The organism is Cyanobium usitatum str. Tous (genome assembly GCF_963920485.1).
Classification (GTDB): domain Bacteria; phylum Cyanobacteriota; class Cyanobacteriia; order PCC-6307; family Cyanobiaceae; genus Cyanobium_A; species Cyanobium_A usitatum_A.
Window position 1 is genome coordinate 2,101,668 of record NZ_OY986431.1, and the last position, 55,830, is coordinate 2,157,497.

General features: G+C 65.0%; 58 protein-coding genes and 1 tRNA gene (2 of these 59 running past the window's edge). 26 read left to right on the forward strand and 33 right to left on the reverse strand.

All coding sequences use genetic code 11. From position 1 onward, the window contains the following. On the reverse strand, positions 1-364 hold the 5' portion of the coding sequence (locus U9970_RS11450) for a DUF3155 domain-containing protein (RefSeq protein ID WP_106632267.1). Its footprint begins 8 nt before the window's first position; the window shows 364 of its 372 coding nt (coding positions 1-364); the start codon lies at positions 362-364; the stop codon falls past the left edge of the window. A gap of 430 nt (positions 365-794) precedes the next feature. Between U9970_RS11450 and U9970_RS11455 the strand changes: the two genes are divergently transcribed. Beyond that, on the forward strand, positions 795-1,913 hold the full coding sequence (locus tag U9970_RS11455) for a sensor histidine kinase (RefSeq protein ID WP_322764296.1): 1,119 nt from the start codon (positions 795-797) through the stop codon (positions 1,911-1,913). Here U9970_RS11455 and U9970_RS11460 read toward each other — a convergent pair. Then, on the reverse strand, positions 1,888-2,649 hold the full coding sequence (locus U9970_RS11460; protein WP_322764297.1) for an adenosylcobinamide-GDP ribazoletransferase: 762 nt from the start codon (positions 2,647-2,649) through the stop codon (positions 1,888-1,890). The genes U9970_RS11455 and U9970_RS11460 overlap by 26 nt on opposite strands. 49 nt (positions 2,650-2,698) lie before the next feature. On the opposite strand from U9970_RS11460, the gene tgt reads away from it, so the two are divergent. Continuing rightward, complete coding sequence (tgt, locus tag U9970_RS11465; protein ID WP_322766121.1) at positions 2,699-3,832, forward strand: tRNA guanosine(34) transglycosylase Tgt; 1,134 nt, start codon at positions 2,699-2,701, stop codon at positions 3,830-3,832. Between the two features lie 29 nt (positions 3,833-3,861). Beyond that, positions 3,862-4,005 carry a photosystem II reaction center protein K gene (locus U9970_RS11470; RefSeq protein WP_254935149.1) on the forward strand — a complete coding sequence of 48 codons (144 nt, stop codon included), beginning with the start codon at positions 3,862-3,864 and terminating at the stop codon, positions 4,003-4,005. Between the two features lie 8 nt (positions 4,006-4,013). Here U9970_RS11470 and U9970_RS11475 read toward each other — a convergent pair whose 3' ends face one another. Further along, positions 4,014-4,739: a WecB/TagA/CpsF family glycosyltransferase gene (locus tag U9970_RS11475; RefSeq protein WP_322764298.1), complete on the reverse strand. Its 726-nt coding sequence runs from the start codon at positions 4,737-4,739 to the stop codon at positions 4,014-4,016. 60 nt (positions 4,740-4,799) lie between these two features. On the opposite strand from U9970_RS11475, the gene U9970_RS11480 reads away from it, so the two are divergent. Continuing rightward, positions 4,800-8,078 (forward strand): glycoside hydrolase family 15 protein, encoded by a 3,279-nt coding sequence (locus U9970_RS11480; protein WP_322764299.1) that lies wholly within the window; start codon positions 4,800-4,802, stop codon positions 8,076-8,078. Here U9970_RS11480 and U9970_RS11485 read toward each other — a convergent pair. From U9970_RS11485 to U9970_RS11500, 4 genes are all read right to left on the reverse strand, one after another. Continuing rightward, positions 8,075-9,067: a Gfo/Idh/MocA family oxidoreductase gene (locus U9970_RS11485; RefSeq protein WP_322764300.1), complete on the reverse strand. Its 993-nt coding sequence runs from the start codon at positions 9,065-9,067 to the stop codon at positions 8,075-8,077. The two genes, U9970_RS11480 and U9970_RS11485, sit on opposite strands and share 4 nt — an antisense overlap. Positions 9,068-9,122: 55 nt before the next feature. Continuing rightward, positions 9,123-10,424 (reverse strand): hemolysin family protein, encoded by a 1,302-nt coding sequence (locus U9970_RS11490; protein ID WP_322766122.1) that lies wholly within the window; start codon positions 10,422-10,424, stop codon positions 9,123-9,125. 91 nt (positions 10,425-10,515) lie between these two features. After that, positions 10,516-10,588, reverse strand: a tRNA-Ile gene (locus U9970_RS11495). 12 nt (positions 10,589-10,600) lie between these two features. Further along, complete coding sequence (locus U9970_RS11500; RefSeq protein ID WP_322764301.1) at positions 10,601-11,056, reverse strand: Occludin/ELL family protein; 456 nt, start codon at positions 11,054-11,056, stop codon at positions 10,601-10,603. Between the two features lie 246 nt (positions 11,057-11,302). On the opposite strand from U9970_RS11500, the gene pyrE reads away from it, so the two are divergent. Both pyrE and ygfZ read left to right on the forward strand, forming a co-directional pair. After that, a complete protein-coding gene (pyrE, locus tag U9970_RS11505) occupies positions 11,303-11,860 on the forward strand; it encodes an orotate phosphoribosyltransferase (protein WP_322766123.1) in 558 nt (185 codons plus the stop codon). Further along, positions 11,857-12,810 (forward strand): CAF17-like 4Fe-4S cluster assembly/insertion protein YgfZ, encoded by a 954-nt coding sequence (ygfZ, locus tag U9970_RS11510; protein WP_322764302.1) that lies wholly within the window; start codon positions 11,857-11,859, stop codon positions 12,808-12,810. The genes pyrE and ygfZ overlap by 4 nt, the downstream gene beginning before the upstream one ends. Positions 12,811-12,842: 32 nt before the next feature. Here the strand turns inward: ygfZ and U9970_RS11515 are convergent, their stop codons facing one another. Continuing rightward, the gene (locus tag U9970_RS11515; protein WP_322764303.1) at positions 12,843-14,330 is read right to left on the reverse strand and encodes a TM0106 family RecB-like putative nuclease; all 1,488 of its coding nucleotides are present in this window, start codon (positions 14,328-14,330) and stop codon (positions 12,843-12,845) included. A gap of 83 nt (positions 14,331-14,413) precedes the next feature. Here U9970_RS11515 and U9970_RS11520 point away from each other — a divergent pair, with 83 nt between their 5' ends. Both U9970_RS11520 and rdgB read left to right on the forward strand, forming a co-directional pair. Next, positions 14,414-15,883, forward strand: coding sequence for a phosphohexomutase domain-containing protein (locus U9970_RS11520; RefSeq protein WP_322764304.1), 1,470 nt, complete (start codon positions 14,414-14,416; stop codon positions 15,881-15,883). Position 15,884: 1 nt separating this feature from the next. Continuing rightward, the gene (rdgB, locus tag U9970_RS11525) at positions 15,885-16,472 is read left to right on the forward strand and encodes an RdgB/HAM1 family non-canonical purine NTP pyrophosphatase (RefSeq protein WP_322764305.1); all 588 of its coding nucleotides are present in this window, start codon (positions 15,885-15,887) and stop codon (positions 16,470-16,472) included. Between the two features lie 3 nt (positions 16,473-16,475). Here rdgB and U9970_RS11530 read toward each other — a convergent pair whose 3' ends face one another. Then, on the reverse strand, positions 16,476-16,934 hold the full coding sequence (locus tag U9970_RS11530; RefSeq protein WP_322764306.1) for a DM13 domain-containing protein: 459 nt from the start codon (positions 16,932-16,934) through the stop codon (positions 16,476-16,478). A gap of 289 nt (positions 16,935-17,223) precedes the next feature. Between U9970_RS11530 and U9970_RS11535 the strand changes: the two genes are divergently transcribed. Then, positions 17,224-17,808: a sigma-70 family RNA polymerase sigma factor gene (locus tag U9970_RS11535; RefSeq protein ID WP_322764307.1), complete on the forward strand. Its 585-nt coding sequence runs from the start codon at positions 17,224-17,226 to the stop codon at positions 17,806-17,808. Continuing rightward, positions 17,805-18,506 (forward strand): anti-sigma factor, encoded by a 702-nt coding sequence (locus tag U9970_RS11540; RefSeq protein ID WP_322764308.1) that lies wholly within the window; start codon positions 17,805-17,807, stop codon positions 18,504-18,506. Before U9970_RS11535 ends, U9970_RS11540 begins: the two co-directional genes overlap by 4 nt. A gap of 80 nt (positions 18,507-18,586) precedes the next feature. On the opposite strand, the gene U9970_RS11545 is transcribed toward U9970_RS11540, so the two are convergent. The 12 genes from U9970_RS11545 to U9970_RS11600 form a co-directional block, all read right to left on the reverse strand. Continuing rightward, a complete protein-coding gene (locus U9970_RS11545) occupies positions 18,587-20,092 on the reverse strand; it encodes a carotenoid oxygenase family protein (RefSeq protein ID WP_322764309.1) in 1,506 nt (501 codons plus the stop codon). Next, on the reverse strand, positions 20,089-21,837 hold the full coding sequence (locus U9970_RS11550; RefSeq protein ID WP_322764310.1) for an ABC transporter ATP-binding protein: 1,749 nt from the start codon (positions 21,835-21,837) through the stop codon (positions 20,089-20,091). The genes U9970_RS11545 and U9970_RS11550 overlap by 4 nt, the downstream gene beginning before the upstream one ends. Then, the gene (gene lpxB / locus U9970_RS11555; protein WP_322764311.1) at positions 21,834-22,967 is read right to left on the reverse strand and encodes a lipid-A-disaccharide synthase; all 1,134 of its coding nucleotides are present in this window, start codon (positions 22,965-22,967) and stop codon (positions 21,834-21,836) included. The genes U9970_RS11550 and lpxB overlap by 4 nt, the downstream gene beginning before the upstream one ends. Next, entirely contained in the window at positions 22,960-23,979 is a 1,020-nt protein-coding gene (gene lpxK, locus U9970_RS11560) for a tetraacyldisaccharide 4'-kinase (protein WP_322764312.1), read from the reverse strand. Before lpxK ends, lpxB begins: the two co-directional genes overlap by 8 nt. Before the next feature lie 32 nt (positions 23,980-24,011). Next, positions 24,012-25,280 (reverse strand): 3-deoxy-D-manno-octulosonic acid transferase, encoded by a 1,269-nt coding sequence (locus tag U9970_RS11565; RefSeq protein WP_322764313.1) that lies wholly within the window; start codon positions 25,278-25,280, stop codon positions 24,012-24,014. After that, positions 25,277-25,933, reverse strand: coding sequence for a lysophospholipid acyltransferase family protein (locus tag U9970_RS11570; protein ID WP_322764314.1), 657 nt, complete (start codon positions 25,931-25,933; stop codon positions 25,277-25,279). Before U9970_RS11570 ends, U9970_RS11565 begins: the two co-directional genes overlap by 4 nt. 82 nt (positions 25,934-26,015) lie before the next feature. Beyond that, a complete protein-coding gene (locus U9970_RS11575; protein ID WP_094559112.1) occupies positions 26,016-26,216 on the reverse strand; it encodes a photosystem II reaction center protein J in 201 nt (66 codons plus the stop codon). 30 nt (positions 26,217-26,246) lie between these two features. Continuing rightward, a complete protein-coding gene (locus U9970_RS11580; protein ID WP_094559111.1) occupies positions 26,247-26,366 on the reverse strand; it encodes a photosystem II reaction center protein L in 120 nt (39 codons plus the stop codon). Positions 26,367-26,387: 21 nt separating this feature from the next. Then, a complete protein-coding gene (gene psbF / locus U9970_RS11585) occupies positions 26,388-26,525 on the reverse strand; it encodes a cytochrome b559 subunit beta (RefSeq protein WP_106632249.1) in 138 nt (45 codons plus the stop codon). A gap of 3 nt (positions 26,526-26,528) precedes the next feature. Beyond that, positions 26,529-26,777 (reverse strand): cytochrome b559 subunit alpha, encoded by a 249-nt coding sequence (psbE, locus tag U9970_RS11590; protein ID WP_254935168.1) that lies wholly within the window; start codon positions 26,775-26,777, stop codon positions 26,529-26,531. Between the two features lie 110 nt (positions 26,778-26,887). Further along, positions 26,888-27,883 (reverse strand): photosynthesis system II assembly factor Ycf48, encoded by a 996-nt coding sequence (locus tag U9970_RS11595; protein WP_322766124.1) that lies wholly within the window; start codon positions 27,881-27,883, stop codon positions 26,888-26,890. A 38-nt stretch (positions 27,884-27,921) separates the two neighbouring features. Beyond that, entirely contained in the window at positions 27,922-28,389 is a 468-nt protein-coding gene (locus U9970_RS11600; RefSeq protein ID WP_322764315.1) for a rubredoxin, read from the reverse strand. A 92-nt stretch (positions 28,390-28,481) separates the two neighbouring features. Here U9970_RS11600 and ndhC point away from each other — a divergent pair, with 92 nt between their 5' ends. The 3 genes from ndhC to U9970_RS11615 are packed head-to-tail and all read left to right on the forward strand — an operon-like array spanning position 28,482 to position 30,167. Then, entirely contained in the window at positions 28,482-28,844 is a 363-nt protein-coding gene (gene ndhC, locus U9970_RS11605; RefSeq protein WP_106632246.1) for a photosynthetic/respiratory NAD(P)H-quinone oxidoreductase subunit C, read from the forward strand. A 4-nt stretch (positions 28,845-28,848) separates the two neighbouring features. Further along, a complete protein-coding gene (locus U9970_RS11610) occupies positions 28,849-29,571 on the forward strand; it encodes an NADH dehydrogenase subunit K (protein ID WP_106632245.1) in 723 nt (240 codons plus the stop codon). 20 nt (positions 29,572-29,591) lie between these two features. After that, a complete protein-coding gene (locus U9970_RS11615) occupies positions 29,592-30,167 on the forward strand; it encodes an NAD(P)H-quinone oxidoreductase subunit J (RefSeq protein ID WP_322764316.1) in 576 nt (191 codons plus the stop codon). On the opposite strand, the gene U9970_RS11620 is transcribed toward U9970_RS11615, so the two are convergent. After that, positions 30,164-31,495 carry a gluconeogenesis factor YvcK family protein gene (locus U9970_RS11620; RefSeq protein WP_254935593.1) on the reverse strand — a complete coding sequence of 444 codons (1,332 nt, stop codon included), beginning with the start codon at positions 31,493-31,495 and terminating at the stop codon, positions 30,164-30,166. The genes U9970_RS11615 and U9970_RS11620 overlap by 4 nt on opposite strands. Positions 31,496-31,720: 225 nt before the next feature. Between U9970_RS11620 and U9970_RS11625 the strand changes: the two genes are divergently transcribed. Next, positions 31,721-32,479 carry an ABC transporter ATP-binding protein gene (locus U9970_RS11625; protein ID WP_322764317.1) on the forward strand — a complete coding sequence of 253 codons (759 nt, stop codon included), beginning with the start codon at positions 31,721-31,723 and terminating at the stop codon, positions 32,477-32,479. 5 nt (positions 32,480-32,484) lie between these two features. Next, complete coding sequence (locus U9970_RS11630) at positions 32,485-33,411, forward strand: MlaD family protein (protein WP_322764318.1); 927 nt, start codon at positions 32,485-32,487, stop codon at positions 33,409-33,411. Here the strand turns inward: U9970_RS11630 and bchD are convergent. After that, positions 33,408-35,492, reverse strand: a complete 2,085-nt coding sequence (gene bchD, locus U9970_RS11635) for a magnesium chelatase ATPase subunit D (RefSeq protein WP_322764319.1) — start codon at positions 35,490-35,492, stop codon at positions 33,408-33,410. The two genes, U9970_RS11630 and bchD, sit on opposite strands and share 4 nt — an antisense overlap. Positions 35,493-35,515: 23 nt before the next feature. Here bchD and folK point away from each other — a divergent pair, with 23 nt between their 5' ends. The 3 genes from folK to U9970_RS11650 are packed head-to-tail and all read left to right on the forward strand — an operon-like array spanning position 35,516 to position 38,164. Then, positions 35,516-36,100: a 2-amino-4-hydroxy-6-hydroxymethyldihydropteridine diphosphokinase gene (gene folK / locus U9970_RS11640; protein ID WP_322764320.1), complete on the forward strand. Its 585-nt coding sequence runs from the start codon at positions 35,516-35,518 to the stop codon at positions 36,098-36,100. 43 nt (positions 36,101-36,143) lie between these two features. After that, positions 36,144-36,704 (forward strand): NUDIX hydrolase, encoded by a 561-nt coding sequence (locus U9970_RS11645; protein ID WP_322764321.1) that lies wholly within the window; start codon positions 36,144-36,146, stop codon positions 36,702-36,704. Beyond that, entirely contained in the window at positions 36,704-38,164 is a 1,461-nt protein-coding gene (locus U9970_RS11650; protein ID WP_322764322.1) for an FAD-binding domain-containing protein, read from the forward strand. The genes U9970_RS11645 and U9970_RS11650 overlap by 1 nt, the downstream gene beginning before the upstream one ends. Here U9970_RS11650 and U9970_RS11655 read toward each other — a convergent pair. After that, positions 38,143-39,351: a DegT/DnrJ/EryC1/StrS family aminotransferase gene (locus tag U9970_RS11655; RefSeq protein ID WP_322766125.1), complete on the reverse strand. Its 1,209-nt coding sequence runs from the start codon at positions 39,349-39,351 to the stop codon at positions 38,143-38,145. The genes U9970_RS11650 and U9970_RS11655 overlap by 22 nt on opposite strands. A gap of 93 nt (positions 39,352-39,444) precedes the next feature. Here U9970_RS11655 and U9970_RS11660 point away from each other — a divergent pair, with 93 nt between their 5' ends. Next, positions 39,445-40,038, forward strand: coding sequence for a hypothetical protein (locus U9970_RS11660; RefSeq protein ID WP_322764323.1), 594 nt, complete (start codon positions 39,445-39,447; stop codon positions 40,036-40,038). Here the strand turns inward: U9970_RS11660 and U9970_RS11665 are convergent. Then, positions 39,947-40,411: a cryptochrome/DNA photolyase family protein gene (locus tag U9970_RS11665; protein WP_322764324.1), complete on the reverse strand. Its 465-nt coding sequence runs from the start codon at positions 40,409-40,411 to the stop codon at positions 39,947-39,949. The two genes, U9970_RS11660 and U9970_RS11665, sit on opposite strands and share 92 nt — an antisense overlap. Then, on the reverse strand, positions 40,405-41,238 hold the full coding sequence (locus tag U9970_RS11670; protein WP_322764325.1) for an FAD-binding domain-containing protein: 834 nt from the start codon (positions 41,236-41,238) through the stop codon (positions 40,405-40,407). Before U9970_RS11670 ends, U9970_RS11665 begins: the two co-directional genes overlap by 7 nt. 26 nt (positions 41,239-41,264) lie before the next feature. Here U9970_RS11670 and fabI point away from each other — a divergent pair, with 26 nt between their 5' ends. Further along, positions 41,265-42,047, forward strand: a complete 783-nt coding sequence (gene fabI / locus U9970_RS11675; protein ID WP_322764326.1) for an enoyl-ACP reductase FabI — start codon at positions 41,265-41,267, stop codon at positions 42,045-42,047. 29 nt (positions 42,048-42,076) lie between these two features. Further along, on the forward strand, positions 42,077-42,667 hold the full coding sequence (gene hisB, locus U9970_RS11680; protein WP_322766126.1) for an imidazoleglycerol-phosphate dehydratase HisB: 591 nt from the start codon (positions 42,077-42,079) through the stop codon (positions 42,665-42,667). Here hisB and U9970_RS11685 read toward each other — a convergent pair. The 5 genes from U9970_RS11685 to U9970_RS11705 form a co-directional block, all read right to left on the reverse strand. Next, positions 42,664-43,539, reverse strand: a complete 876-nt coding sequence (locus U9970_RS11685) for an LpxI family protein (RefSeq protein WP_322764327.1) — start codon at positions 43,537-43,539, stop codon at positions 42,664-42,666. The two genes, hisB and U9970_RS11685, sit on opposite strands and share 4 nt — an antisense overlap. A 5-nt stretch (positions 43,540-43,544) precedes the next feature. Then, positions 43,545-44,843: a histidine--tRNA ligase gene (gene hisS, locus U9970_RS11690; RefSeq protein WP_322764328.1), complete on the reverse strand. Its 1,299-nt coding sequence runs from the start codon at positions 44,841-44,843 to the stop codon at positions 43,545-43,547. Between the two features lie 39 nt (positions 44,844-44,882). Then, positions 44,883-45,902, reverse strand: a complete 1,020-nt coding sequence (locus U9970_RS11695) for an NAD-dependent epimerase (RefSeq protein WP_322764329.1) — start codon at positions 45,900-45,902, stop codon at positions 44,883-44,885. Between the two features lie 119 nt (positions 45,903-46,021). After that, a complete protein-coding gene (locus U9970_RS11700) occupies positions 46,022-46,963 on the reverse strand; it encodes a UDP-glucuronic acid decarboxylase family protein (protein WP_322764330.1) in 942 nt (313 codons plus the stop codon). A gap of 3 nt (positions 46,964-46,966) precedes the next feature. Further along, the gene (locus U9970_RS11705; RefSeq protein WP_322764331.1) at positions 46,967-48,346 is read right to left on the reverse strand and encodes a nucleotide sugar dehydrogenase; all 1,380 of its coding nucleotides are present in this window, start codon (positions 48,344-48,346) and stop codon (positions 46,967-46,969) included. A gap of 52 nt (positions 48,347-48,398) precedes the next feature. Here U9970_RS11705 and galE point away from each other — a divergent pair, with 52 nt between their 5' ends. From galE to U9970_RS11730, 5 genes are read left to right on the forward strand one after another with little or no spacing between them, the layout of a single operon-like run. Then, entirely contained in the window at positions 48,399-49,442 is a 1,044-nt protein-coding gene (gene galE, locus U9970_RS11710) for a UDP-glucose 4-epimerase GalE (RefSeq protein WP_322764332.1), read from the forward strand. Then, positions 49,432-51,513: a selenide, water dikinase SelD gene (selD, locus tag U9970_RS11715; RefSeq protein WP_322764333.1), complete on the forward strand. Its 2,082-nt coding sequence runs from the start codon at positions 49,432-49,434 to the stop codon at positions 51,511-51,513. Before galE ends, selD begins: the two co-directional genes overlap by 11 nt. A 53-nt stretch (positions 51,514-51,566) precedes the next feature. Continuing rightward, positions 51,567-52,595: a KpsF/GutQ family sugar-phosphate isomerase gene (locus U9970_RS11720; RefSeq protein WP_322764334.1), complete on the forward strand. Its 1,029-nt coding sequence runs from the start codon at positions 51,567-51,569 to the stop codon at positions 52,593-52,595. Beyond that, the gene (kdsA, locus tag U9970_RS11725; protein ID WP_322764335.1) at positions 52,592-53,422 is read left to right on the forward strand and encodes a 3-deoxy-8-phosphooctulonate synthase; all 831 of its coding nucleotides are present in this window, start codon (positions 52,592-52,594) and stop codon (positions 53,420-53,422) included. Before U9970_RS11720 ends, kdsA begins: the two co-directional genes overlap by 4 nt. Next, the gene (locus U9970_RS11730; protein WP_407653041.1) at positions 53,419-53,979 is read left to right on the forward strand and encodes a KdsC family phosphatase; all 561 of its coding nucleotides are present in this window, start codon (positions 53,419-53,421) and stop codon (positions 53,977-53,979) included. Before kdsA ends, U9970_RS11730 begins: the two co-directional genes overlap by 4 nt. On the opposite strand, the gene kdsB is transcribed toward U9970_RS11730, so the two are convergent. Together kdsB and U9970_RS11740 are read right to left on the reverse strand one after the other, a co-directional pair. After that, the gene (gene kdsB / locus U9970_RS11735) at positions 53,976-54,755 is read right to left on the reverse strand and encodes a 3-deoxy-manno-octulosonate cytidylyltransferase (protein WP_322764336.1); all 780 of its coding nucleotides are present in this window, start codon (positions 54,753-54,755) and stop codon (positions 53,976-53,978) included. The two genes, U9970_RS11730 and kdsB, sit on opposite strands and share 4 nt — an antisense overlap. 41 nt (positions 54,756-54,796) lie before the next feature. Further along, positions 54,797-55,830 carry the 3' portion of a tRNA nucleotidyltransferase/poly(A) polymerase family protein gene (locus U9970_RS11740; protein WP_322764337.1) on the reverse strand. It continues 184 nt past the right edge of the window, so the window shows 1,034 of its 1,218 coding nt (coding positions 185-1,218); its start codon lies beyond the right edge, outside the window; the stop codon is at positions 54,797-54,799.

Genomic DNA, 55,830 nt, shown 5'->3' on the forward strand with positions numbered 1-55,830 from the left:
AGGCGTATTCGTACTCCTCCATTTCTTCCCAGTCGTCGGCGGCGAGGGCTTCGATGCCTTCGAAAAGCACCTCCTCACCGATGCGGTCGACGATCGTGCGCAGTGAGGGAAACAGGAAATGGTTTTCCTCGGCGTATTGGGCGCTGAACAGGCCCTTTTCGCCCCAGAAGAAGCGATCAGTGGTGTGCTCGTTGCGGCGCACGTTGAGAATTGCTGGGGGCACCAACAGCTCCTCAGCAATGAAGCGGCGTGCTGCCGTGACCGGCTTGTGGGAGCCGGTCTCGAGATTAAAGGTGGGGACATGCGCCAGCACCCGCTGGCCTGCGAGCCGGCGACGGCTAATCCGCTTGCGCTTTTTGGACATTGAACTGCTCCCGGGAAGGAGGAATTAAGAGGAGGAAGAGAAACCGGAGGGGAACGGACAGTGGGAGCGCAAAACATGCGCAGGGTCCGTGACTCAGACAACCCATACCCCCCAAAATTCGGAGAGCAGGGCGACGCCCAAACGTTCTGTTGTCCGAGAGAGTCAGCAGGCCCAGGGGTCAGTGACGCAACATCCCGCCCATTCGGGGTGCAGAACAACAGGAAGCAAGATCGGCGTAAGTCGGATCTGTCACTGCTGTAGCCTGATTTCCCGAAATGGGCAACAAAGGGTGAGGGCGTCACGACGACGAACCGCTGCCCGCTTGCGGACCGCGCCGTATTGGTCGATACCGCTCATCTTAAGACTTTTTTCTGGTTTTCCCACGCCTTATCCAAACTTTTTGGAACACGGCCAGGGCTGAGGGCAGCAGATGCAAGTCTCCAACCGCTTTCTCGCTCTACTGCGCTTCCAGCTAGCCCAGTTCGCTGATCGCAGCGACCTCAGCTCCCTGGTGGTTTACGTCACCCAGCCCGGCGAAGCCAACGCCCCAATCCTTGTACCGATTGGTCAGTGGCCAAGTGACGGCCGCGCCCTGCCTGCGGTGGAAGCTGGCAGCCCGCTGAGCCTGCCCGCCGAGGAGCGGCGCTGGCTGCCGCTGCGCCACCAAAGGGTGCTGCTGGGCGCGATCCAGGTGGAAACCAGCGTGGTGCCCTGGCCAGACAGCCTCGGGCAGCGGCTCCAAGCCGTCGCCCTCTGTCTTACCGAAGCACTCTGCCTTGATCTGGAACAACAGCAGTTGCAGCAGACCCTCGAGCAACAGCAAGCCGAATTGGGCCTGCTGTTGCACCAGCTGCGCAACCCCCTCGCCGCCCTACGCACCTTCGGCCAACTACTGCTGCGGCGCCTCGAACAAGACCAGCAGAACCGACCCCTAGTGGAAGGCTTGCTGGCGGAAGAGCGCCAGCTCAACCGCTACGTGGATGCCCTCAGCCAGCTGGGCCGCCACGAACAAGCCGCCGTCGGCGGCGAAGCAGCGGCGCCCCTGCTACTTCCCCCCGGGCTGGTGGGGCCCGAGGGCCAGCCCCTGCGCGACTGGCTTGAGCCCTTGCTGCAGCGGGCTGCCGCCACGGCCTCTCTGCAGGGCCGGCCCTGGTATCCGCCATCCTGCTTGCCCAATTGGCACGGGGACAGTGGCGCCGTGGCGGAGATTTTGGCCAACCTGCTAAACAACGCCTTTCGATATAGCCCTAGCGGCACGGCCATCGGCCTGGACTGCCAAGCCCTGGCGTCAGGGGACTGGCAACTGACGGTGTGGGATGGCGGCGAGCCGATTGCCGAAAACGAGCGCCAGGCCATCTTTGAGCAAGGTTTCCGGGGGCGGCAGGGGCAGGGGCGGCCGGGGACGGGGCTTGGACTGGCTCTGGCCAGGGATCTGGCCCGCAGCCTCGGTGGCGAGCTCAACCTGGTGTTGCCGCCGGCAGCCGTTGCCCGGCAACTGCCCCAGCGGGGCAACGCCTTTTGCCTCAGGCTTCCAGCAGCAGGCCCATGAGCAGCAGGGCCAGAGCTTCTGTCCATTCGACACAGGCTCCGTAGCTATCGCCGCTATGGCCTCCAAGACGGCGGCCGAGCCATAGGGGCACGAGAACCGCTGGCAGCAAACCCAGCCCCTGGGGCCAGGGCCAGAGGGTCCAGGCCGCTAGCCCCAGGGCCAGGGCGAACACCAGCAGGGCCGGCACCAGTTCCGCGGCCAGACCACGCCAGTGCTGCCGGTGGAAAGCAGCACTGCCCTGCGCCCTCAAATACGGAAACCACTGCATGGCCAAAAGCGGTGCCACCCGGCCCCAGAAAGCTGCCCAGAGCAAGGCCAGCGGGGCAGCAGCCCCTAGGCAAAGCAGGGCTGCTGCCTTGAGCAGCAGCACCACCACCAGGGCCTGCACCCCCGATGCGCCCACCCGGCTATCTGCCATCGCCTCCAAGGCCCTAGGGCCGGCGCCTAAGCCATCGGCCGTATCCATTGCGCCATCAACGTGCAAGCCACCGGTGAGCACCAACCCGAGGGCTAGCACCAAGGCCACCTGGGCTCCAAGGGGCAACCAGCCAGCGGCAAGCCACCAGAAAAGGCCCTGCAGCCCGCCAAGCACTAGACCAATCAGGGGAGCGAAGCGGGCAATGCGCTCAAAGCGCGGCGGCACTCCTGGCCAGGCGGGCAGCACCGAATAAAACACCCAGGCACCGGCAAGATCGCCCAACCAGCCGGGAATCGACCCAGAAAAAGACTTCGGCACGGGCTCTAGCAAGCGACACCTAGCGTCGGAACAGCACCTGTTCGGCGCAATCAGCTTCCCACCAGCGTTCTCCTTCGACATCACGGCCCAGTGCAGCCGCACCCGGGCTCGCTGCGGCTGCTTTCACACCCCCCATGGCGATGTCACCACGCCCCGGTTCATGCCCGTGGGCACCCTGGCCACGGTGAAAGGGGTGACGGCGTCCCAACTGCGGGACACCGGCGCCCAGATGGTGCTCTCCAACACCTATCACCTCCATCTGCAGCCGGGCGAGCAGATCGTGGCGGATGCCGGGGGGCTACACCGCTTCATGGCTTGGGACGGGCCGATGCTCACCGATTCCGGCGGCTTCCAGGTTTTCAGCCTCGGCGACATCAACACCATCGACGACCACGGCGTGGTGTTCCGCTCACCACGCGACGGCGCCCGCATCGAGCTCACACCCGAACGCTCGATGGCGATCCAGATGGCCCTGGGGGCCGATGTGGCCATGGCCTTCGACCAATGCGCCCCCTATCCCGCTAGTGAGGCAGACGTAGCCGCCGCCTGCCGGCGCACCCACAGCTGGCTGGAGCGCTGCATCACCAGCCACACCAAGTCCGACCAGGCCCTGTTTGGCATCGTCCAAGGGGGCTGCTTCCCCCACCTACGCCAGGAGTCGGCCCAAGTGGTGGCCTCCATGGGCCTGCCCGGGATAGCAGTGGGCGGGGTGAGTGTCGGCGAGCCCACCGAGGAAATGCATCGGATCGTGCGCCAGCTGGGGCCGCTGCTACCTGACGCCGTGCCCCACTACCTAATGGGCATAGGCACCCTGCGGGAAATGGCCATCGCCGTGGCCAACGGCTTCGACCTGTTTGATTGCGTGATTCCCACCCGCCTCGGCCGCCATGGCGCGGCCTTGGTGGGGGGCGAACGCTGGAACCTCAAGAACTCTCGCTTCCGCCACGACCACACCCCCATGGATGCCAGCTGCCCCTGCCCAGCCTGCCGCCAGCACAGCAGGGCCTACCTGCACCACCTAATCAAGAGCGAGGAGCTGCTGGGCAAGATTCTGTTGAGCTTGCACAACATCACCCAGTTGGTGCGCTTCTCAACCGCCATGGGGCAGGCCATCCGCGACGACTGTTTTGCAGAGGATTTCGCTCCCTGGGAACCGGACTCCCCAGCCGCCCACACGTGGTAGCGTCCGCCCCTAGCTCAGTGAATTCCGGGATGGCTTCCTACGCCCTGCAAACCCTGGCCCAACTCCCCGAGGCCTACCAAGCCTTCGGACCACTGGTCGACATCCTGCCGATCATTCCCCTTTTCTTTCTGCTGCTTGCCTTCGTGTGGCAAGCCTCCGTCGGCTTTCGCTGAATCCGGCCTCAGCCCTGCCTGAGCACCTCCCAGGCAAATTTGGGTAAGGAGAGCATTCGGCGCCAGCGACTGGGCTCCTGAATCAGCCGGTACAACCATTCGATCTGCAGGGCTCCCATCCAAGCGGGGGCTCTTTTTTTGACCCCAGCCCAAACGTCAAAGCTGCCTCCCACACCCATCCAGAGGCCGCCACTGCGCCCAGGCAGCTGCTGAATCCAGGTTTCCTGGCGGGGTACGCCTAGGGCCGCCAGCACCAGATCGGGCCGAGCCGCCAGCAGCTGCTGCTCCAAGCCAGGCCAGGCTTCAGCCGGTTGGTAGCCATGGGCATGGAGCACCAGCTTTAGCCCGGGAAGCTCCTGGCGCAAGCGCGCACTGAGCTGCTCCATCACCTCCGGTGAGGCCCCCACCAATGCCACCCTCCAGCCATGGGAAGCCGCGTGAGTGAGCAAATCACGAGCCAGCTCAATTCCAGGACTACGCCGCACCCGGTATCCCTGGCGGCCTAAGGCCCATACCACGCCGGCACCATCTGGAATCACCAGGGCAGCTGCGGCGATGGCAGCCCCCAAGGCTGGATCGGCCTTAGCGGCCATTGTCATCTCAGCATTGAGGGTGACGATCTGCCCACCACTGCGCTGCCGCAGGGCCAGGGCCGCTGCAAACACATCTGGACACACGCTCACCGGCACCCCCAGAACCCTGGTGCGCAGTGGCTCAGTTGCTGTTGATGCCATCAGGGGGTGAGGTGGGGGTGGAGAATATATGGCTGGCCTACCACTGGCATAGGGACATCCATGGCGCAATCCCTGCCACTGAACAATCCGGCCCAACCGCCGGAACCCACCGTTTCAGCCGCCTTGGATCCGGCTAAGGCCTGGGCCCTGCTGCAGGAGCTGGATAGTCAGATTGATCTGGTGGTGTTGAGCCGCCAACACCCGATTACGGGACTGCTGCCCGCCAGCACCGCCCATACCGTGCACGGCAACTACGCAGACGCCTGGGTGCGCGACTGCGTTTATTCAATCCAATGCGTCTGGGGACTTGCCCTGGCCCATCGCCGCCTGCGGGGGGCCAGTCGCCGCGTATACGAGCTGGAAGCGAGGGTGCTGCAACTGATGCGCGGCCTGCTCAACGCCATGCTGCGCCAGGCCCCGAAGGTGGAGCGCTTTAAGCACAGCCTGAATCGCCTGCATGCCATCCACGCCAAGTTCGACACGGCCACTGGCGCTGCGGTGGTGGCCGATGACGGCTGGGGGCATCTGCAACTCGATGCCACGGCGCTGTTTCTGCTCCAACTCGCCCAGCTGACCCGCTCAGGCCTGGTGGTGGTGCAAAGCAGCCACGAGCGCGACTTCGTGCAAAACCTGGTGTACTACGTGGCCCGCGCCTACCGCGTGGCCGACTACGGCATTTGGGAAAGGGGCGACAAAGGCAACCACGGCCTCCCAGAACGCAACGCCAGCTCGATTGGCCTGGTCAAGGCCGCTCTGGAATCCCTGGAGGGACTCGATCTCTACGGACCCCACGGTGATGGCCACAGCTGTCTGGTGATCCCCCACGACGCCATCGTGAGGCTGCGCCGGGCCCTGGACGCCCTGCTGCCGCGGGAATCAGCGAGCAAGGAGGTTGACAGCGCCTGCCTAGCGGTGATCGGCTATCCCGCCTGGGCCGTGGACGACCCAGAGCTGAGGCGGCGCACCCGCGCCAAGATTCGCGCCGAACTGGGTGGGGCCTACGGATATAAGCGTTTCCGCCGCGATGGCCACCAAACCGTGGTCGAAGACCACACCCGCCTGCACTACGAACGGGAGGAACTGGCGCAGTTTGAGCACATCGAATGCGAATGGCCCCTGTTTTGGGCTTATGAACTGATCACGGCCTGCTGCGAAGAGCGTTGGGAGGAGGCCCGCCAATGGCGCCAGCGCCTGCGTGAAGTGAGCCTGGAGCTAGCGGAGGGCGCCCTGCTCCCCGAGCTCTACCTGGTTCCGAAAGCTGCCATCGCAGCCGAACGGCAACTGCCCGGCAGCCAGCGCCGGCTGGCCAACCCCAACGTTCCCTTGTTGTGGACCCAGAGCCTCACCTGGCTATCCGACCTGTTGCTGGCCGGATTAATCAGTCCGGAAGATCTCGACCCAACCGGGCGACGCCGGCCCAGCACTCTCGGCGCCGACCGGGTGCTGGTGGCTCTGGTGCCAGCCAATGCGGCTATCGCAGCCAGCCTGGAGGCAGCTGGGCTGCCCCTGGCCCATGGCCCCAACAGCGACGCCGACCCCAGCAGCACCAATGCGGCCATCCGCATCGGCGGCTCCCAGGAGCTGGCGCTACGGATGGCCCAGGTGGGTGCAAACCCGGCCCTAGGTCTCAGCGGCCATCCACCGGTGCGGATGGAAACCATGGCTACGGCTCGCCTTTACCGGCAGGGAAGCAGCTGTTTTGCCTTTTTCCCAGCCGTGCTGGAGGAAGACACCTTCTACCTGGCAGACGATCCTGAGCAGCTCGTGGACGCCGTGACCGCCGAACTGCGCCTGTTGCAGCGCCACTGGCGCGGAAGCGGCTCGCCGCTACTGCTGCTGCCGATCGCCGAGGGGGCCTTCCAGGCCAACCCAGATGCCTTCCTGAGGCTGGGGCAGCAGTTGCAGGCAGGTTTGCTGGACGGCGTCCCCGTGCAGCTGGCCCCGCTGGCAGAACTCATCGACCAGGGCAGCTGGGTCGAGCTGCCCGCCCAAGCGCCCGGGGCCGCGCTTCTACCGCCTGCGCCCATACCCACCCCATTGCGGGCTGGCACCAGCCAGACCCCCCTTAGCGCCAAGGAGGAGCAAGAGCTCGAACGGGAGGACATCAGCATTGGCGAACTCGCCGATCGGCTCTGGCGCAGCTCCTCCCTGGAAGAGCAGGGCGAGCTGCTGGAGCAGCTGGTGCGGCGTCTAGGTCCCTACTCCCGGCTGCAGGGACCGGCCGGCAGCCAACCGGTGCGCCTGCATGACCTGCTGGAGGAGGTCTACCGCCGCGCCCTGGCCGAAGCCGACTGGAACGTGGTGCGGCGGGTGGCTGGGGCCCTCGATCTGGTCCATCCCCAACTGGAAGATGCCCTCACCGACCTGCTGGTGCGCCAGAAGCAGGTGGTGGTGGGACGTAATTACACCAGCGATTCTCGCATCAGCGAGCCCCAGGGCAGCGCCAGCATCGCCGCCATGATCCGTCGCTTCAGCGGCGAAGACGGCCGCGAATGGATGCTGCAGCAGGAATTGCTACTTGCCCTCGACAGCCTGGCCCGCCACGAGCCAGCCCTGCTGAGCGGCAGCCTCACCCTGCAACTGGGCCAGCTACTGCTGTTGCTCACCGGCGAACTAGCCAGCGAAGCCGAGCTCAACCCCATCGACGCCTTCGAGGCACTTTGCGATCAGCCCCCCCACGCCATCCAGCGCCGGCTGCGGGCCGTGCTGGCTGACCTGGAACATGCCAAAGCCTCCCTGCAGCGCCAGGAGCAACTGCATGTGAGCGGCCGGGTGCGTTGGGACGTTCCCGATCCCCTGGCAGAGCTACCCAAGGGCGACTGCTGGCTGCAACACCGGCTACGGCTCGGGGCCCTAGGGCGCGTACCCCGCGATTTTTATCCCGGCATCTGGGATCTACTGCACCACTGCCACGGCATCGTCATCGGCGACAAGCTGGAGAAGCGCAACCGCCTGGACAGCGGTCCCCTATTGAGGGAAAAGACACCCGGCGAACGTAATTTCGCCGCCCTTGTCGATCACCTACTCAGCAAAATTGAAGCGCCGGACTATCGCCAGCTGTGCACGGAAACCCTGCTCACCTTGATCACCTTTATGGGTGCTAATCCAGAGGTGGTATTTGACGACGACCTGGTGTTAGACGTGGTGATCGGTCACGCCGTGCGGGTGGGCTGGCAACAACGCCACCCCAATATTCCTGAATCCCAATATGGCCTGCATAAGGCAGATGCCTGGGATCAGTTTTATTTGGCTTCGCCAGCTGATTGCCGCCGCTGGCAGCTGGCAGCTCTGCGCCAGCTCACTAGCCCGGAAATAGCCACGCCAGCTTCGACGACCTAGATCGGCACTTCCAGGCTCATGCAGAGATTGGGCTGCTCGACGCACTGCTCAATCAGGTCGGCCAGCTGCAAAGCCCGGGAAGCCTGCAAACCATCCACCGCCGGGATCTCAACCCCCCGCACGCACTGGAGGAAATGCTCTAGTTCGGCGTAAAGGGGCTCAATGGAAGTGGTACTGACCTCTTCAATTACTCCATCGGACCTGTACACCAACTCGCCGTGATCTGCGCTCACCGACTCGTGAGCGCGGCGATGAATGTGCAAGGTGCGGTTAAGAAAATCCGTCTCTACCAAGCTGCCGCGGCAGTGGGCACTAAGGCTGCGAATCTTGCGATGGGCCATCTTGCTAGCCGTGAGGCTAGCTACCACACCATTAGCAAAGGCCAGGGTGGCGTTTACGTAGTCGATCGGCCCCTCAGCGCTGCGACCACCGGCCGCCGCCAGGCGAATCACCGGCGCCCCAGCCAACTCCAGCACAAGGTCGATGTCGTGAATCATCAGGTCGAGCACCACCGACACGTCATTAGCGCGGTCTGGGTTGGGACTGTGACGGCGAGCTTCAAGCACCACCACATCTTCATTGGCCACAACCTTGCGCAGTTCCCGGAAGGCGGGATTGAAACGCTCGATGTGGCCCACCTGCAGCAAACGACCGGCCTGCTCGGCCGCCTGGATCAACTCAGCTGCCTCCTCCTGACTGGCTGCGATCGGCTTTTCGATCAGCACATGCACCCCGGCCTTCAGGCAGGCCATGCCTACGCGGTGGTGAAGCAGGGTGGGCACGGCGATACAAACAGCATCCACCTCCGGCAACATTTTATCGTAGGAGGGAAACCAGCGGCACCCGAACTGCTCGGTAGCCAGCTGTCCGCGGCTCCCATCTGGATCAGCCACCCCCACCAGTTCGGCGTCTTTGATCAGGCTCAGCACCCGGGCGTGGTGCCAACCCATGTTGCCGATGCCGATGACACCCACGCGCACAGGGTTCAAGGCAGGGGCTCTCGACTGAGGGCATTATCGGGGGTACGGGGGTCCAGACCGCTGATCAGGCGCCCTCGGTGCGCTCCGGTTCGACGACTGGACGCTCGATCTGTACTCGCTCAATGCGCGGGCCATCCATGGCTAGGACCCGAAATTGGTGACCCTTCCAGCGCAAACCTTCACCGGCCGAGGGAATGTGCTGCAAGCGCTCAAGCAGGAAGCCAGCGAGCGTGTGATGTCCTTCCGCCTCAGGCAACTGCAACGCCAGCTGCCTGTTGAGTTCGAAGATTTCCAGATCCCCTGCCACCGACCAGCAGCCTTCGCCGAGTTGCTGCAGGTCTTGGGCCGCCTCAAGGGAATCTTCCTCCTCGCCAACGATCTCGCTGGTGAGGTCGGCCACCGTGACCAGCCCCTCTGTACCACCATGCTCATCGACCACCACCAGCAGGGGCTGACCACTGCGAATCAGGGGCAGGAGCTCCGCCAGGGAAGTGCTCTCCTGCACCAGCGCCACGGGGGTGATGTAGGGAGCCAGGGGAGTGTCGGCGCTGAGCAGGCCCCTGGCAATGGGATCAGCAAGACGCCGCAGGTCAAGCACGCCACGCACGTCGTCGAGGGAGCTGCCGATCACCGGGAAGCGGGCGTGGGCGGTGTCATGGACCTCGCGCATCAGCTCAGCAAAACTCACATCCAGGGGCAGGGTGACCATGCCGGAGCGGGGCACCATCACCTCCCGCACCAGGGTGTCCCGCAGCGAAAAGACTCCCTCCAAAATGTTGCGTTCGTCGGGCATCAGACCGGTGACGTTGCCGGTTTCGATCAAGGTTTCAAGCTCGCCAGCCGACAAGGCGGGCACCAGCTCATCCCAGTTGCGGGGTAAGCCCAGCAGGTGCAGCAGCACTCCGCTGCAGCGCTCTATTAGGGAAAGCAAGGGGGCCAGGTTGCGACTCACCGCAGCCAGCAACGGCGCCAGTCGCAGAGCCGAGCTTTCGGGACGGTGCAACACCCAGGCCTTGGGCAGTAAGCCGCCCAGCACGGTGGCAAGTAATACAAGTACAAGAAATAAGCCGGCATCAAGCCAAACCTGGGGAACGGCTCCAGGGCTGGCTGCCAGGGCCCCACCCAGCTGTTCAGCCAAGCCGCGACCGGCCCAGCCCAATGCCACCAAAGCGAGCGCCGTACCCAGCTGGGTAGCCACCAGCACGCGCCGGAGCCGATGTTGCAGCTTGGCAACGGCTTGGGCACCGGGCTCACCCGCCTCCTGCAGTTGCTGCACCCGGCTAGGCCGAAGGCGAATCAGGGCGAATTCCCCAGCGGCAAAAAAAGCCAGCAGTGCCAGCAAAACGGCCAGCGCCAGGACTTGAATCACAGGAAGCTCCGCCAGGAGAGCCATCAGTGCTCAAACGATAGGGGTTGCTGGGCAATCAGACCGCTGGGGTTGATTGAACCAACGTGAATGGGGGTCCCGAGGATCGAACTCGGCTAAGGCGAATTATGAGTTCGCTGCATTCACCAGATTGCTAGACCCCCGTGCCAGCAGGGCTACCAGAGGCCGCGCACTGGAGCGCTGTAGCTGGCACCGCCAGCCTGCCAGCCGCGGCCGTCAGGCTGGGAGCCAGCAGATCCCAGACTGCCGGAATAGCCGTTGGACACATCACCCGTACGCCAGGGCATGGGATCACTCTGCTGCTGAAGCAGTACCTGATAGGTATTTTCCACTGCGGTGCCATCCCAAATGATCGTTTGATCAGGGAAGCCAAAGCCCATCACCCTGGTGCCATCACCACCACCCATGGCGATGCCAAATAGATCGGTGATTTGATTGGTGAGGCTGACGCCGCGGGCAAAGGGTGCTGTGTAGCTGTAAAAGCGCTTCTCCATCAGTTGGGGCGTGGTCTGCACGACACCGCAACGGGTGACTTCAACCGGGCCGGCTGCCGCCCCCTGGAGTGCCTGCCCACTGCTGTTTGGGGCCTCCAAGGTGGTGGTGCAAACCACAGGGCCCGCCTCTGCAGGGGGCGAGACCAAGGCTCCAACCGAGCACCATGCGACTACGGCAGAGGACCCTGCGGCTAAGGCGAAACAAAAATTGGACCTTAATTTGGTGCCGTTAGCCATGGATCCCATCAGCCCAGCAGCTGATCCTGTCGTGATAGTCGCAAACTAGTCAACCAATCGCGAATGCACCAGATCTTGTCGACCGTTTCCCTGGCTGCCACGTCATTGGCTGCCAGCCCCGCAGAGATGCGCCTGGCCCTGCTTCCCCTGCTCGCCACCCAGGCTTACCGCCACGGCAACTTCACCTTGGCCTCCGGGCGCAGCAGCCACCACTACGTCAATTGCAAGCCAGTCAGCCTCAGTGGCACCGGCTTGGCCCTGCTCGGCGCCCTAATGCTCGAGCAGGTGGAAGCGGAAGCGCGGGCGGTGGCCGGCCTCACCCTGGGGGCAGATCCCCTGGTGAGCGCAGTGGCGATGAGGGCTGCCTTGGATGGCAGGGAGATCAACGCTCTGATCGTGCGCAAAGAGGCCAAGGGCCACGGCACCGGTGCCTGGCTGGAGGGGCCGCTGCCGGAACCGGGCAGCACCATCACCGTGCTTGAAGACGTAGTCACCACCGGCGGCTCTTCCCTAAAGGCCGTGCAGCAGCTGCGGGAGGCTGGCTACACAGTGAACCGGGTAGTGACAATCGTGGATCGCCAGGAGGGGGGTCTCGATGCGATGACGGCTGCCGGGCTGGAGCTGCGCAGCCTGTTTCTGCTGGACGAGGTGGCTGCCACCGCCGCGGGCCTGGCCAACTCATGAGCTCTGATCCCTGGGGCTGGCAGCCCAGCGGCCCGTGTCGAAGCGAGCAAGCGGGCTACCTGATCCGCCTCGATGGCCCAGATACGGGCAGATTTCTACACGGCCAAACCAGCGCCGCAATCGAAGGCCAGCAGCCCGGCAGCTGGATACCCAGCTGTTGCACCACCGCCACCGGTCGTCTGCGGGCCCTAGCTGAGGTATTGGTGGATAGGGATGGGGCCTGGCTGCTGCTGCGCGGCGCTGATGGCACCGCCCTTTGGCAGGCCCTTGAACGGGTGCTGTTCCCCGCCGATCGGGTGCAACTGGGTCCGGTAACAGCGGTGCGTTGGATCACAGCACTGGGGGATGGCTGCGACGCCCTGCCCCAGGTTGCTGATGGGAGCTGGATTGCTCTGGAAGATGGCAGCGGTTGGTTGCTAGGCCGCCAGTTGGCCCTGCTGGCCAAGGCCGAGCCGCCCGCCTGGCTAGCCGATCGAGCGCCCCTGCCGGCTAGGGAACAGGAGCGTTGGCGCATCCAGCAGGGGGTGCCGGCGGCCCCAGGGGAGATCAACGACGACACCAACCCCTTCGAAGTAGGGCTCGCCGATCGGGTGAGCCTCAGCAAGGGCTGCTACGTGGGCCAGGAAACCCTGGCCAAACTCGCCACCTACGACGGCGTCAAACAACAGCTGCGGCGCTGGTTCTGGCGCGGAACCCAGGGTCCAGGAGAGCCAGGCACGGTCTTGTATGGCGCCAAGACGGGGGATGAGAGCAGCAGCCCCCGGGCGGGCCTGATCACCTCCAGCCTGGCCCTGGAAGATGGCCTCTGGATTGGCCTAGCCCTGGTGCGCCGCCAGTCGCTTCAACAAACCTGCCTGCGCGCCGGCCCCGATCCCGATGGCGCGCTGCTGGAGCTATCTCGCCCGCCAGCTTGCGTTGATCCACCGGTCGGTGCCGGCCGTAAATCCTGAATCTGAAGTCCTGAATCTGAAGGGCTGAAGAGTCAGGGCTGAGCCAGTAGCCAGCGCACCACGGCCCAAGTGGCCAGGCTGTCATCGCGGTTGTAGAGAAATATCCGCTGCAACTGATTGCGACTGGCCTGGCCCCGGCTGCCGTCTTGGCGGTGCCATTGACGCCACTGGCGCCACCAAAGCAGGCAGCGGGCCCCATCCACCCCCTTCTGGCTCCAGGCAAAGCCAAGCCAGCCGGCCACCGCCTTGAGCCCGTAGCTGCTCACCGGCAGACGCCAATGGCGCCGCAGCCGGGCGTGCACATCCAGCATCCGGCCCCGCAACCGGGCCACCTCAGCCTCACTGGCCCCCTGGCGCTGGGCCAGGCGCACCAGGCCAATCACCTCGGTTTCGCCGTAATGCAGCACCGGCCAATCGGGATAGCGGGCAAGCAAACGCTGCAATCGCTGCCACAGGCGCTGCTCACCATGCTCCTGCAAAGCCAGCAGGGGCTGGTAACGGGTGGACTGCTCTAGCCAGCCCCCCGCCCCGTCGCTCTCCAGCACCACAAAGCCGTGGAGGAAATCATCGCGGGCATCGGGATCGGATTCGATGTCGTAGAGCAGCACACCAGGTGCTGTTGCCAACTCGGGCAAGACCGGCCCACGGCCAAGGCGCTGCGGCAGGCCAGAGGCCTGCACCCGGGCCTGGGCCACCAACTCAGCGGCAATCTCGCGATGCTGCTCTCCGTAGGCGGCAAGGGCCTCGGCCAACAGCTCTGGATCGCGGGCAGCCAGGTCCGGCAGGCTGGTGACCCCCTGCTCCAGCAACATCTCGCGGCGCTTACCGCCAATGCCACTCACCTCGCTGAGATGCCCCATGGCGGCGGCCTCCTTATCGCAGACGCCTCGCCAGCTGCACAGGGTGCACTTTTTGCGATCGCTCACCAAGGGCGGTGGCGTGGACTGGGCAAGATCAGCTGCCAGGCGCTGCAGGCTCTCATCGAGCTGGTGCTGCAGGCCGCTAGCCAATGCCAGGCGCTCCCGCTGCAGGAACCTGCCTTCACCGGCCACCACCAGACCATGGGGCACTGCTGCCTGCTGGTGCTCCGCCAACAGGCGCCCCCAAAGCGCCAGCACCACCCGAGCTTCCCGGGTTAGACGTCGCCCCTGGCGAGCCAATACCGGCCGGTATGCATAGGCACCCCAACGGCTTTGGCCAGCGATGCGCTCCAGCAGGGAGGGATGGGATTCCAATCGCACTCCCTGGGGACCAGCCCCCCGCAGCCGCAAGCCCACCACCCCAGCCGCCCCTGCGACGCAGGCCGCCTCGCCGTGGCCCGGCCGCTGGGGCAGCAGGGTCTGAAAGCTGCGCAGCTGGTCGCTCAAGGCCAGAGCCCGGTGGGCATTCCACTGCCGCTCGCTGGCAACCCCAAAGCGATCCAGCCAGGCGCGGCGCCTGCATCGCAGCCAACTGCGCAGCAGGCGATCCGTGAGAGCCGGCTCGAGCCCTGAACGTTCGATTTGGGGCCGGGAAGTCAATGCTGGCGTCCACAGACGCCGACGCTAGGGCTGGAGCGCCGCCGGCACCGCAGAATTGCCCCAGCTCGGCATGCCCACCCCCCATGGCCTCAGCCCCCTTGCCCCTGGAGGCCAGCCCGATCGCCTTCGGCACCGACGGCTGGCGCGGCATCCTCGGCGTGGACATCACCCTTGATCGACTGCTGCCGGTAGCTGCCGCTGCAGCCCAGGAGCTGGCCCACTCAGCCCCCGAAGGCCTGAAAAGCCGCGAGGTAGTGATCGGCTACGACCGCCGTTTTCTGGCGCCCGAACTAGCGGAGGCGATCTGCAGCGCCGTTAGAGGTTGCGGCCTTGAGCCCCTGCTTTCGGCCACAGCCACTCCCACCCCCGCCAGCAGCTGGGCCGTGGTGGAGCGCCATGCCCTGGGCGCCCTGGTGATCACCGCCAGCCACAACCCGCCGGAATGGCTCGGCTTAAAAATCAAGGGACCGTTCGGCGGCTCGGTGGAAGGCGACTTCACCCGCCGAGTGGAAACCCGCCTCGAAGCCGGCGGCATCACCGTGCCGATCCTGGGAGATCCCCAACGCTTCGATGCCCTAGGCACCTACGTGGCTGGCCTGCTGACCAAGGTGGACACTGCGGCACTGGCGGCAGGCCTAGAGCGCCTGGGGCTCAGGGTGATTGTCGATCCAATGCACGGCTCAGCAGCCGGTGTGCTGCCGGCCCTGCTGGGCGATGGGGCCAGATCCAGTGGCGTCATCAGCGAAATTCGGGCAAACCGGGACCCCCTATTTGGCGGCAACCCGCCCGAGCCGCTGGCCCCTTACCTGCAGGAATTGATCACGGCCGTAACCGCCAGCACCGCAGCTGGTCGGCCCGCCATGGGGATCGTTTTTGACGGCGACGGCGACCGCATCGCCGCCGTGGATGAGCGCGGCCGCTTCTGCAGCACCCAGCTGCTGATGCCCCTATTCATCGACCACCTGGCCCGGGCCCGCCAGCTGCCCGGCTGCGTAATCAAAACCGTAAGCGGTTCCGACCTGATGCAGCTTGTGGCAGAAGGCCTGGGCCGCCAGGTGCTGGAAAAGCCCGTGGGCTTCAAATACATCGCTGCAGAGATGCTGACCGGCGAGGTGCTGGTGGGGGGCGAGGAATCGGGCGGCGTGGGCTTCGGCATGCACCTGCCCGAGCGCGATGCGCCCTTTGCGGCCCTGCTGCTGATCGAAGCGCTGGTGGAGGGCGGCGTGCCCCTAGGGGAGCGGATCGATGCCCTGCAGCAGCGCTGCGGTGGTGCCGCCGCCTACGACCGACTCGACCTGCGCCTGCCAGACATGGCAGCCCGCGAGCGCCTCGAGGCAAAGCTGGCCGCAGCACCGCCCAGCGAGGTGGCCGGCAGCCCCGTGCTGGAGGTCATCACCACCGATGGGGTGAAGCTGCGCCTCGGCCCCAGCCACTGGCTGATGTTGCGCTTCTCCGGCACCGAGCCGCTGCTGCGGCTCTACTGCGAAGCCCCCAGCCAAGCCCGGGTGGCTGAGGTGCTGGGCTGGGCGCGGCAGCTCGCCGAGGGGAACTGAAGTGCTAGTGATCGCCAGCGGCAACCCCGGCAAAGTCCGAGAGTTCAGCCACCTACTCGCCGGACTGGGCCTGGAGATCCGGCCCCAGCCCGAGGGCCTGGAGGTGGAGGAAACCGGCAGCACCTTCGCCGAAAATGCCCGCCTCAAAGCCACCGCCGTAGCCCGAGCCACAGGCGCCTGGGCCCTCGCCGACGACTCGGGCCTGGCCGTCGAGGCCCTTGGCGGTGCTCCAGGCGTCCACTCGGCCCGCTATGCCGACACGGACGCCGCCCGGATCGCGCGCCTGCTGAAGGAGCTAGCCACCGCCCAGGCCGCCGACCCCGCCGCCAGCCGTGCGGCCCGGTTCACCGCCGCCCTGGCGGTGGCGGATCCCAGCGGCACCATCCGCCTGGAGGTGGAGGGGATCTGTCCGGGCACGATCCTCAAGGCACCACGCGGATCCGGTGGCTTCGGTTACGACCCGGTCTTTCTCGTGGACGAAGCCGGGCAGACCTTCGCGGAGATGGCCAAGGAGGAGAAGGCCCGGCTTGGCCACCGCGGTCGGGCCTTCGCCCTGCTGGACCCCCAGCTGCGTGCCCTGCTGGGCTGACGATCAGCCCTTCAGCGGCGCCCAGGCCATGGTGGCGTTGAACTTCTCGCACCAGATCAGCACCGAGCCCTGCTTGCTGAGATCGATCGAGGCGGGAATGGTGTAGCTCTGCCCTCCCATACTGGTTTTCAGCGGCGCCAGGATCGTGTAGCTACCGGGCTTGAGCGGATAGCCGGGCGGCTTGGTGCTGGCGAGGGGCGTAGTCGAGGCGCTGAAGACGATCTTCAGATCGGGGGCCATATCGCTGGTCTTGAAGTCCTTGCTGAGCGTCAGCATCTTCTTGCCGCCTTCGCTGTGGATCAAGAAGCCGCCACTCACGGGTTTCTCCGCCATCCGGAAACTTCCCTTGGCCAGCGCACCGGCCATCCCACCGGCAGCCTCTTTCTGCATGGGGTTGATCATCGGCTTGGACATGGATTCGGCGTGGAGCGCCGCACCCGAGAGCAGGGAGGCACCGACCAAGGCCAGGGCAGCGGAGCGGGCCAGGGTGGAGGAGAAGGGCTTCATGACTAACGAGGAGTGGGGGCGTGTGTGGTGCGCAGTGGGAAGGGGTGAACCAACCGAGTTGAACCGAACGGGATCGACCTCTGCGTCCAGGGATACCGATAGGCCTCGGCATCGGATTGGAACGCCCTCACTCACAACCCATGCAGTCCTGCCGTCGCCGGGCGTTCCGCCAATCCGATCGGGCTGCCCATCGGTATCCCCATCAGTCAATGCCCGCCGAGAGTGCCTGAACGGCCATCACCCTGTGGACTTTCCTGCCCAACAACCGGATGCCGCTGCCGCCAGGCCGCTGCTGCAGGGATTCGCGTCCGATCAGCCGAGCCCCACCGATCTCGGTGCTCTCTACGACTCATACGGCGGGCCCGTCTACCGCCTGGCGCTGCGGCTATGCCGCTCGAACCAGGAGGCGGAAGACCTCTGCCACGACGTCTTTCTGCGGTACTGGAAGCAGGACCGCTACGAGCCCTCCCGCGGGCCGGTGCTGGCCTACCTGCTGCTGCTGACCCGCTCGATGGCGATCAACCGCCTCAATCAGCGGAGCAATCGCTGGCAGCTGGTGCAACGCTGGTCGGAGCAGCTGTTCCCGCAGGCCGTGCGCAGCCCCCAGGAGTCCGCCGAGGCGGATGACCTCAGCCAGCGGGTGCGCCATGCCCTGGAGACGATTCCCGCCAATCAGCGGCAGGTGTTGGAGCTGGCTTACTACGAAGGGCTAAGCCAGTCTGCGATCGGACAGCGGCTAAACCTGCCGCTGGGCACCGTCAAGACCCGTTCCCGCCAGGGCCTGATCCGCCTGCGGGAGTTGCTGATCGATTTCCGGAGCACACCATGACACCGCAAGACGCCATCGATGCCCTGCTGGCCGGCCATGCCCTGGGAGATCTGGACGAAGAGGAACGGCAGCAGCTGACGCTTCTGCTGCAGCAACACCCGGAGCTGCGCCAGCGGCTGGAGGAATTCCGCACCACGCTCGAACTGCTGCCCCTGGCCCTGCCGGAGACAGAGCCGGCACCAGAGGGGGTGCGCCACCGCCTGCTGCGCCTACCCATGCAACCCCAGGTCAGTCGCCGTGTTGCAGCGCCTTCCTGGCTGGTGCCTGGCCTGCTCTCCCTGGGGCTGCTGATCCTCGGCATGGAGCTGCAGCAGACACGCAAGCAGCTGGCGCAATTGCAGTTGAGGGTGGCTCCGGAACCCACTCTGACGCCGGCTAGCCGGCGCCTGCCCCTGCGGGCGATGCCTGGGAACGGCCAGGGGTTCGGCGAGGTACTCGTGACCGGCAACCCCACCAACAACATCCTGATGCTCAATGCTCTGCCGCCGCCGCCGCCGAAACACGTCTATCGGCTCTGGGCAAACGTGAACGGCCGGCCGGTGGGCTGCGTCTCCTTCAAACCCACCGCCCAGGGCCATGTAGCCATGCTGATCCCCCCTTTCCCCACCAGCCAGGCCAGCAGCCTCAGCGTCAGTGTGGAAGCAGACCCCCTCGGCGCAGCACCCACTGGCCCGCGGGTGTTGACCAGCACTATTTGAGCCTCTCCATGGTGAATGAGGCGTGCTTGCCGTCCACCGGCACCGATGGCCTCAACGGCGAGATCGGCCACAGGGGCTGATCAGGCAGTCGCAGACCAACTGCCGTGCAGCCCATAGGGAATGGCGAGGGGAAGCTCGAGCACGGCTTTCTCTGTCATATCGGCAGCGTTGAGGATCACCAGATCCGTGGCGCAGCGAGCCCCGTTCCAAACCGGCACCAACACCCAGCCCCTATCTTCGGCAGAGCTGTCTTCGGCCGGCACCATCACCGGTTCGGTGACAAAACCGCGGGGGGCCGCACTCCAAACCAGGCGTTCGCCGGTTTGCAAGTCGAGCTTCTCAATCGCCTGGAGCGGATCATTACCCCGCTCCCGCTCCGCCACCGCCATCCAGGCGAAGCGGGCGTTTAGGCCCTGCTTTGCCGGATTAACCATGGCGAACTCACAGCAGCGCTGCTCCAGCCACTCGCTCTTAACCGTGCCGCTGCGGGGATCTATCCGGCAACGGCGCAACTGCCCCTCAGGTATGGAGTCGAAATCAATTTCGCGGTAGTCAACCTCGGGGCCTATGGAAGGAAAATCGTCGTAGTAGATCGAATCCACCACCACCTCGCCGGTGGCCGGATCCTCAAATGCATTGAGGTGGTGGAACACAAAGCCTTCAGGAGCAGGTAGCAGCAGCGGCCGGGCGCCAGCGTGGTGACCCGGCTGGCGGGGCACCAACCAAAACTGGCCGGCTTCGCCGGGCTTGGAAGCCAGGCATTGGGCCGCCCCCTTCTGGCCAAGCACAAACGGCAGGGGGTTAAACGCCACAGCGTTCTGCAGAAACACAGCCCAGCTGGGTGTAATCGCGAAATCGTGCAGGAAGGCAAATCCCTTGAAGCTGTGGCGGCTGTCAGCCACCAGATCACCGGCGCGCACACCATCTGGCTGGTCTGCGCTGGCAAATTCCATCAGGCGAATGGTGCTGGTGGGGCCCGCCTTGACGCCGAAGGTGACCATGCGGGGCTCGCCGTGGTGACCAGGATCGAAGCGAGGGTGGGCGCTGAAAGCTTCGCCTGGCTTGAGCAGACCCTCCAGCCGCGAGAGCCCCCTGGTCTCGAGGGTGCGGGGATCAAGGGCGTGGGGCTCGGCCGCTTCCCAAAGCGCCAGCAGCTGGTCACCCAACTGCACCGCATGGGTGTTGGCGATGTTCTTGAGGCGCAGATCAAAAGCATTGGCGAGTGGCCCGCCAGGCTTCTGGGTGCCGAAGACCCCCCGATAAACGAAGCGACCGGCCTGCTCCTCTGCCAGCCAGCCCTCGGTGCGCACAAAGCGGTTGGTGAGTCGGGCTTGGCCCCCTTCAAACCGGAAGGCACTGATCATGCCGTCACCATCAAATGGGTGATGAACCCACTGGCCACCACGCTCGAGCCGGCCTGGCCCGTTGCGGAACAAAGTGCCCTTGAGCTCAGCCGGAATCGTGCCGCGCACGGGCTCCAAGGGAACGTCGCTTAGTTCAACACCGACGTTGCGAAAGGCGCTGGACCAATCGTGGCGCTCATAGGCAGGCTGAAAACCGGTGGGCTGAGAGGCGGTAGCTGTCATCCTGGCGATCCCGCGTCAGCGTTTGCGAATTGTGTCGAAAATAGGTCGGCATAAGGGCCGCCGCGAGCCAGCAGGGTGGCGTGATTTCCCGACTCAACCACTCGCCCGCCCGCAATCACACAAATGCAGTCGGCATTAACCACAGTGGAGAGGCGATGGGCCACCACCAAGGTGGTGCGATCAGCCATCAATCGGTCTAGGGCTTCTTGCACCACCTGCTCAGAAGCTGAGTCGAGGGCAGAGGTGGCCTCGTCAAGAAATAGCAAGGGCGCATCCTTAATTAATGCGCGCGCAATTGCAATCCGCTGACGCTGGCCGCCGGAGAGCATCGTGCCATTTTCGCCAATAAGGGTGGCATAGCCCTCGGGCAGCTGAATAATAAAATCGTGTGCATTCGCAGCCCGCGCAGCAGCCTCAATTTGGGACGCCGAAGCTGACGCCAATCCATAGGCAATGTTATTAGCAACAGTGTCGTTAAAAAGGAATGTATTTTGATCAACAACTGAAATCAAGGAGCGCAGCGATGCCAGGGAAAGCTGGCGAATATCAATGCCATCAATCGATATAACGCCGGAGCTGGGGTCGTAAAAACGGCAGAATAAGTCAATTATGGTAGTTTTGCCGCCACCACTTGATCCAACCAAAGCGACGGTGCTACTGCAACTCAACTCTAAAGATAGGTCATCGATGACCAGATCATCGCCATAGGCAAAACAGACATTCCTGGCCACAAGACCTTCAGAAATGTTGTTTAAGGACTTGGGACTGGAAGCCTCAGGAGGCTCAGGCTTGGTATCAAGAATATTGAATAAATCACTAGCAGCAGAAACACCTTGCTGCAATACTGAATTAGATTTAGCAATCCCCTTAAAAGGTGCATAGCACAGGTAGAGAGAAGTCAGGAAGGCAAAGAAATTACCAGTAGTACGCGTACCTGCTATTACATTTTCACCGCCGTATACCAAAACCGCACTAAAACCAATCGCGCCTATAACTTCCATTAATGGCTGGTTAGCAAGCTTGGCCCTAGTTGTCTTTAGGGCGGCCCTTAAAACCGATTGATTCTCTTGGTCAAACCTCGACAACTCATAGGCCTGCATGCCGAAGATCTTGACCACCCGCAAACCGATTACCGACTCTTGCAGGAATGAAGCCAACTTGGCAAGGCTGAGCTGGCCTTTACTAGAGTGACGCCTAACTTTTTTAGATGAGTTAAGAATCGGCAAAATCGCTAGAGGGAAAAGAATGAAAGCTATTAACGACAACAGCCAATCTTGATAGAAAGCCACGCAAACCAAAACCAGAAGAGTTAGGGAATCTTTAAATATGGATGAAAAACCATCAACAATTCCGCTCTTGACAAGTGATACATCCGTGAGCACTCGAGACACCAGCACGGTGGAGGAGTTGCGATCCACATAGGACTGGGGCAAATCCAATATTCGCTCAGCAAGTTGATGGCGCAAGTCAGCCGTGATTGACTGACCAACAGTTTCAGTCAGATAGGCCCCTAAGTATTGGGACACCGCCCTAAGCACTATCACAACAAGTATAACTACAGGCGCCAAATACAAGCGACTTCGATCACTCGAGGGCAATATATCGTCAAAAAGGTAGCGAATTACCAACGGCACAAAGCCGGTAGATGCGCCATACAAAAAATTAAAGAACAGGGCTAGGGAAAAGCCAGGCCACAAATGGCTGCGCCCATAAAAAGCCAGCCGTTGATAAATTTGCGTGCTCACTTAAGCAAGCCCACTAATTCATCGGCTGCTCGCCTGGATGCGCCAGGGGGTCCCATGGTTGCCTGCAACTCCTGCACAGATTGATTAAACAAGTCCCGGTTAGCGTCGAGGCTGCGCAGGGATCTCACAATTTTGTCAGCCGTCACATGCCTCTGAACCAACTCTGGAAATAACTGGCGTCCGAGAATAACATTGGGCAGACCCATAGAGCGCTGGCCAATTACCAGCCTGGCAATCAAATAGGTAAGCCAGGAGAAGCGATAAAGAATCACATGGGGACAGCCCAGCAAGGCTGCCTCGAGCGTGGCTGTGCCAGAGGCGATAACGCCAGCATCGGCAGCATGCAGCAGGTTATGGGCGTCGCCATCAACCAGGGGAACCGGCAGCGCCTCTCCAGCATTCGCCTGCTCCAAATAGGAGCGATCGATGGTGGGCGCCTTAAGTAAGACAACCTGCCAACCATCGAGTTTGAGCTGGTTGGCAGCTTTCAGCATGGCGGGCAGCAGCATCCGCACCTCTGCCCGGCGACTGCCAGGCATCAGCACAAGCAAAGGCTGCTCTAGGGATAACCCATGGCGAAGCCGCGTCTGCTCGCGGGAGCAACTGACTTGGAGCTCATCCACTAGCGGGTGGCCCACATAGCGAGCAAAGTCGCGGCCATGGGCATTAAAGATGGGCTCCTCAAATGGGAAAATTACGGCCAGGCGCTCAATTAGTCGCTCCATCTTTTTGGCCCTTCCCTGGCCCCAGGCCCATACCTGGGGCGCGATGTAGAAAAACACAGGAATGCCGCGCTTCTTAGCCTCCTTAGCCACAAACATATTGAAGCCGGGATAGTCAACCAGCACCACCACATCTGGGCGATGGTTATCCATCTGATGCTTCAGCAACTCCATCACGCGGTGGTGACGGCGAAGACTGCTGATGATCTCCACCAAGCCAACCGCAGAAAGCACTCGCACGTCGGCCAGGATGTCGATGCCGCAGGCGCGCAGTTGGTCACCGCCCACCCCTGCTATCTCTACCCCCGGCACTTGGCGCTGCAGCTCGCGCACCAAGAAGCCGCCATGGAGATCTCCCGACGCCTCACCTGCCACAAACAAAACCCGCCGCCGTCCCAGATCAGCCATGGAAGCGAACACCCGACAGAGCACAAAGACGCTGATCCAGCCAATTCAGTAAGGGAGCCAGACTGGCCCTATCCACCTGAAGCGACACCAAGCTCACCTCCTGGCGAAAACGCTGGGGCAGGCGTTGTCCATCCTTGACGGTGGTGACCAACCGTGCGCCATTGGCGTGGGCCAAATCCAACAAACGCTTCAAGTCTGATTCAGCATAAACGTGGTGATCCGGGAAGGATTCCGTTGCCACCAGCTCGAGTCCGCAGGCCCGCAGAGCGGAAAAAAACTTCCCTGGTAAGCCAATACCGCAGAAGGCCACCAGAGGCTCCTGCTGGAGCTGGGGTGGCGGCAGCAAACAGAAGCGCACATCAAAGCGTGGCTTGTGGCTCGGCCAACCCACGGGGATAGGCGGCAACGGCTCAACAGGCTCTGCACCGGTGAACACCAGCCCATCGGCCCGGGCCAATTGATCCAGGGGCTCGCGTAGCGGGCCCGCCGGAAACACCAGACGGTTGCCCAGTCCGTGCTTTCGATCCAGCAGGGACAGGTCCAAATCACGGCCCAAAGGCCAGTGCTGCAAACCATCGTCCAGCAAGATCACAGTGGCCCCAGCCGCCACCGCCAACGCCGCGCTCTGGCAGCGGTTCGAGCCCACCCAGGCCACACCCTCCCCGAGGCTTTGGGCGTACTCCAGGGCCTCATCCCCCACCTCCGCGCAGGAACTAGAAGAAGAAACCTGGCACGGGTTTCGGCGCCGGGTGCCATAGCCCCGCAGCAGCACCGCCACCCGCCAGCCCCGCTCCTCAAGGCCCTGGGCCAAGGCAATCCCCAGGGGGGTCTTGCCCGTGCCCCCCAGGGTGAGGTTGCCGATCGAAAGCACCGGCACCGAACAACGCCAGCGGCGGGTACTGCGCCGGTGCAGGGTCACGGCGCAGCCATAAAGCCAGCCCAGTGGCCAGAGCAGCCAGGCCTGCCAGCCACGGCGGCGCTGATACCAAAAACGCGGCGTAGTTAAGGGCATTAGATCATTGGCATCCCATTAATTAGATCTAATCAGTGGCACTGCTTCAGCAGCAGTGAAGCAAGCAGCTGGGAGGGGCCGCGCAAGCGCAGGCCCTCCCCATGCCCCTGCGGCAATGGCTGAACCAGCAGGGGCAGGGCAGCCGCCAGGGTTGCTGCCACATCGGCGCACTGCTGCAGGCAGCCAGCCGCCAGCAACGGCTCCAGCAGATCAGAAAAGTTGGCCATGTCGGGGCCGCAGAGCACGGGACGACCCAGGGCCACGGGCTCCAGGGGGTTCTGGCCACCAAGGGCCCGGCCCTGCGGATAAAAACTACCGCCCATCACCACCACGGCCGCTGCGCTGATCCAGGTGCCCATCTCGCCAATTACATCAGCCACCAGCACATCGGGGTTAGGAGCCAAGCCGCCGCCAGCCAGGTCACTCCAGAGCGCCGCCGACAGGCCCAGCTGCCGCGCCTGAGCAAGCACCTCCTGGGCCCGCTGGGGATGGCGCGGTGCCAGCAGCAATCCAAATGGGCGCTGCGTCAGCTGGTTTTCCGCCCAGGCTTCAAGCCATTGCCGCTCTTCGCCGGCATGGCTGCTGGCCAGCAGCAGAACCGATCTACCGGCAAACACCTGCTGCACCACCGCTAGGTATTTGCTGTTGACCGGCGGCGGATCGGCATCGAGCTTGGTGGAGCCCAAGGCGCGCACATCGCGGGCCCCCAGACGCCGAAAGCGCTCGGCATCGGCCTGGGACTGGGCCAGGCATAGCTCCACCCGCGCCAGCAACCAGCCGGCATAAACGGGTAGCCGCCGATGCCGCAGGTAGGAGCGTTGGCTCATGCGGGCATTGATCAAATGCAGATGGGGCATCGCCTGCACCAGCTCAGGCCAGAGCTCCGCCTCCGCCAATACCCCCAGGCAGGGCCGCCAATAGCAGCGAAAGGGCACCAGGGCCAGCCAATGATCTATCGGCACGTATTGGTGAATCGCAGCAGGCGGCAATACCCGGCCAGCCAGGGCGGCGGAGGTGCGTGTCACCGTGGTCACCAGCATCCCTGGCGCTCCAGCACCCTGGCCCAGCGCTCGCAACACGGGCAGCAGGCTGTTGAGTTCGCCCACACTGGCGGCGTGAAACCACAGCAGAGGCCCAGCTGGGCGGCGGCGGCTCGGCCAGCCCAGGCGCTCCCCCAGCCGGAGGGGATCCTCCTTGGCCTGGGCCAGGCGGATCAGCAACAAGATCAGCCAGAGCGGGGTCAGGCCAAGGGAGAGCAGTCGATAGAGCCCCAGCAGCAACCAGGCCTGAGCTCGCTTCACGGGCACTCACCAGCCAGGCTGGCCACCTGACGCAATCGCTCCGCCAGCAGCTCCTGGCTATCCACCAAGCTGTCGTGCAGCCACAGCGGCTCGCCCAGCTGCACAACCACTCGCGACAGGGGCAAGGGCAACACCGACCGGTCCCAGGAGCGCAAGCGATAGCTGCGGGAGCAGGCAACAGAAACCGGCACAATCGGGCAGCCCGATTGCTGGGCAAGATGAGTCACGCCACTTTTGACCAACTCAGCCGGGCCCTTAGGCCCATCTGGAGTGATGCAAACAGGCTGGCATTGCTGCAGAGCGCGGCGCAGGAAGTGGTATGCCTGCAGGCCACCACGGGTGGAGGAACCCTCCACCACCTCCAAACCGCGTAAGCGCACTGCCACTGCCACGATCTGGGCATCCCGATGGCTACTGAGCAGCACAGCCACTCGACGCCTATCAAAGCGACGCAGTAGGGGTATAAAAAAAGCGTGGCGATGCCAGAGGGCGTAAATCACTGCGCCCCCCTGTTCCTGAACCAACCGATAGGTGTCGGGATGGGCCTGAATGCGGATCCGAGCGGTACGCACAAACAGCTCCCCGTAGCAATTGAGAGCAGCACCGGCAAGGCTGGCCAGCAGTCGGTTGTTGAGCAGGGTTCGTTTTTTCACCAAAACAACCCATCAAAAAACCCTACAGATCTGCCGAAAACGGCAATTCTGCAGGGAATCACGGATCAGATCGGCAGCCAACTCAGGCGGAACCAACGCCCACGTAGGAGCCGTAGAAAAACAGCCCAACCACAAAAATAACTGCCATACCGCCGGCTGTTGCGACCAGCCAAAGGGGCAAAACCCCTTCGGTCCAGCGAGAGCGCCAAGCAACTGCAGGACGACCATCTGGCAGACGATCTGGAATCCGGCCATCAGGCAGATTGGACTTCTTGCCGCTCATCGGGAGCTCTCCGGGTTATGTGAAGAGGGGTCAGTTAAAGAAATAGCTGGAAAAAAGGATGCCGATCGTGAAAACGAACAACAGGCCCAGAAACAAGCTGGTGCGGTTTAGTTCAACCGGCAAATTATTGGGATTGGGAGAGCGTTGCATGGCTGACGAGCAATTACCGACTCAGCGGCGAACAAATTGCATAGCCGCAAGACATCCCAGGAAAAAGACCGTGGGAACGCCGAGGGCATGCACCGACAGCCACCGAACCGTGAAGATCGGATAGTTGCGGGGGGTGGTGGAAACAGGTGCTTGGGTCATGGCTTATTGCAAGCGCTGGTCAAGTTGACTCTTGCCCTCGTAACGCCGACTCACCACTGGAGCCTTGCTCTCCTGAGCCTGAAAATAGGCATCAGGGCGAGGGGTCCCAAAGGCGTCATAAGCCAAGCCCGTAGACACGAACATGAAACCAGCCAAAAAGATGGCGGGCAGGGTAACCGCATGGATTACCCAGTAACGGATGCTCGTAATGATCTCGAAGAACGGGCGTTCTCCAGTTGAGCCGGCAGCCATAGCGACAAGCGTTCAGCTCGTTGATCTTAAGGGTGAGCCGGGGAAGGACGGGGCCGGAATGGCCCCTTGGTTACAGAAGTTGGCGGCCGCAGCCGCTAAAGGGGGCGGGATCAGCCCACCCAGCGCAGCAGGGATCCCCGTTCACCCAGCACGAAGCCCTTGCCATCTGACTTAAAGCTGATGCGGGTGAAGTTGGAGGGCTGCTGGGCGCCCACCGGATCTTTCTGCCAGCTTTTGCCCCCATCGCTGGAGATCAACAAGGTGCCGCTGCCGCCGCCGGTCCAGATCGAGCCATCAGGAGCCCAGGCCATGTCGAGATAACCGAAGCCATTAGTGATCGGCACCACCGCCTTGCCCCACTCCTCAACGTTGCTGACATCTGGGTTGAAGCGAATCTGGGCTCCCCGGGCCAACATCCAGAGAGAGCCATCGGGCTGGAAGCCCATCGACTGGAGCCGCTGGCTGCTCATCCGTTGGTGGGGCTGCCAGGTGCCATCCCCCGGCTTCCAAGTGGAGAAAAAGTTGCCCAGGCCGCTGACGCTTACATAGCGACCATCGTTAAAGCGGCGCAGCTCCCGCACGGCCCCGGCAGCGTCGTCCACATCGGCTTGCCAATTGGTGCCGCCATCGCTTGTTTGATAAATCGCTCCCACGTTGGTGGCCAGCTCGGCCTGATTTGGCCCCAGGGCCGTGATCAGGTACGGCTCACCTGGCAGCTTGGTATCCAGGAAAAGCCGGCTCCAGTTTTGGCCGCCGTCCGTGGTGTGCAGCAACAGGCCGGGCTGGCCGGCAATCCAGCCCTCATCGCCGCGGAAATCAAGACTGATCAAACGGAAGTTTTCCTCCTCCGGCAGATCGAGGGCCCGCTCAGCCCAGCTGGCTCCGCCATCGTTAGTTTCGAGGATCAGCCTGTTGCTACCCACCAGGAAGCCGTGGCGGTCATCGGTGAAGGCCACGTCCAGGGGATTGGCCTTAGTGGCCAAAGGCACCGCTTGCCAGGGGCTTGCGGCTGCCACAGGCAACCCGGTGGTGACACAACCAGACAGGCCAAAGCCCAGCCCAGCAACGAGCAGCAAGCTCACTAGGGGCCTCAGCAAGGGCCGCATTAGGGCCTGAAGCTGGCGGAACAGGGGAAGACTGGTCATCAGCGCAGGGAGTAAAGGGAGAGGAAGAAGGCAAAAGCCAAAGCGAAGCCCCCGAAGATCAACACATTCTTCTGGCCTGGGGTGAGCCTGTTGACGCCCAAACCGAAGTTGAGGTTTTCTTCGAAGCCGCTGGGCTTGTTGCGGGGCCCGATGTCCTTAAAGGCCCCAACCCGACTGCGGCAGACGGGGCAGCGGAAGCCGATCGGATCAAGCTGGGTAAAGGGCGTGCCGGGGGCGATGGCCAGCTTGCGCACCCCCTCAGCCGGGTCGTAGACGAAACCGCAGCTGCGGCACTCAAAGCGGTGCGTATCTGGATCCTCCCCTGGATCAACTGATGGATCAACTGATGGATCAACTGATGAATCATTTGACAGAGCCGCTGCCGCTTGGGGGCCTGGCTCGGCCTCAATGACCTCGCTGGGTTCGCTGGCTTCGGGCTGGGGCCCAGGCACTTGATCAGAACTCATCCCTGGGCCTCAGGTGGTGCAGTCACTTTATCGGTGCCACCCCAGGGCCCGGGCACAGATGCCAGACTGCTCTGCAGGTTGGTATGGCTCGAATGTTCGTGCTCTCCGGCTACGACGCTTTTGTTGGCTTCCTGCTGATTTCGGCGGCGGTGCCAGTGCTGGCGTTGTTGGCCAACAAACTGCTGTCACCCCAAAGCCGCAAGGGCGAGCGCGAGCTCACCTACGAATCGGGCATGGAGCCGATTGGCGGCGCCTGGATTCAATTCAATATCCGCTACTACATGTTTGCCCTGGTCTTCGTCATTTTTGACGTGGAGACCGTTTTTCTCTATCCCTGGGCCGTGGCCTTCCACCGCCTTGGCCTGCTTGCCTTTATCGAAGCCCTTATCTTCATCGCCATTCTGGTAGTGGCCCTCGCCTACGCCTGGCGCAAAGGCGCCCTTGAGTGGAGCTGAACCCATGACCAACACACCCTCCATAGAAGCTTTAAAGGATCTGCGGGCTGCTAGCTGCAACCCGGTTGGCACGCCAACTATCACCTCAGATCTCTCCGAAAATGTCATCCTCACCACCCTGGATGACATTCACAACTGGGCGCGCCTTTCGAGTCTCTGGCCCCTGCTTTACGGCACGGCTTGCTGCTTCATCGAATTTGCTGCACTGATTGGCTCCCGCTTCGATTTCGACCGCTTTGGTCTAGTGCCCCGCTCCAGTCCCCGCCAGGCAGACCTGCTGATCGTGGCCGGCACGGTGACCATGAAAATGGCCCCTGCCCTAGTGCGTCTCTATGAGCAGATGCCGGAGCCGAAATATGTGATCGCCATGGGCGCTTGCACCATCACCGGCGGCATGTTTTCCGCCGATTCCACCACCGCCGTGCGGGGGGTGGACAAGTTGATCCCTGTAGATCTCTACCTGCCCGGCTGCCCTCCTCGCCCGGAAGCAATCTTTGATGCGGTGATCAAGCTGCGTAAAAAGGTGGGCAACGAAGCCTTGGTCGAGCGCGGCAATCTCCAGCAATCTCACCGCTACTGCACGGTCTCCCACCAGATGAAAGCGGTGGCCCCGATCGTGAATGGTCAATACCTAGCGGCCGAAACTCAAAGGCAGGCCCTAGCCGCCGCCAGCTCCCTTCCCATGCCCGCACCAGCTGCGGCCATCCCTGCTCCAGTCGAAGCCTGAGCACCACCTCCACGCCCGCTATGCCTGACGCAATCCAAACCAACGCCGGCGACGACGCCAGCAGCACGGCGCTTGAAACCCCAGCTACAGGCGCGGTTGGCAGCTGGCTTGACAGCCAGGGGTTCGATCATGTTGCGCTTGGCCGCGACCATCTCGGCATCGAAATGATCGGCGTGGAAGCGGTGTTTTTGCCCGTAATCGCTACGGCCCTCAAAAGCCAAGGGTTCGACTACCTGCAATGCCAAGGGGGCTACGACGAAGGCGCCGGTGGCCGGCTGGTGAGCTTCTACAACCTGGTCAAGCTGGCAGCCCTTTCAGATCGCTGTACCGCTGGAGTGATGCCCCCAGGGGAAGCCCCTGAAGAAGTGCGCATCAAGGTATTTCTGGAGCGCGACGGCGATCTCACCATTCCCACTCTCTATGGCCTGTTCCGCGGTGCCGACTGGCAGGAGCGGGAAACCTTCGACATGTACGGCATTCAGTTTGCTGGCCACCCCCATCCCAAGCGTCTGTTGATGCCGGAAGACTGGAAAGGCTTTCCGATGCGCAAGGACTACGTGCAGCCCGATTTCTACGAAATGCAGGACGCCTACTAAGAAGCGGAACCGCTGCCCCGCTGGTGATTACGGAAAAAACGCATCACTGCCAGGGCGACGCTGCGGGGATCGTGGCGCAACGTGGCCGTAGGCCTTGCCCCTTGCAGCGGTGCCAGCATCACTTCGTAGCCCTGGCGGCGCAGCTGACGCGTATCACAGGCCACTGGCTCAGCGCCCTGGTGCCGGTAATGGTCAATCAAAGCGGAATCGCCCAGATCTTCCTGGGCCAGCACAGCGGTAAATAGTCGCTCCTCCACCCCGAGGCTGGCCAATTGGGCCTCAAGGGCCCGCAAATGGCCCTCTACATCGAGCCCATCGGTTTCGCCCGGCTGGGTCATCAGGTTGCAGATGTAAAGGCGCGGTGCCTTGCTGCGGCGGATGGCCTGCACCAGTTCGGGTACGAGAAGGTTGGGCAGCAGCGAGGTGTAGAGGCTGCCCGGGCCTAGCACAATCAGATCAGCATTGGCGATGGCCTCCAGGGCTCGGGGTAGGGCCGGGGGACGCTCGGGCGTGCAGCCCAGCCGCACGATTGGGCTGGAGGCGTGGCCAATCTTCGACTCACCTTCGATCCGTTCGCCGTTCTCAAGCTCAGCCCACAAACGCACGTCGGCGTTGGTGGCGGGCACCACCTGCCCCTGCACCGCCAACACCCGGCTGCTGGCGGTGATCGCCGATTCCAGATTGCCAGTGATCGCCGTGAGAGCTGAAAGGAATAAGTTGCCGAAGCTGTGGCCCTCCAGGCCGCTACCGGCCTTGAAGCGGTATTGGAACAACCGGGTCAGCAGGGGTTCCTCCCGAGCCAGGGCCGCCAGGCAGTTGCGGATGTCGCCGGGTGGTTGCACGCCCAGCTCGCGCCTCAGCACCCCGCTGCTGCCGCCGTCATCAGCAACCGTGACGATGGCAGTGAGATTGCTGCTGTAGCGCTTTAGTCCACTGAGCAGGGTGGAAAGGCCGGTGCCGCCGCCAATGGCGACGATGCTTGGACCGCGGTTGAGGCGCCGCTGAGCCAGCAGGGCATCCACTAACAAGGTGTCTTTTTCTGGAGCCAAAGCCTGCTGAATGGAGCCGAAACTGCGGCTCTGGCCCAGCCAGATCAGCACAGCCCCAACCAGCAACACCAACGGGCCCGTGAACTTGCGGGGCAACACCCCGGTGACCTGAGCCAGCAGCCATTGAATGCTGGAGAGCATCCAGTAGATCGGCTGCAGATCGGCCCACACCGCCGCGCCGAGCAGGGCCACCAATAAACCCAACCCGGAGGTGAGCACCCAGCGCTTCACCACCAGACCTGGCTGCAACCAGCGGGCCGCTCGCCGGGAGCGACTCATCAGGTCCTTGCGGCGCAGATCGCCGCGGCCCAGCCAACCCGGTTTCGGCAGCGGTCGGCGGGAGCGCCGCAATCGGGAAACCGGAGCGGAGGAGCGCAAAGGGCGGGGGAGGACGCTGCCTCAATTGGCTGAACTTTAAGGAGAGCCATCGGCCCCGCAAACAGCCAGGATGGAAACCTTCTTCATGAGCCCCCTCTGGCTTCCTCAGCAGCACCGCTGGCCGCAATGGAGAACCTCAGCGTGCGCTGGGGCAGCCGCTGCGTTCTTGACCAGGTAAACCTGCACGTCGCCCCCGGCGAGCGCTTAGTGGTGGTTGGGCCTTCCGGGGCGGGCAAATCAACCATTTTGCGTCTGCTGGCCGGACTGCAGCTGCCCAGCAGCGGCAGCTTGAGCCTGCACGGCATACCCCAGTCCTACCTGCGTCTAGACCAACGCCAGCCTCCGGACGTACGGCTGGTATTTCAGAACCCGGCCCTACTTGGCTCCCTAACCGTGCGTGAAAACGTCGGCTTCCTGCTCTACCGCCACGGCCAGCTAGCTGAACGAGACATACGGGAGCGAGTGGGCGCAGCACTGCATGCGGTGGGGCTGCAAGGCATCGAGGAGCAAATGCCTGCGGAGCTCAGCGGCGGCATGCAGAAGCGGGTCAGCTTTGCCCGGGCCCTAATCGACGACCCGGCCAAGCCAGATGAACAGATGCCCCTGCTGCTGTTCGACGAGCCCACGGCCGGCCTGGACCCGATGGCTTGTACCCGCATCGAAGATCTAATCGTGCGCACCACAGAAGTGGCCCGCGCCACCTCTGTGGTGGTAAGCCATGTGCACAGCACCATCGAACGCTCTGCGGAACGGGTTGTGCTGCTCTATGACAGCCAATTCCGCTGGAGCGGCACGGTTGAGGAATACCGCAGCTGCAGCGATCCATACGTGGTGCAGTTCAGGAGCGGTAGTCTGCGCGGACCGATGCAGCCTGCGGAGCTCTGAAAACCATGCGCCGCAGCATCCGCGAAGCAATTGTCGGCTTCTCCCTATTAGCCGCTATTAGCAGTGCCGTAGGTCTCTCCTTCTGGTTGCGCGGCATCTCCCTAAGCAGGCAAAACTGGAGCGTCAAAGCCAGCTTCGCCGAAGCATCTGGCCTGGCAGAGCGCTCACCTGTGACCTACAGAGGAGTTCTGGTTGGCAGCGTGCGGCGCGTAACTGTGACACCCGAGGCGGTGGTTGCCGTTCTTGAAATTAACCATGGCGATTTAAATCTGGCGCGGCCCACCAGGGCGGAGATCGGCGAAGCCTCCTTACTTGGGGGTGAAGCCCAAGTTGCGCTGATCAGCAGCGGCCCGCCCTTGCCGCCAGGCTCTGCCAACCCACGCTCCAAGGCCTGCAATAAGACCGTAGCCATCTGCAATGGCGCCACTATCGAGGGAGTTCAGGGGCCAAGTCTCACCAGCGTGACCACCTTGATGCACAAGATGCTGGTCGAAACCGACCAGATGCAACTGCTCAGCAAGGTCTCAACCGCCGCCAGCAGCTTTGAGCGCACCGCCAAGGACACCTCGGCCTTCATGAAGGACGGCCAGTCCCTGGCCAAGGAGCTGGAGACATCGGTGAAGGCAGCCCAGCCCACGATCACCAACCTCAACAGCAGCAGCGCCCACCTGCGCCGGGTGCTCGCTGCCCTGGACAATCCCCAGACCATGAAGGATCTGCAGGCCACCGTCAGCAATGCCAAGCAGCTCACCGCCAAATGGAATTCAGTTGGGGGCGATGTGACCAAACTCACCGACGATCCCCGCTTCATGGACGGCATCCGCAGCGTGGCCGTGGGCTTGGGCAAATTCTTCGATGAGCTGTACCCAGCCCAGACCGAAGCCGCCCGCGACAAGGCCGCCCGAGAGAAAGCCGCGCAGGCGAAGCCCTAAATCCCGTTGATCGCCTCCATGGCGATGGCGGCGATGGCCTGATCGCTGGCCTTGGGCAGCTGCACATACTTGCCACCGGCGGCCTCAGCCAGGTCCTTGCCCATGCCGCTGCCGATGAACTTGCGCTCGGTGTCGATCACCAGCAGCTTGATGCCCAGGGCCCGGTACTTGCTGGCCACCTGCTTCACCTCCTCCTTGAGGTCCACCGGCTCCTCCCCCTCCAGCTGGGGCTGGCCGAGGGAGCGACTGAGGGGCACGTTGCCGCGGCCATCGGTGATCGCCACCACCACCACCTGGCCCAGATCGCCCGTGGCCAGGGCGTTGGCCCCCACCCGGGCGGCTTGGGAGAGCCCGTGGGCAAGGGGTGAGCCGCCGCCGCAGGGCATCGCCTCCAGACGCCTGCGCGCAGCGGTGATCGAGCGGGTGGGGGGCAGCAGCACCTCGGCCTGCTCGCCGCGGAAAGGAATCAGGGCCACTTCGTCGCGATTTTCGTAGGCCTCGGTGAGCAAGCGGATCACGGCCCCCTTAGCGCTCTGCATGCGGTTGAGAGCCATCGAGCCGCTGGCATCCACCAGGAAGATCACCAGGGCACCGGCCTTGCGCTGCAACTGCTTGGCGCGCAGGTCACCGTCTTCAACGATCACCTTGCGATGGGGCTCCCGTTCGCGGCGTGATTTCTGGTATGGCGCTGCGGCCCGGAGGGTCGCATCGACAGCTATGCGCTTCACCGGGCCGCGGGGCAGCATCGGCTTCACATAGCGGCCGCGAGAATCGCTGAACACCACCGCCCGGCTGCCACTGCCGCCGCTCTTGGCCTTGGCCGAGGCGAACAGCAGCAGGTCAGGGTCGATGGCGATGGCCTCCGGATCCAACAGAAACTCCTCAGGCACCTGGGGCGGGGCCTGGTCTTCGGGACTGTCGTCCTCAGATTTGTCTTCTTCAGATTCGTCGTCTTGATCGTCGTTGTCTTCCTCGGGCTCCTGCTCGTTCTCGGGCGGCTCTTGCTCCTGCGGCGGTGTCTCTCCCTGGGGCGGCGGTGGTGGCGGCGGCTCCAGAGGCTGGTCGGGATCGGGGGGCGGCAATTGCAGGGCACGAGGTGCAATCACCAGGCGCACTGCTACTTGAAGGTCGTCGGCCTCGACTCGATCGCGGCCGCTGAGGGCTGCATGGGCCCGGGCCACCCGCACGGCATAGAGCTCGCTGCGATGGCCCTCGACCCCACCCCGCAAAGCCTCATTCACCAGATAAACGATCTGTTCGCGGGCAATCTGCACATCCGGTAGCCACTGCCGCGCCAGCAGCAGCTGGGTGGCCAGGGCATCGGTTTCCTCCTGCCAACGCGCACCAAAGTCGGTGCTGGATTCGGCCTGATCCATCGCCGAGCGGGTGATTTCCACCCGCTGCTCAAGCTCCAGCACCTGATTGGCACTTAGGCAGATGGCGAAGCGATCGAGCAGGTGATCGCGCACCGGTCCCTCCTCAGGATTGAAGGTGGCGATCAGCAGGCAGCGACAGGGGTGGCTGAGGCTGAGGCCCTCCCGCTCGATCCGGTTTTCGCCACTGCCTACGGCCGCCAACAACAGGTTGGTGACGTTGTCGTCGAGCAGGTTGAGCTCATCGATGTAGAGCACACCCCGGTGGGCCTCGGCCAGCAGCCCTGGCTGAAAAACAGCCTGGCCACTGGTCAGCGAAGCCGTCACATCGACCGAGCCCACCAGCCTGTCTTCGGTGATGCCCAAGGGCACCTGCACAAAGGGCGCAGGCACCACTGCGGTAGGCAACAGGGCGCTGGGGTCGGCGCCGAGCTCGGTCAGCCGGGCGCAGGTGGCGACATCCCAGTCGTCGGGGCGCTGGGGGTCGATGTTGGGGGTCTGGCCGCCGACATTGAGCACATCGATCGGTGGCAGCAGGGCATGGAGGCCGCGGGCCAGCACGGATTTGCCGGTGCCCCGGCCCCCGGCGATCACCACCCCGCCCAGGCCTGGATCGACCGCGGCCAGCAGCAGGGCCAACTTGAGGGTGCCGTGGCCGGTGATGGCGGCGAGGGGAAAGGCCCTACTGGCAACTCCGCTTGCAACCATGGGAGGGCTAAGACCCGATTCACGTGCCAGCCAGTCTCGCTGATCAGCCCAGAGGCAGTGAAGCGGCAACCCTGGCCATCGCCCTAGGCGCCAACCTGCCCAGCCACTGCGGTGGCCCGATAGCCACCCTAATCGCCGTGCGGCCCCTGCTCGAAGCCAGCCTGCGCCAGTGGGGCCAGGGCCTCAGCTCGGGGCCCACCGGCTTCCGCTGGTCTCCTCTGTTTGAGACCGAACCGGTAGGCGGCCCCCCAGGCCAGCCGACCTATATCAATGCGGTCCTAGTGGTGGACGGCCTGGTGGCAGGGCTGGGAGCTGATGGGGCAAGGGCAGCAGCCGGTGAAGCTCTGCTGGAGCAATTGCAAACGCTGGAGCATGACTTCGGCCGGGAGCGTCAGGCGCGCTGGACCCCCCGCAGCCTCGACCTCGACCTGCTCTGGTGGGGGGATCTGAGCTGCCACACCCCCCGCCTCCAGTTGCCCCACCCGCTATGGCGGCAGCGAGACTTTGTGCTGGCGCCGCTGGCTGCCCTGGCAGGCCTGGCCCCAGAACCTGGGTGCGCGGTCCTAGCGCTGGCTGGCAGACCCGGCTGGCCCGAGCAGCTGGGGTAGCCCTGCGCGATGCTGGCCCCACCGACCCGCGACAAGCCCAGCCATGGCGCCCCTCCCCGCTCCTGAGCCCTCGCGTCACCTGGAAACCACCGCGGTGCTGGATGCCCGCAAGATCCGCTTTGAGGTCAACCGCGTCGAGCTGCCGATGGGCGTGGTGGGCACTTTTGGCTTGATCCGCCACCCCGGCGCCTCCCTGGCCGTGCCGGTGCTCGCGGACGGCCGCATTGTGGTGCTGCGCCAATACCGCTTCGCCGTGGCCACCCGGCTGCTGGAATTTCCGGCCGGCACCCTCGATGAGGGCGAAGACCCGCTCAGCACCATGCAGCGGGAGCTGCAGGAGGAGGCCGGCTACAGCGCCAGCCGCTGGGATCCCCTGGGGGCGATGCTGCCCTGCCCTGGCTACTCCGACGAGGTGATCCACCTGTTTCTGGCCCGCGACCTCAGCCCCCTGGCCGAGCCCCCCGCTGGCGATGACGACGAGGACCTGGAGGTGCTGCTGATGGAGCCCGGCGAACTGGATGCGGCCCTGGCCAGCGGCGACGAATACCTCGATGGCAAGAGCGTCACCGCCTGGCTGCGGGCCAAGCAACTGCTGGGGATCTAATGGCTCCGGAGCGCTGGCTTTTCTGGCATCGCCGCGACCTGCGCCTGGCCGACAACCGGGGCCTGGCGGCGGCCGCCGCCGCCACTCCAGTGGTGACGGGGGTGTTCGTGCTGGATCCCGCCATCCTGTCGGAGCCCAGCATGGCCCCGGGGCGGCTGTGGTTTCTGTCTGAGAGCCTGCGGGAGCTGCAGCAGGCCTGGCAGCAGGCCGGCAGCCGGCTGGTGATCCTGAGCGGCGACCCCGCCGAGCTACTACCCCGCCTGGCCGCTGGCCTGGGCGCCGAAGTGGTGGCGTGGAACCGGGACGTGGAACCCTTCGGGCGCGAGCGCGACCGGCGGGTGGCGCGGGCGCTGCAGGCGGAGGGGCGCAAGGTGCTGGCCGACTGGGACCAGCTGCTGGTGGCGCCGGAGGCCATCAAAACCGGCGCCGGCGACCCCTACCGGGTGTACGGGCCCTACTGGCGCAGCTGGCGCCGCTGGGTGGAGGAGGCGAGCGCCCTGGGTTCCGCAGCCTCGGGTGGCCTGGATCCCCTGCCGGCGCCGAGCGCCCTGATGGATTGCGATTCCGCCCAGCTCAGTGGGCTGCCACTGGTGAGCCCAGAGCTGGAGCATGGCTTTAGGGGCGCTGAGCTCTGCCCCTGCCGGCCCGGCGAACAGGCGGCCCAACAGCAGCTGCAGGCCTTCTGCGATGGCGATGGCCGCTCCATTGCGCTGCTTGGCTACGAACCGGGACGCAACATCCCCGGCGAAGCGGGCACCTCAGGGCTCAGCGCCGCCCTCAAGTTCGGCACGCTCAGCCCAAGGCAGGCCTGGGCCGCCGCCCAGCAGGCCCGGCAGCTGGCCCGCAGCGAGGAGGAGCTGCACTCAATCCAGGTGTGGGAGCAGGAACTGGCCTGGCGCGAGTTTTACCAGCAGGCACTGTTTCACTTTCCGGAGCTGGCCGAAGGGCCCTACCGGCCCCAGTGGCGCGCCTTCCCCTGGGACAACGACAGCGGCTGGTTTGAAGCCTGGCGCGAGGGGCTCACGGGCATGCCGATCATCGACGCCGCCATGCGCCAGCTAAATGAGAGCGGCTGGATGCACAACCGCTGCCGCATGATCGTGGCCTCCTTCCTGGTGAAGGACCTGATCTGCGACTGGCGCTGGGGCGAAGCGGCCTTCATGGCGCGCCTGGTGGATGGCGACTTGGCAGCCAACAACGGCGGCTGGCAGTGGAGCGCTAGCAGCGGCATGGACCCCAAACCCCTGCGCATCTTCAACCCGGCCACCCAGGCCTCCAAATTCGATGCCGATGGCGCCTATATCCGCACCTGGCTGCCGGAGCTGCGCCATGTGGCCACTCGCGACCTGATCAGTGGGGAGATAGCCCCGCTGGAGCGCCGCGGCTACCCGGCCCCACTGGTGAACCACAAGATCCAGCAGGCCCGCTTCAAGGCCCTCTACGCCGCGATCAAGGGCTGAGCCACCACGGTGCGCAGCACCTCGACCACCCGCTGCTGCTGCTCGCCGCTGAGCTCTGGGAAGATCGGCAGACTGAGCACCTCGGTGCAGAGACGCTCGGTGACCGGCAGGGATCCGGGCCCGTAGCCCAGATCGGCATAGGCCGGCTGGCGGTGGATTGGGATTGGGTAATAGATGATCGTGCTGACCCCAGCATCCTGGAGCTGCTGCTTGAGCCAGTCGCGGCAGCAGGCCTCCGGCAAACCAAAACTGGCGCTATCTGGAGCCGGCGTACAGGAGACACCGGACTCAGCACAGGCCTGGGCCGCAGCGCATCGGGGCACCCTCAGAACGAACTGGTTCCAGCTGTGGCCATCTGGGCCAAGCTCTGGCAAGGCGACACCCGAAAGGGCGGCCAAATGCTCGCGGTAGTGCCGGGCGATAGCACCGCGGCGCTCAACCCAGCGAGGCAGGTGGGGCAGCTTGACGTTGAGCACCGCCGCCTGCATGGCGTCAAGGCGGCTGTTGTAGCCCAGAGCCGTGTGCAGGTAGCGGCGGGGCATGCCGTGCACCGCCAGCTCCCGCATGGCCTGGGCTAGCTCGGCATCGCGGCAGGTGATCGCCCCTCCATCACCAGCGGCACCCAGATTCTTGGTGGGAAAAAAGCTGAAACAGCCCACATCCCCCCAGCTGCCCACGGGCCGGCCCGCCCAGCTGGCACCGGTGGCCTGGGCACAATCTTCGACCACCTTGAGGCCATGGCGCTCAGCGATGGCACACACCCGCTCCATGTCCACGGGACGCCCAAACAGGTGCACCGGCAGCAGGGCCCGGGTGGCCGGCGTGATCGCCGCCTCCAACTGATCGAGATCGATCAGGTAGCTGCTCTCCTCCACATCGACAAACACCGGCGTGGCGCCCACGGCGCTGATCGCTTCAGCGGTGGCAAAGAAGCTGAAAGAAGCCGTGATCACCTCATCGCCTGGACCGATGCCCAAGCCCCGCAGGGCCAGGATCAGGGCATCGGTGCCGCTGTTGCAGCCGATGGCGTGGGGAACTCGACAGGCCTCAGCAAAATCCTGCTCAAAGCGGGCGATCGTGGCGCCGCCGATGTATTGACCGCTGCGCAAAACCTCAAGCACAGCCTGATCTAGAGCTGCTCCCAGCCCTTGAAGCTGATCGCTAAGGCTGAAGGGGGGCACTTGCATAGCGGGCAATTTACGCCTTTCAGGCCTACGCCTTGGTGGCCGGATGCCAGTTGGTGGTTGACCCAAGTGGGGCCGGGCCATGATCAACTCACCATGCGCCACGGAAGCCCGGCGATGATCCCAGCTCGGCGAAGACAACATGCCCTGGCCAGTGGGCTTGCCAGCGTGGTCGGCACCGCCTTACTGAGCGCCTGCGTGCCGGCCCACCGCCATCCCACCTGGGCGATCTACCCGCTGCAGCGGCGCCTGCCCAACGACGGCCTGGCCGTGGTGAGTCAGCCCGATGGCTACGGCCTGCACATCTGGATCGACACCGACACCCGCCAGAGCGGCAGCTGCAAGCCCCGCTGGAGCGCCGATGCGGCCCGGCTGTTCAACGGCAACGGCACGGCCCCATTCAGCTCGGGCCTGGCGCCGCGCCAAGAGTTCTTCCAGGCCGTCGCCCGCCAGGACGTGCGCCGGGCCCTGCGCCAGCAGAGCGAGGCCCTCTGTCAGCAACAGGCCCCCCGCAGCAGCTTCAGCTGGCTGGAGCCGCCCCGCAACGCCGCCGAAATCAAGCCGGAGCCCTACCCGCTGCTGGAGGAAGCAGACCTGCTCAGCGATCCCAACGAGGTGCTGGAGCAGGAGGAGCGGCTGCTGAACCCCGCCCCCACAGCACCGGCTCAGCCCGGCGCCAGTAACGACTAAAGCGGCGCAGATCCAGCGGTTCCGGCAGCGCCACGAAGGGTTCGGGCTCCAGCACCTGAACCGGCAAGTGGGTGGCGATCCGCTCCCGCAAGAGCCCAAAGCGCGGATCCACCGCAGCGCTGGTGACCACACCATCAGCCCCATGGCGGCGAGCGAAGCTCAGCACCTCCTGGACCACGTCGCCGTGGCGCAGGGTCACCGGCAGCTCCAGCAAACACTCATAGAGAAAGCCCAGCCGCTTGAGGCTGAGGCGCTGGGTCTCAATGAGCTCCCGGTCGAACACAAACACCGCCGGCGCCGCCGGATGGGCCACCAGGGCGGGATTAGCGGGCCCTAGGGCCTCGCCATGGATCCAGAGCACGGGCTTCAGCACGGGCTGGCGCCTGGGAAAAGGTCTGCCTGCAACTGCTCGTAGCTGGCTTCAAAGGGGCAGCCCGCACCAGCCAGGGCGCAGTCGCGGCAAAAGCGGCCGGAGCTGAAGCGCTCCAGGTTTTCCCGGTTAAACAGGTAGGGCTTGCTGCTGAAGCTGCTGGCAACCCACTGCCAGCTGAGGTTGTTGCTGGCGGGGTCGCCATCGAGCAGATGCTGCAGAAACCAGCGGGCACCCGCCTGCCACTGGATCCGCCGCCAGTGCACCACGTAGGCCGCCAGCCACATGCGGGCATGGTTGTGCAGCCAGCCGGTGTGGATCAGTTCACTGGCAAAGCCATCCATGCAGGCCAGGCCGGTGCGGGCCTCGAGCAGGTCGGCCGGCAGCGCGGCGGCGTAGCGCTCGGGGGGATGGCCGGTCTTGAGCGGCTCCTGGTCGCGCCAGATGCCATCGCCCAGCTGGCGCCAGAGCCGCTGCCAATAGTCGCGCCAACCCAGCTCGTTGATTAATTTTTGGGCCGCTACCGGCGGCTGGCCGCTGCGCTCCAGCCAGGCAAACACCGCCTCACGCACCTCCGCCAGGCTGAGCACGCCGTGGCGGATATGGGGCGAGAGGCGCGTCACAGCCCCATCGAGGTTGTTGCGGCTGCGGCCATAGGCGGCCGGGTCGATGGCAGCCAGCGCCGTTTCAGCCGCCCGGCGCCCGCCCAGGATCGGGCTCAACCCACCTGGGGCCTGAGGAAACAGCTGGCGCAGGGTCGCCTCCAGCGCCTCGCGATTGGCGAACTGGCGGGGCAGATCGCCGGGTGGGAGAGAATCGCCCGATCGCATCGTTCCGGCTCCTGGCCACTACTCCCATGCTCCTCGATCTGCGCGGCAAAAAGGCCCTGGTTACCGGCATCGCCAACAACAAGTCGATCGCCTGGGGCATCGCCCAGCAGCTGCATGCCGCCGGAGCGGAGCTGGGCGTGACCTACCTGCCAGATGAGAAGGGCCGCTTCGAGGGCAAGGTGCGCGAGCTCACCGCGCCGCTGGCACCCAGCCTGTTCGAGCCCCTCAACGTGCAGGACCCCGCCCAGATCGAAGCGGTGTTTGCCAGGGTGGCCGAGCAGTGGGGCTCGATCGACGTGCTGGTGCACTGCCTGGCCTTCGCCGGCAAGGAGGAGCTGATTGGCGACTATTCCGCCATCAGCCCCGAGGGCTTTGCCCGGGCCCTGGAGGTGAGCGCCTACTCCCTGGCGCCCCTGTGCCGCTTCGCCAAACCTCTTTTCAACCCCGGCGCCAGCGTGATCACGCTGAGCTATCTAGGAGCTGAGCGTGCCATCCCCAACTACAACGTGATGGGCGTGGCCAAGGCGGCCCTGGAGGCCTCGGTGCGCTATCTGGCAGCTGAGCTGGGCCCCGAGAAGCAGGTGCGCGTCAACGCCATCAGCGCCGGACCGATCCGCACCCTGGCCAGCAGCGCAATCGGCGGCATCCTCGACATGATCCACAACGTGGAGGCCAAAGCGCCCCTGCAGCGCACCGTGACCCAGGAGGAAGTGGGCAGCACCGCCGCCTTCCTGGCCAGCCCCCTGGCCTCCGGCATCACCGGCCAGGTGATCTATGTGGACGCCGGCTACTGCATCACCGGCATGTGAGCGCCACACTGGCCCCAACGGAGATCCCCATGCGCACCGGCAGCATCCACCGCGTCACCGGCGAAACAGACGTGCGCGTGAGCCTGGGGCTCGACGGCAGCGGCCGCTGTGCAGTGAACACGGGCGTGCCCTTCCTTGACCACATGCTCCACCAGATCAGCAGCCACGGCCTGCTCGACCTGGAGATCAAGGCGGTGGGGGACACCCATATCGACGATCACCACACCAACGAAGACGTGGGCATTGCCGTGGGCCAGGCCCTGGCCGAGGCCTTGGGGGATCGGCGCGGCATCCACCGCTTCGGTCACTTCGTGGCGCCACTGGATGAGGCCCTGGTGCAGGTGGCGCTCGACTGCTCCGGCCGGCCCCACATCAGCTACGGGCTAACGATCCCGGCCCAGAAGATCGGCAGCTACGACACCGAGCTGGTCAAAGAGTTTTTCGTGGCGGTGGCCAACAACGCCGGCCTCACCCTGCACATCCGCCAGCTCGATGGGGTTAATTCCCACCACATCGTGGAGGCCTGCTTCAAGGCGTTCGCCCGGGCGCTGCGCCAGGCGACGGAGCTCGATCCGCGCCGGGCGGGTGCGGTGCCGAGCAGCAAGGGAATGCTCGCCTAACCCTGATCAGACTCCCGCGACCACAAAAACAACCCCAGCCGCTCGGCATCCGCCATCGTTTGCTCCGCATCCAGCAACAGGGCGCTGCGGGCTTCCCAGGCGATGCCGGCCAAACCTGCTGCAGCGGCCTTGGCCACGGTGGTGGGGCCGATGCCGGGCAGGTCCATGCGCCGGTCTTGGTTGAGCTTGGGGGCCTTATAAAGCACGCCGGAGCGGCCCGTTTCCGGTCGTTCCGGACGCGTGGCTGCCACCCACTCGAGCATGGCATCGGTGCCTGGCAACGCCTCGGTGGCCAGGCACAGCCCCTTAGCCACCACCGCTCCCTGGCCCACATCCACCTGGGAGATGGCCTCCACGATGTAAGCGGCCCGCTCCACATCGGCCCGGTCCAGATCGCTGGGCACGCTGCTGGCATACAAGCCCGGCTCCGGCAGCAGATTTGGAGCCACATCTTCGATGCCCACCACCTTCAAGCCGTGCTCCTCGATGATCTGGGCCAGGGCCCGCAGGGAGGCATCGTCGCCATTGCGCAGCGAAGCCAGGATGCGGGGTGCCGCCATCAAGGTGGAACCCTCGAAGCGCAGCAGGTTGAGCGACCGGGGCCGCACAAACTTGCCCACCATCACGATCTGCTCGATGCCGCGCTGCTGCAGAGACTTGATGAAGGCGATCGAGCGTTCGAAGAAAAACTCCTCAGCCGCCGGCACCTCTACCTCCAGGCCGTGGGGGTAGCAGGCGATATGGGGCCGCCCCGCACGGCTGAGAGCCTCCGAGAGCATCCGAGGCAACACGCCCTCACCAGCAATGATCGCGACGGTCGGATCACCCATCAGGGCCGAAACTGCTCCGCGGCTTGTTGCTTGGCTAGTCAAAGGCCCTACACCCTGGCCTGGCCCCCATCGGTGGACAGGTCCTGTGGCGTCATGGCCTCAAGCAGGGCCTCAGGGGTGAGTCGCTGATCGGCTTGCTCAGTGCCAGCGCGCAGATCCTTGAGCCCCACCACCCCCTCTAGCGCCTCCTGCTCGCCGATCACCGCCGCCCAGCGGGCGCCGGAGCGGTCGGCCCGTTTGAACTGCTTGCCAAAAGCCGCGCCACTGGCATCCCTCTCCACCGCCAGTCCGGCCTGGCGGCAGCGCCGCGCCAGGGCCAGAGCCAGCGCTGCCGCGGCCTCGCCACGGCTGACCACATAAAGATCGAGGGCGGGGGCAGCTGCCGGCGGGGCCTCGGCCTGACTGAGCAGCAGCACCAGCCGCTCCATGCCCAGGGCCCAGCCGATCGCCGGCGTGGGCGGGCCGCCCAGCTGCTGCACCAGGCCGTCGTAGCGGCCACCACCGCACACGGTGGCCTGCGCCCCCAGCTGGCTGCTGGTGATCTCAAAGGCGGTGTGGCTGTAGTAATCGAGGCCCCGCACCAGCCGGGGGTTGAGCACAAAGGGGATCCCCAGGGCCGTGAGGGCCTGCTGCACCGCCGCAAAGCGGGCCTGGCTGGCGTCGCTGAGAGCGGAGGCCAGGCTGGGGGCCTCCGCCAGCAAGGCCTGGGTATCGGAGTTCTTGGAATCGAGCACCCGCAGGGGGTTGCTGAGGATGCGGGCCTGGGAATCGGCATCGAGCTGGTCGCGCCGCTGCTCCAGCCAGGCCACCAGCAGCTCGCGGTAGCGGGCCCGGTCTTCGCTGCTGCCGAGGGAATTGAGCTGCAGCTCCAGCCCGCCCACCCCCAGCTCGGCCAGCAGATCCCAGGCCACGGCGATGGCCTCCACGTCACTGCAGGCATCGGCAAAACCGAGCAGCTCCAACCCGATCTGGTGGAACTGACGCAGCCGGCCCGCCTGGGGGCGCTCGTAGCGGAACATCGGCCCGCCATACCAGAGGCGCTGGGGGCCCTGGCTCAGCAGGCCGTGCTGGATCGCCGCCCGCACCACCGACGCCGTGCCCTCCGGCCGCAGGGTGCAGCTGCGCTCGCCGCGATCGAGAAAGGTGTACATCTCCTTGCCCACCACGTCGGTGGCCTCGCCGATGCCACGGGCGAAGAGCTCGGTGACCTCCAGCAGGGGGGTGCGGATCTCAGTGATGGCACTGCGGCGGAAGTGCTCGCGGGCCGTAGCTTCAATGTGCTGCCACAGGCGAATCTGCTCTGGCAGCAGATCGGCCATGCCACGCAGGCTCTGCAGCGATGCCAAACCGAAAGCAGCAAGTGGGGTGAGTCTGCCTGCCGGCGCTCAGGCGTAGCTGGCTTGATACCAGCGGGCGAAGCGTTCAACCCCCGCCTCGATCGAGGTGGAGGGGCGGAAGCCCACCCAGGCCTCGAGCAAGCTCGTATCGGCGGCGGTGGCCTCCACATCGCCGGGTTGCATGGGCTGCAGGTCGCGGATCGCCTGCCGACCTAATGCCCGCTCAAGCAGCTCAATGAAATACAGCAGCTGCACCGGCTGGCTGTTGCCGATATTGAACAAGCGGTGCGGCGCCCAGCTGGTGGCAGGGTCTGGAGCCGCGGTGTCAAAACTGGGGTCGGCGCTGGCCGGCTTGTCGGCGCAGGCGATCACCCCGGTCACGATGTCGTCGATGTAGGTGAAATCGCGGCGCATGCGGCCCTGGTTGAACACCCGGATCGGCTCGCCGGCCAGGATCGCCTTGGCAAACAGCATCGGCGCCATATCGGGCCGGCCCCAGGGGCCGTACACGGTGAAAAAGCGCAGCCCCGTGGCCGGTAGCCCATAGAGATTGCTGTAGGTGTGGGCCATCAATTCATTGGCTTTCTTAGTGGCCGCGTACAGGCTCACCGGGTGATTCACCGGCTGGTGCTCCGTAAACGGCAGGTTGGTGTTGCCGCCATACACCGAGCTACTGGAGGCATACACCAGATGCTCAACGCCGTGGTGGCGGCATCCCTCAAGGATGTGGCCAAAACCCACCAGGTTGGCCTGGATGTAGGCGGCCGGATTCTCAATCGAGTGCCGCACCCCAGCCTGGGCCGCCAGATGGATCACGGTGGTGGGCTTGTGCTGCGTGAAAGCTGCTTCCACCGCCGCCCGATCCTCCAGATCGGCTTCGATCAGCGCCCAGGAGGTGTCTGTACGAGCCGCCGTGACCTGGAGCTGGGCAATCCGGGCCCGTTTCAGGGCGGGGTCGTAATAGGGATTGAAGTTGTCGAACCCCACCACCCGCTCGCCGCGAACCAACAAGCGCTCGCACACGGCTGCACCGATGAAGCCAGCGGCACCAGTCAAGAAAATAGTCATGGGAGGGGCTCCGCACCTGCGGAGGGAACCGCCTGCAAGCTCCACGGCATCCCGTGACGGATTCTGTACAACCTGTACGAAATCAGGGAGAGCAGCTTGCGGAACGGGGCCATGGACATTCAGCCGATCGCCTCCCGGAAGTAAGCGATCGTGGGCTCCAGCCCCTGCTCCAGCGGCACCGTGGGCTGCCAGCCCAGCTCCCGCTGCGCCAACTCGATCACCGGTTGGCGTTGCAGCGGGTCGTCAGCGGGCAGGGGTTGTTCGATCAGGGGCAGGTCGGGGTTAATCCGGGCGCGCACCAGCTCGGCCAGCTGGCGGATCGTGAACTCGCCGGGGTTGCCAATGTTGATCGGGCCGGTGTGGGCCCCATTCATCAACCGGATCAGCCCCTCCACCAGATCATCCACGTAGCAAAAGGAGCGGGTCTGGCTGCCATCGCCATAAAGGGTGAGCGGTTCACCGCGCAGGGCCTGCACGATGAAGTTGCTCACCACCCGGCCGTCATCGGGCAGCATCCTTGGCCCATAGGTATTGAAGATCCGCGCCACCCGGATCTCCACCCCGTGCATGCGCCGGTAGTCAAAGCACAGCGTTTCGGCGATGCGCTTGCCCTCGTCGTAGCAGCTGCGCAATCCAATGGTGTTGACGCAGCCGCGGTAGCTCTCCGGCTGGGGATGCACCTCCGGATCGCCATACACCTCAGAGGTGCTGGCCAGCAGCAACCGCGCCCCCACCCGCCGCGCCAGGCCCAGCATGTTGTAGGTGCCCAGGAAGCTGGTTTTGGCGGTTTTGATCGGGTTGTGCTGGTAGTGCACCGGCGAGGCCGGGCAGGCCAGATGCCAGATCCGGTCCACCTCCAACCGGATCGGCTCGGTGACGTCGTGGCGGATCAGCTCAAAGCGCGGATGGCCGATCCACTGGCTGATGTTGGCCTTGCGGCCGGTGAAGTAGTTATCGAGGCAGATCACCTCCTCGCCGGCCTCCATCAGCCGGTCCACCAGGTGAGAGCCCACAAAACCGGCGCCGCCGGTGATCAGGTTGCGGGGGAGGGAAGCGGGCATGGCTCAGCCCTCCCCCACGGACCACACCTGCAGCCCCGCCGCCCGGGCTGCAGCCGCATCCGCCTTGGCGCGAGCATCAAACAGCCAGGCCGGCTGGCGCATCAGCGCCGCCACTTGCTGCCAGTCGATCACAGCAAATTGCTGCCACTCGGTGAGCAGCAGCAGGGCATCGGCGCCGCTGGCCGCCTGCTGCACCTCCGGCACCTGCTGCCAGCTGCCCTCGCCAGCGCCGGCCGGTTGCCCCAAGTCGCGGGCCATTTGGCTCTCGCTCACCTTGGGATCGACTATCTGCAGCACCGCCCCCTCCTCCAGCAGGTCCCGGCAGATACGGATCGCCGGTGATTCCCGTGTGTCATTGGTATCGGCCTTAAAAGCAAACCCCAGCACGCCGATCCGCTTGCCGCTCACCGTGCCAAACAGCTTGCTGATCACCAGCCGGGCTATGCGCTGCTGCTGCCAGTGGTTCAGCCTCACCACCTGCTCCCAGTAGGCCGCCACCTCCTCCAGCCCGTAGTGCCGGCACAGGTAGACCAAATTCAAGATGTCCTTCTGAAAGCAGCTGCCGCCGAAGCCCGGACCCGCCTGCAGAAACTTCTCGCCGATGCGGCTGTCGGCGCCAATCGCCCGGGCCACCTCGCGCACATTGGCGCCAGTGGCCTCGCAGAAAGCCGCAATGCTGTTGATCGAGCTGATCCGCTGCGCCAAAAAGGCATTAGCCGTGAGCTTGGAGAGCTCGCTACTCCAGAGGTTGGTGCGCAGGATCTTCTGGGGCGCCACCCACTGGCCGTAAATCGCCGCCAGGGCCTCTATCGCCTCGGGGTCCTGGCCACCGATCAGCACCCGATCTGGCTTCTCCAGATCGGCAATAGCTGTGCCCTCCGCCAGGAATTCGGGGTTGGAGAGCACCGCAAAGCTCTTGGCTCCCTCCGCTGAAGCCAGGATCTCCTGAATCACCTCAGCGGTGCGCACCGGCAGCGTGCTCTTCTCCACCACGATCGTGTGGCCCTGGGCAGCTTTTGCCACCGTGCGGGCACTCGCCTCCACCCACTTCAGGTCGCTGGCCTGGCCGGCACCCAGCCCTTTCGTTTTAGTGGGAGTGTTCACCGAGATGAACACCAGATCCGCCGCAGCGATTGTCTCCTCCACAGCCGTGGAAAAGTGCAAATTGCGGCCCCGGCAGCGGCCCACTACCGCATCGAGACCCGGCTCATACACAGGTAGGCGGCTTAGATCGGCGCCATTCCAGGCTGCAATCCGCTCAGCGCTGAGGTCCACCACAGTCACCTGCACATCCGGGCAGCGATCTGCAATCACCGCCATGGTGGGCCCGCCTACGTAACCCGCTCCTATGCAGCAGATGGAGCGGATGGTGGGCAATCCCATGGAACTCACATAGCCAGAACGAGAGACTATTCCTTAAGCACGAATTACCTCCATGGCCCAGCTGTTGATCACCGGAGGTGCTGGCTTCATCGGCAGCCACAGCTGTCTGGTGCTGCTGGAGGCGGGCCACAACCTGGTGGTGCTCGACAACTTCGACAACAGCTCACCCGAGAGCCTCAAGCGCGTGCTCGAGCTCGCCGGCCCCTCCGCAGCCGGCCGGCTGCAGCTGGTGGAGGGAGACATTCGCTCCGCTGCAGATCTGGAGCGGGCTTTCGCGGCGGCCCCGGCCGGCCAGCCAATCTCAGCCGTGGTCCACTTCGCCGGCCTCAAGGCGGTGGGTGAATCGGTGCGCGAGCCGCTGCGTTACTGGGACGTGAACCTCTGTGGCTCGCGCCAGCTACTGGAAGCAATGCAGGCCCATGGCTGCCGCAGCCTTGTGTTCAGCAGCAGCTGCACGGTTTACGGCCTACCCGAACAAACACCGATCAGTGAATCTGCAGCCATCCAGCCGATCAACCCCTACGGCCACAGCAAGGCAGCAGTGGAGCAGCTGCTAGCCGATCTGGCGGCCAGCGAAGCGGGCTGGCGCATCGCCCGGCTGCGCTATTTCAATCCAGTGGGAGCCCACCCCAGTGGCCGCATTGGCGAGGACCCCAGGGGCATACCCAACAACCTGTTCCCCTTTGTGAGCCAGGTGGCGGTGGGGCGTCGCGACTGCCTGCAGGTATTTGGCGGCGACTGGCCCACACCCGATGGCAGCGGCATCCGCGACTACATCCATGTGATGGACCTCGCTGAGGGCCACCGGGCCGCCCTGGATGTGCTGCTGGCCGAGCCCCCCCAGCTGCTCAGCCTCAACCTGGGCAGCGGCCAGGGCCACTCGGTGCTGGAGGTGGTGAGGGCCTTCGAGCTAGCCAGTGGCCGTTCAGTTCCGTACACCGTTGTGGGAAGGCGAGACGGAGACGCGGCCAGCACCGTGGCCGATCCGCGCCTGGCAACTACACGACTCGGCTGGCGCACCCGCCGCTCCCTGGAGGAGATGTGCCGCGACGGCTGGACCTGGCAGCAGGCCAATCCCGAGGGTTATGGCAGCTGAAGCGAGGCTGGTGCTAGCCGGTGGCGGCCACAGTCACGCCCTGGTGCTGCGCATGTGGGCCATGGGCCGGCAGCGGCCGGCAGCCTGGATCACCCTGGTGAGCCGCCACAGCACCACCCTCTATTCGGGCATGGTGCCGGGGCTGGTCGCCGGTCTTTATGAGCCAGCCGCCTGCGCCATCGACCTGCGCCGCCTTTGCCTGCTGGCGGGGGTGACCTTTGTGCAGGCAGAGATCACGGCGATTGATCCCGTGGGCCAGGAGCTGGCACTTGCGGGGCGGCCCAACCTGCGCTGGGACTGGCTCAGCCTCGATGTGGGCGCAGAAACCGGCGCCCCAGCCCATGCGGCCATGGCGGTAAAGCCCTTGGAGCCCTTCTTGCACTGGTGCAGCCAGCCCAAATCAGGCAGCGTCCGCATCCGCGGTGGCGGCGCCGCAGCCGTGGAGGTGGCCCTGGCCCTGCGGGCGAGGGGCCAGCAGCCCAAGCTGCTGCTACGCGGCACCCAGCTGAATCTGGGCTCAAAGGCAGCCAACCAATTGGGGAAGCAGCTACTTAAGAGCGCCGGCATTGCCATCGAAGCCAACTGCCCGGATGACGCCGCCGCCGACCTGGCCTGCACAGGCAGCCGCGCACCCCGCTGGCTTGCCGCCTCAGGCCTGGCCTGCAACAGCGAGGGGCGCCTGCTCACTGAGGCCAGCCTGCAGGTAAGGGAGCAGCCGAGGCTGTTCGCCAGCGGCGACTGCGGCGTGATCGCCAGCAGGCCCCGGCCCGCCTCCGGTGTCTGGGCTGTGCGCTGCGCCCAAACCCTGGCCCACAACCTGACGGCAGTGGTGGCGGGCCGCCAGCTGCGGCCCTGGCGGCCCCAGCCCTGGGCGCTGCAGCTGCTGGGCGATGGCAGCAACACCAGACCCCAGGCGGTGGCGTTCTGGGGTCCATGGGCCCTGGGCCCCAGCCCGCTGCTGTGGCGCTGGAAGCAGGCCGTGGATCGGCGCTTCATGGCCGGCTTCAGCGAGCTGAAGGCCATGGGCCCAGATGGGGGCGCAGCGATGGCCTGCCGGGGCTGCGCCGCCAAATTGGCCGCCAGTCCCCTGCAAGACGCCCTGGCACGCAATGGCCTCGGAGGCGGCACCCCGGGCAGCGCCGAGGACGCCGCGGTGATCGCCCAGACAGGCGATGGGTCCCTGCTGCTGCAGAGCGTCGATGGCTTTCCGGCCCTGGTGGCCGACGCCTGGCTCAATGCCCGGCTCACCACCCTGCATGCCTGCAGTGATATCTGGGCCAGTGGCGCCCAGGTGGAAAGCCTGCAAGCGGTGGTCACCCTGCCTGAGCTGGCTCCCGCCCTGCAGGCAGACCTGCTCAGCGACACCCTGGCCGGCGTCCAATCGGTGCTGCAGCCGCTCGGGGCCCGCCTGATCGGCGGCCATTCCCTGGAGGCCCGCGACAGCCAAGCCAGCCCGGCCAACCCCGCTGGCCTGAGCTTGGTGCTGAGCGTGAACGGCAGGGCAGCCGCTGGGCGGCACTGGGGCAAGGGGCCCTTGCGCAGCGGCGATGGGCTGTTGCTGTGCCGGCCCATCGGCACGGGGGTGCTGTTTGCTGCGGCCATGGCTGGAGCCGCCCAGCCCCAGTGGATAGACGCCGCCCTAGCCCAGATGCAGCAATGCCAGGCAAGCCTGGTGGAGCTACTCAACCGCCGCGGCTGCCGGGCCTGCACCGACGTGACCGGCTTCGGGCTATTGGGCCATCTGGGCGAAATGCTGGCCGCCAGCCCAGCAAACTGCCACGTGACCCTGGCGGCAGCAGCTATCCCGGCCCTGCCCGGGGCCTTAGCCCTGCTGGGCGCAGGCTGGGCCAGCAGCCTGGCCCCTTCTAATGCCAGCGCCCTTGCCCTACTGGGGGAGCGGATTGAGCTCCAGGGGCAAGCCGATGCAGCTCATCAAGCCCTGCTGATTGATCCCCAGACCTGCGGCCCCCTGCTGGCGGCGATTCCAGGCGACCAGCTGGCAGCGGCCCTGAGCGATCTGCAGCAAGCCGGCTTTGGCGAAGCCGCTGTGATCGGTCAAGTGCACACCTAAACGGAGGCGCGCCGACCCGCCAGCGACAATGGCTTATCTGCGAGACCGGCGTCTTGTCTGCCCTTACCCGCTGCCTGGAAGAAGAAGCAGCTGCCATTGCTGCCGCCGCCCAGCGCCTCAGCAGCGATCAGGTGGAAGCAGCCCTGGAGCTGCTTGAGGGGTGCCGCCAACGCCGCGCCAAGCTTGTACTCACGGGCGTGGGCAAGAGCGGCATAGTCGCCCGCAAAATTGCGGCCACCTTTTCCTCTATCGGCCTTACGGCCGTATTTCTCAATCCGGTCGATGCCCTGCACGGCGATCTCGGCATCGTGGCTGCCGACGACATCGCCCTGCTGCTCTCCAACAGCGGTGAAACCGAAGAGTTGCTGGCGATCCTGCCCCACCTGCGCCGCCGCGGCACGGCCCTGATCGCCCTGGTGGGGCGCCTGGAGTCCAGCCTGGCTAACGGCAGCGACGTAGTGCTGGATAGCTCGGTGGATCGGGAGGTTTGCCCGCTGAACCTGGCTCCCACCGCCAGCACGGCTGTAGCTATGGCGATTGGCGACGCCCTGGCGGCGGTGTGGATGGAGCGAGCAGGCATATCGCCCGAAGACTTCGCCATCAACCATCCAGCCGGCTCCTTGGGCCGCCAGCTCACCCTCACCGTGGCCGATCTGATGGTGCCGACAACAGCCCTGGACGGCCTCTCTCCCGAGGCACCCCTGGCCGAGGTAATAGCGCGACTCACCGAAGGCAGCAACGGCAAAGGCAGTCTTGGGGCCGCCTGGGTGCGGGCCAGCGCAAACCCCGAATTGATGGCCGGGCTGATCACGGACGGAGACCTGCGCCGCACCCTGCAGCAGCATGACCCGGCCAGCTGGGCCACCATTCGCGCCGACGCCATGGCTACTGCTGACCCAATTACGGTGACACCCCAAACACTTGCAGTCGCAGCCTTAGAGCTGATGGAACGCAATCCCCGTAAAGCCATTTCAGTGCTGCCAGTTGTGGAGCCCTCCCAACCTCACCAGCTGCTGGGCCTGTTGCGGCTGCACGATCTGGTGCAGGCTGGGTTCACCAGTACCGCCGCGGAGCGCCCATGACGGCCATCCCCTTCACCTTGATCGCCGGGCCCTGCGTAATCGAAAGCCGCGATTTGGTGCTGCAGATCGCCGAGCAGGTGAGCACGATCTGCGCTCGAGTCGGCATCCGCTACATCTTCAAAGCCAGCTTCGACAAAGCCAACCGCAGCTCCGGCAAGTCGTTTCGGGGCCCGGGCCCCGATGAGGGACTGAAGATCCTGCAGGAGGTGGGCCAGAGCTTCGGGGTGCCCGTGCTCACCGACATCCACGAGAGCTGTCAGGCAGCTGCCGCAGCCCAGGCCGTGGATGTGCTGCAAATCCCCGCCTTTCTCTGCCGTCAGACCGACCTACTAGAAGCCGCCGCCAAGGCCGTGGCTGGCACCAGAAAGGTGGTGAACGTCAAAAAGGGGCAATTCCTGGCGCCCTGGGACATGGCCCAGGTGGTGAACAAAATGCAGGAATGCGGGCTAGATCCCGCCAGCGGCCGCCTTTGGCTCACCGAGCGAGGCACGAGTTTTGGCTACAACACCCTTGTGGTCGATTACCGCAGCTTCCCCCAGCTCCAAGCCCTGGGTTGCCCGGTGATCTTCGATGCCACCCACGCCGTACAGCAGCCCGGCGGCCGTGGCACCAGCACCGGCGGGCAGCGGGAGTTTGTGGCACCACTTGCCAGAGCTGCCGTCGCCGTGGGGGTGGACGGTTTGTTCATGGAGACCCATCCAGACCCCGACAACGCCCTCAGCGACGGGCCGAATATGGTGCCGCTGCACCGGCTCGAGGCCCTGCTCAGCCAGCTGCTGGCCCTGCGTCAAGTAGTGGCAGCGGGTGTGGCCCCAAGCAGCCTGTGATCCGCCAGCTGCTGCAACGAACCCTGCTGCGGCGCCGGGATCTTGCAGCGATCGAACTGCTGGTTTGTGACGTTGACGGCGTGCTCACCGATGGCGGCTTGCACTACGACGAGCAGGGCCAGGTGGTGAAGCGCTTCGACGTGCGCGACGGCCTGGCGATCCGGATGCTGCAGCGAGCAGGCATTGAGGTGGCCTTTCTCAGCGGCGGGCGTAGCGGCGCCATCGAGCAGCGGGCGCGGCATCTTCACGTCAATCACTGTCTGGTGGGCGTCGGCGACAAGCTCAGTGCCCTACGCCAGCTCCAGGCCAGCCTGCAGCTGGAGCGCCAGCAAACCGCCTTCATCGGCGACGACCTCAACGACCTAACAGTGCGCCCGGCTACGGGTCTACTGATCTGCCCCGCCGACGGCGCCCGGGGCCTGCGCCGCCAGGCCGACTGGGTGCTGCGCCGCCGGGGGGGAGATGGGGCCGTGCGTGAACTGGCTGAAGCCCTGCTGCTGCAGCGGGGGCTGTTGCAAAGCCTCAACCGCGAGGGCTGGCGAGAAGGCAACGCCTAGGCGCCGGCTAGGGCGCGGGCCTGCTCCAGCTGCTCCGGGGTATCCACCGAGAAGCAGTCCTGCGCCACCTCGTAGGTAAGCAGGGGAATACCGGCGTCGATAAGCCGCAACTGCTCCAACTTCTCCAGGTCTTCAAGCCGGGAATGGGGCAGGGCCGCCCAGCAAGCCAACACGTCGGCCCGATAGCCATAGAGGCCCACATGGCCCCAATAGGTGGTGTGCTGGGCCCACTGCTCGGGCGGCACCCCGCGCAAATGGGGCAGGGCACTGCGGGAGAAGGTGATAGCGCGACCGTCGCGGGCCCGCAGCACCTTCACCACATTGGGATCGTGCAACTTGTCGGCGGTGAGGGGATAGACGGGCGTGAGCACCGGCGGCCGCTGCAGCTGCTCAAACTGAGCCGCCATCGCCTCGATGATCGCCGGATCCAGCAGCGGCTGGTCGCCTTGCACATTGATCACCAGGGTTTGGTCAAAATCAGAGGCCGCACCCCCCGCAGCGGCCACCAGCTCCGCCACCACGCTGGCCAGGCGTTCACTGCCCGAGCTGCAATCGGGCGAGGTCATCAGCACCGGAAAGCCCCAGCCTTCGGCTAAAGAGCGCACCTGGTCGCTGTCTGTGCACACCACCACGGCCGCCACACCCTGGGCCTGCCGGCAGCGCTCCAACACATGCTGGAGCATGGGCTTGCCGGCAATATCGGCGAGCAGCTTGCCCGGCAGCCGCGCCGATTCCAGCCGGGCCGGTACGGCCACCACCACTCGGGGAACGGACATCTGGTCAGTCATCCCGCCACGCTAACGGGGGTCTGCGGCGCTCAGATCCGCTCCAAGCGCAGCCGCTCGGCCCGCAGCTGGCGCAACCGCTGGCCCAACTCGGGGCCTTGCCTCATGCCACCAGCCAGCAGGTCGGCGGCGGTGAGCTCGGCCTTGACCTGGCGCCAGCGCAGCAGCCAGCGCAGCAGGGGCCGGCGCGGGCCGCTGCCACAGGCCAGGGCCAGGGCCACCGCTTCTGGACTGCAACCAGAAGCCTCCAGCAGGGCGCACCAGTGCTCGGGCAGCGCCGGAGAGCCAGCCAGCTGGTGCTCCACCAGCCGGCGCCGCAACTCCAACCATTGCGCCAGCAGGCGGTGCTGGCGGTGGGGCAACTGCAGCCGCTCCGCTAGGGCGAGGGGTTGGCGCGCTCCCGCCACCAGGGCCACCAGCAGCGGCAACCCCAGCCGAGCAGCCCAGCGCAGCCGCCGCGGCCACTGGGTATCCGCCTGCAGCGCCGGATCAAGCAGCGCCAGAGCACCCCAGCGCTGCAGAGCCCCCAGCGCCGCCAGCCAGGGCTCGCGCTCCAGCAGCAACTCCAACTCCATCCGCAGGCGCGTGCCCAGGGCTGACGGCGCCTCAGCCGGCGCATCACCCTGCCGCCAGGGCCAAGGCCACTGGGCCAGGGTGGCTGCGGCCTGGGCGGCGCTGGCCCCGTCAAGCTCCAGCCCCAGCCGCGCCGCATATCGGGCGCCGCGCACCAGCCGGGTGGGATCGTCGCGAACGCTGCCGTGATGCAAAAAGCGCAGCTGGCGCAGCTCCAGATCCGCCTGGCCTCCATGGGGATCGAGCAGGGTGCAGCTGGCCAGATCCAAGGCCATGGCGTTGATGCTGAAATCACGCCTGGCCAGATCATCGGCCAGAGAGCCGAAGCTCACCTGAGGATTTTCGGCTGGCACCGGGTAGGTCTCGCAGCGGGCGGTGGCCACATCCAGCAGCACCTGCTGGCCGTCCAAATTGAGTTCGAGCTCAACGGTGCCGTATGCCCCGTGCTCCTGGCAGCGCTGCACCACAGCCTCACCGAGCTGGCCAACCAGCT

Coding starts and splice junctions, on each gene's coding strand:
- U9970_RS11455 (WP_322764296.1), top strand. CDS start 795: ATGCAAGTCTCCAACCGCTTTCTCGCTCTACTGCGCTTCCAGCTAGCC.
- U9970_RS11470 (WP_254935149.1), top strand. CDS start 3,862: ATGGCTTCCTACGCCCTGCAAACCCTGGCCCAACTCCCCGAGGCCTAC.
- U9970_RS11475 (WP_322764298.1), bottom strand. CDS start 4,739: ATGGCATCAACAGCAACTGAGCCACTGCGCACCAGGGTTCTGGGGGTG.
- U9970_RS11480 (WP_322764299.1), top strand. CDS start 4,800: ATGGCGCAATCCCTGCCACTGAACAATCCGGCCCAACCGCCGGAACCC.
- pyrE (WP_322766123.1), top strand. CDS start 11,303: ATGCGCCTGGCCCTGCTTCCCCTGCTCGCCACCCAGGCTTACCGCCAC.
- ygfZ (WP_322764302.1), top strand. CDS start 11,857: ATGAGCTCTGATCCCTGGGGCTGGCAGCCCAGCGGCCCGTGTCGAAGC.
- U9970_RS11520 (WP_322764304.1), top strand. CDS start 14,414: ATGGCCTCAGCCCCCTTGCCCCTGGAGGCCAGCCCGATCGCCTTCGGC.
- U9970_RS11540 (WP_322764308.1), top strand. CDS start 17,805: ATGACACCGCAAGACGCCATCGATGCCCTGCTGGCCGGCCATGCCCTG.
- U9970_RS11545 (WP_322764309.1), bottom strand. CDS start 20,092: ATGACAGCTACCGCCTCTCAGCCCACCGGTTTTCAGCCTGCCTATGAG.
- lpxB (WP_322764311.1), bottom strand. CDS start 22,967: ATGGCTGATCTGGGACGGCGGCGGGTTTTGTTTGTGGCAGGTGAGGCG.
- lpxK (WP_322764312.1), bottom strand. CDS start 23,979: ATGCCCTTAACTACGCCGCGTTTTTGGTATCAGCGCCGCCGTGGCTGG.
- U9970_RS11575 (WP_094559112.1), bottom strand. CDS start 26,216: ATGAGCGGCAAGAAGTCCAATCTGCCTGATGGCCGGATTCCAGATCGT.
- U9970_RS11580 (WP_094559111.1), bottom strand. CDS start 26,366: ATGCAACGCTCTCCCAATCCCAATAATTTGCCGGTTGAACTAAACCGC.
- psbF (WP_106632249.1), bottom strand. CDS start 26,525: ATGACCCAAGCACCTGTTTCCACCACCCCCCGCAACTATCCGATCTTC.
- psbE (WP_254935168.1), bottom strand. CDS start 26,777: ATGGCTGCCGGCTCAACTGGAGAACGCCCGTTCTTCGAGATCATTACG.
- U9970_RS11595 (WP_322766124.1), bottom strand. CDS start 27,883: ATGCGGCCCTTGCTGAGGCCCCTAGTGAGCTTGCTGCTCGTTGCTGGG.
- U9970_RS11600 (WP_322764315.1), bottom strand. CDS start 28,389: ATGAGTTCTGATCAAGTGCCTGGGCCCCAGCCCGAAGCCAGCGAACCC.
- ndhC (WP_106632246.1), top strand. CDS start 28,482: ATGTTCGTGCTCTCCGGCTACGACGCTTTTGTTGGCTTCCTGCTGATT.
- U9970_RS11610 (WP_106632245.1), top strand. CDS start 28,849: ATGACCAACACACCCTCCATAGAAGCTTTAAAGGATCTGCGGGCTGCT.
- U9970_RS11615 (WP_322764316.1), top strand. CDS start 29,592: ATGCCTGACGCAATCCAAACCAACGCCGGCGACGACGCCAGCAGCACG.
- U9970_RS11620 (WP_254935593.1), bottom strand. CDS start 31,495: ATGAGTCGCTCCCGGCGAGCGGCCCGCTGGTTGCAGCCAGGTCTGGTG.
- U9970_RS11625 (WP_322764317.1), top strand. CDS start 31,721: ATGGAGAACCTCAGCGTGCGCTGGGGCAGCCGCTGCGTTCTTGACCAG.
- U9970_RS11630 (WP_322764318.1), top strand. CDS start 32,485: ATGCGCCGCAGCATCCGCGAAGCAATTGTCGGCTTCTCCCTATTAGCC.
- bchD (WP_322764319.1), bottom strand. CDS start 35,492: ATGGTTGCAAGCGGAGTTGCCAGTAGGGCCTTTCCCCTCGCCGCCATC.
- U9970_RS11645 (WP_322764321.1), top strand. CDS start 36,144: ATGGCGCCCCTCCCCGCTCCTGAGCCCTCGCGTCACCTGGAAACCACC.
- U9970_RS11650 (WP_322764322.1), top strand. CDS start 36,704: ATGGCTCCGGAGCGCTGGCTTTTCTGGCATCGCCGCGACCTGCGCCTG.
- U9970_RS11655 (WP_322766125.1), bottom strand. CDS start 39,351: ATGCAAGTGCCCCCCTTCAGCCTTAGCGATCAGCTTCAAGGGCTGGGA.
- U9970_RS11660 (WP_322764323.1), top strand. CDS start 39,445: ATGCGCCACGGAAGCCCGGCGATGATCCCAGCTCGGCGAAGACAACAT.
- U9970_RS11670 (WP_322764325.1), bottom strand. CDS start 41,238: ATGCGATCGGGCGATTCTCTCCCACCCGGCGATCTGCCCCGCCAGTTC.
- fabI (WP_322764326.1), top strand. CDS start 41,265: ATGCTCCTCGATCTGCGCGGCAAAAAGGCCCTGGTTACCGGCATCGCC.
- hisB (WP_322766126.1), top strand. CDS start 42,077: ATGCGCACCGGCAGCATCCACCGCGTCACCGGCGAAACAGACGTGCGC.
- U9970_RS11695 (WP_322764329.1), bottom strand. CDS start 45,902: ATGACTATTTTCTTGACTGGTGCCGCTGGCTTCATCGGTGCAGCCGTG.
- U9970_RS11700 (WP_322764330.1), bottom strand. CDS start 46,963: ATGCCCGCTTCCCTCCCCCGCAACCTGATCACCGGCGGCGCCGGTTTT.
- U9970_RS11705 (WP_322764331.1), bottom strand. CDS start 48,346: ATGGGATTGCCCACCATCCGCTCCATCTGCTGCATAGGAGCGGGTTAC.
- galE (WP_322764332.1), top strand. CDS start 48,399: ATGGCCCAGCTGTTGATCACCGGAGGTGCTGGCTTCATCGGCAGCCAC.
- selD (WP_322764333.1), top strand. CDS start 49,432: ATGGCAGCTGAAGCGAGGCTGGTGCTAGCCGGTGGCGGCCACAGTCAC.
- kdsA (WP_322764335.1), top strand. CDS start 52,592: ATGACGGCCATCCCCTTCACCTTGATCGCCGGGCCCTGCGTAATCGAA.
- kdsB (WP_322764336.1), bottom strand. CDS start 54,755: ATGTCCGTTCCCCGAGTGGTGGTGGCCGTACCGGCCCGGCTGGAATCG.